General features: G+C 71.3%; 54 protein-coding genes, 1 tRNA gene and 1 pseudogene (1 of these 56 running past the window's edge). 30 read left to right on the top strand and 26 right to left on the bottom strand.

Going from position 1 to position 57,671, the window contains the following annotated elements; all coding sequences use genetic code 11:
• A partial coding sequence (locus tag HP507_RS17570; protein ID WP_217508632.1) for a hypothetical protein occupies positions 1-186 on the bottom strand: 186 nt, incomplete at its 3' end.
• Between the two features lie 217 nt (positions 187-403).
• Here HP507_RS17570 and topA point away from each other — a divergent pair.
• From topA to HP507_RS08545, 5 genes are all read left to right on the top strand, one after another.
• Positions 404-3,205 carry a type I DNA topoisomerase gene (gene topA, locus HP507_RS08525; RefSeq protein ID WP_175351364.1) on the top strand — a complete coding sequence of 934 codons (2,802 nt, stop codon included), beginning with the start codon at positions 404-406 and terminating at the stop codon, positions 3,203-3,205.
• The gene (tmk, locus tag HP507_RS08530; protein ID WP_175351365.1) at positions 3,202-3,837 is read left to right on the top strand and encodes a dTMP kinase; all 636 of its coding nucleotides are present in this window, start codon (positions 3,202-3,204) and stop codon (positions 3,835-3,837) included. The genes topA and tmk overlap by 4 nt, the downstream gene beginning before the upstream one ends.
• A 25-nt stretch (positions 3,838-3,862) precedes the next feature.
• On the top strand, positions 3,863-5,005 hold the full coding sequence (locus HP507_RS08535) for a DNA polymerase III subunit delta' (RefSeq protein ID WP_175351366.1): 1,143 nt from the start codon (positions 3,863-3,865) through the stop codon (positions 5,003-5,005).
• 223 nt (positions 5,006-5,228) lie between these two features.
• A complete protein-coding gene (locus tag HP507_RS08540; protein WP_175351367.1) occupies positions 5,229-5,852 on the top strand; it encodes a TetR/AcrR family transcriptional regulator in 624 nt (207 codons plus the stop codon).
• A gap of 44 nt (positions 5,853-5,896) precedes the next feature.
• Positions 5,897-5,969: transfer RNA gene (locus HP507_RS08545), tRNA-Thr, on the top strand.
• A gap of 60 nt (positions 5,970-6,029) precedes the next feature.
• Here HP507_RS08545 and HP507_RS08550 read toward each other — a convergent pair.
• Positions 6,030-7,703: an HAD family acid phosphatase gene (locus tag HP507_RS08550; protein ID WP_175351368.1), complete on the bottom strand. Its 1,674-nt coding sequence runs from the start codon at positions 7,701-7,703 to the stop codon at positions 6,030-6,032.
• 171 nt (positions 7,704-7,874) lie between these two features.
• Between HP507_RS08550 and HP507_RS08555 the strand changes: the two genes are divergently transcribed.
• The 4 genes from HP507_RS08555 (at position 7,875) to HP507_RS08570 (ending at position 12,591) form a co-directional block, all read left to right on the top strand.
• On the top strand, positions 7,875-8,858 hold the full coding sequence (locus HP507_RS08555; RefSeq protein WP_175351369.1) for a Gfo/Idh/MocA family protein: 984 nt from the start codon (positions 7,875-7,877) through the stop codon (positions 8,856-8,858).
• Between the two features lie 93 nt (positions 8,859-8,951).
• Positions 8,952-10,445 (top strand): D-alanyl-D-alanine carboxypeptidase/D-alanyl-D-alanine endopeptidase, encoded by a 1,494-nt coding sequence (gene dacB, locus HP507_RS08560; protein ID WP_254701020.1) that lies wholly within the window; start codon positions 8,952-8,954, stop codon positions 10,443-10,445.
• A 23-nt stretch (positions 10,446-10,468) separates the two neighbouring features.
• Entirely contained in the window at positions 10,469-11,089 is a 621-nt protein-coding gene (locus HP507_RS08565) for an isochorismatase family protein (protein ID WP_175351370.1), read from the top strand.
• On the top strand, positions 11,086-12,591 hold the full coding sequence (locus HP507_RS08570; protein WP_175351371.1) for an NAD-dependent succinate-semialdehyde dehydrogenase: 1,506 nt from the start codon (positions 11,086-11,088) through the stop codon (positions 12,589-12,591). The genes HP507_RS08565 and HP507_RS08570 overlap by 4 nt, the downstream gene beginning before the upstream one ends.
• A gap of 96 nt (positions 12,592-12,687) precedes the next feature.
• Here the strand turns inward: HP507_RS08570 and HP507_RS08575 are convergent, their stop codons facing one another.
• The 10 genes and pseudogenes from HP507_RS08575 to HP507_RS08620 form a co-directional block, all read right to left on the bottom strand.
• A complete protein-coding gene (locus HP507_RS08575; RefSeq protein ID WP_175351372.1) occupies positions 12,688-14,520 on the bottom strand; it encodes an ABC transporter ATP-binding protein in 1,833 nt (610 codons plus the stop codon).
• A gap of 7 nt (positions 14,521-14,527) precedes the next feature.
• A complete protein-coding gene (locus tag HP507_RS08580; RefSeq protein ID WP_022907338.1) occupies positions 14,528-14,743 on the bottom strand; it encodes a hypothetical protein in 216 nt (71 codons plus the stop codon).
• 259 nt (positions 14,744-15,002) lie between these two features.
• Positions 15,003-16,415: an MFS transporter gene (locus HP507_RS08585; RefSeq protein ID WP_175351373.1), complete on the bottom strand. Its 1,413-nt coding sequence runs from the start codon at positions 16,413-16,415 to the stop codon at positions 15,003-15,005.
• Between the two features lie 192 nt (positions 16,416-16,607).
• Positions 16,608-17,252, bottom strand: a pseudogene (ribA, locus tag HP507_RS08590) (GTP cyclohydrolase II); the annotation flags it as partial.
• An 11-nt stretch (positions 17,253-17,263) separates the two neighbouring features.
• Complete coding sequence (ribD, locus tag HP507_RS08595) at positions 17,264-18,316, bottom strand: bifunctional diaminohydroxyphosphoribosylaminopyrimidine deaminase/5-amino-6-(5-phosphoribosylamino)uracil reductase RibD (protein WP_175351473.1); 1,053 nt, start codon at positions 18,314-18,316, stop codon at positions 17,264-17,266.
• 57 nt (positions 18,317-18,373) lie between these two features.
• Positions 18,374-18,979, bottom strand: a complete 606-nt coding sequence (locus HP507_RS08600) for a GNAT family N-acetyltransferase (RefSeq protein ID WP_175351375.1) — start codon at positions 18,977-18,979, stop codon at positions 18,374-18,376.
• A 2-nt stretch (positions 18,980-18,981) separates the two neighbouring features.
• Positions 18,982-19,992, bottom strand: coding sequence for a tryptophan--tRNA ligase (trpS, locus tag HP507_RS08605; RefSeq protein WP_175351376.1), 1,011 nt, complete (start codon positions 19,990-19,992; stop codon positions 18,982-18,984).
• A gap of 37 nt (positions 19,993-20,029) precedes the next feature.
• Complete coding sequence (locus HP507_RS08610) at positions 20,030-20,872, bottom strand: exodeoxyribonuclease III (protein ID WP_175351377.1); 843 nt, start codon at positions 20,870-20,872, stop codon at positions 20,030-20,032.
• 127 nt (positions 20,873-20,999) lie between these two features.
• The gene (locus HP507_RS08615) at positions 21,000-21,272 is read right to left on the bottom strand and encodes an HPr family phosphocarrier protein (protein WP_175351378.1); all 273 of its coding nucleotides are present in this window, start codon (positions 21,270-21,272) and stop codon (positions 21,000-21,002) included.
• An 87-nt stretch (positions 21,273-21,359) separates the two neighbouring features.
• Positions 21,360-22,130 (bottom strand): DeoR/GlpR family DNA-binding transcription regulator, encoded by a 771-nt coding sequence (locus HP507_RS08620; RefSeq protein WP_175351379.1) that lies wholly within the window; start codon positions 22,128-22,130, stop codon positions 21,360-21,362.
• 252 nt (positions 22,131-22,382) lie between these two features.
• Between HP507_RS08620 and ptsP the strand changes: the two genes are divergently transcribed.
• The 4 genes from ptsP (at position 22,383) to HP507_RS08640 (ending at position 27,330) form a co-directional block, all read left to right on the top strand.
• Positions 22,383-24,038, top strand: coding sequence for a phosphoenolpyruvate--protein phosphotransferase (gene ptsP / locus HP507_RS08625; RefSeq protein WP_175351380.1), 1,656 nt, complete (start codon positions 22,383-22,385; stop codon positions 24,036-24,038).
• 63 nt (positions 24,039-24,101) lie between these two features.
• Positions 24,102-25,658 (top strand): PTS mannitol transporter subunit IIBC, encoded by a 1,557-nt coding sequence (locus tag HP507_RS08630; protein ID WP_175351381.1) that lies wholly within the window; start codon positions 24,102-24,104, stop codon positions 25,656-25,658.
• 74 nt (positions 25,659-25,732) lie between these two features.
• Positions 25,733-26,170: a PTS mannitol transporter subunit IIA gene (locus tag HP507_RS08635; protein WP_175351382.1), complete on the top strand. Its 438-nt coding sequence runs from the start codon at positions 25,733-25,735 to the stop codon at positions 26,168-26,170.
• A complete protein-coding gene (locus HP507_RS08640; protein ID WP_175351383.1) occupies positions 26,167-27,330 on the top strand; it encodes a mannitol-1-phosphate 5-dehydrogenase in 1,164 nt (387 codons plus the stop codon). The genes HP507_RS08635 and HP507_RS08640 overlap by 4 nt, the downstream gene beginning before the upstream one ends.
• A 73-nt stretch (positions 27,331-27,403) precedes the next feature.
• Here the strand turns inward: HP507_RS08640 and HP507_RS08645 are convergent, their stop codons facing one another.
• From HP507_RS08645 to HP507_RS08680, 8 genes are read right to left on the bottom strand one after another with little or no spacing between them, the layout of a single operon-like run.
• A complete protein-coding gene (locus HP507_RS08645; protein WP_175351384.1) occupies positions 27,404-28,009 on the bottom strand; it encodes a hypothetical protein in 606 nt (201 codons plus the stop codon).
• Complete coding sequence (locus tag HP507_RS08650; RefSeq protein WP_175351385.1) at positions 28,006-28,353, bottom strand: hypothetical protein; 348 nt, start codon at positions 28,351-28,353, stop codon at positions 28,006-28,008. Before HP507_RS08650 ends, HP507_RS08645 begins: the two co-directional genes overlap by 4 nt.
• Positions 28,343-32,371 (bottom strand): type VII secretion protein EccCa, encoded by a 4,029-nt coding sequence (eccCa, locus tag HP507_RS08655; protein ID WP_175351386.1) that lies wholly within the window; start codon positions 32,369-32,371, stop codon positions 28,343-28,345. Before eccCa ends, HP507_RS08650 begins: the two co-directional genes overlap by 11 nt.
• Complete coding sequence (locus tag HP507_RS08660; RefSeq protein WP_175351387.1) at positions 32,368-33,228, bottom strand: P-loop NTPase family protein; 861 nt, start codon at positions 33,226-33,228, stop codon at positions 32,368-32,370. The genes eccCa and HP507_RS08660 overlap by 4 nt, the downstream gene beginning before the upstream one ends.
• Before the next feature lie 2 nt (positions 33,229-33,230).
• A complete protein-coding gene (locus HP507_RS08665; protein WP_175351388.1) occupies positions 33,231-34,598 on the bottom strand; it encodes an EsaB/YukD family protein in 1,368 nt (455 codons plus the stop codon).
• Complete coding sequence (locus HP507_RS08670) at positions 34,595-34,837, bottom strand: hypothetical protein (RefSeq protein WP_175351389.1); 243 nt, start codon at positions 34,835-34,837, stop codon at positions 34,595-34,597. The genes HP507_RS08665 and HP507_RS08670 overlap by 4 nt, the downstream gene beginning before the upstream one ends.
• Positions 34,821-35,930, bottom strand: a complete 1,110-nt coding sequence (locus HP507_RS08675) for a DUF6177 family protein (RefSeq protein ID WP_175351390.1) — start codon at positions 35,928-35,930, stop codon at positions 34,821-34,823. Before HP507_RS08675 ends, HP507_RS08670 begins: the two co-directional genes overlap by 17 nt.
• Positions 35,927-37,009, bottom strand: coding sequence for an FHA domain-containing protein (locus HP507_RS08680; RefSeq protein ID WP_175351391.1), 1,083 nt, complete (start codon positions 37,007-37,009; stop codon positions 35,927-35,929). Before HP507_RS08680 ends, HP507_RS08675 begins: the two co-directional genes overlap by 4 nt.
• A gap of 137 nt (positions 37,010-37,146) precedes the next feature.
• On the opposite strand from HP507_RS08680, the gene HP507_RS08685 reads away from it, so the two are divergent.
• The 12 genes from HP507_RS08685 (at position 37,147) to HP507_RS08740 (ending at position 45,843) form a co-directional block, all read left to right on the top strand.
• Positions 37,147-37,482: a WXG100 family type VII secretion target gene (locus HP507_RS08685; protein ID WP_175351392.1), complete on the top strand. Its 336-nt coding sequence runs from the start codon at positions 37,147-37,149 to the stop codon at positions 37,480-37,482.
• A 29-nt stretch (positions 37,483-37,511) separates the two neighbouring features.
• Positions 37,512-37,829, top strand: a complete 318-nt coding sequence (locus HP507_RS08690; RefSeq protein WP_175351393.1) for a pore-forming ESAT-6 family protein — start codon at positions 37,512-37,514, stop codon at positions 37,827-37,829.
• A gap of 1 nt (position 37,830) precedes the next feature.
• Positions 37,831-38,214 carry a DUF6507 family protein gene (locus HP507_RS08695; protein WP_175351394.1) on the top strand — a complete coding sequence of 128 codons (384 nt, stop codon included), beginning with the start codon at positions 37,831-37,833 and terminating at the stop codon, positions 38,212-38,214.
• Positions 38,215-38,242: 28 nt separating this feature from the next.
• Positions 38,243-40,318: a hypothetical protein gene (locus tag HP507_RS08700; protein WP_175351395.1), complete on the top strand. Its 2,076-nt coding sequence runs from the start codon at positions 38,243-38,245 to the stop codon at positions 40,316-40,318.
• Between the two features lie 44 nt (positions 40,319-40,362).
• On the top strand, positions 40,363-40,626 hold the full coding sequence (locus HP507_RS08705; protein WP_175351396.1) for a hypothetical protein: 264 nt from the start codon (positions 40,363-40,365) through the stop codon (positions 40,624-40,626).
• A gap of 135 nt (positions 40,627-40,761) precedes the next feature.
• A complete protein-coding gene (locus HP507_RS18175; RefSeq protein ID WP_175351397.1) occupies positions 40,762-41,151 on the top strand; it encodes an SseB family protein in 390 nt (129 codons plus the stop codon).
• Positions 41,152-41,167: 16 nt separating this feature from the next.
• On the top strand, positions 41,168-41,398 hold the full coding sequence (locus HP507_RS08715; RefSeq protein WP_175351398.1) for a hypothetical protein: 231 nt from the start codon (positions 41,168-41,170) through the stop codon (positions 41,396-41,398).
• A gap of 53 nt (positions 41,399-41,451) precedes the next feature.
• On the top strand, positions 41,452-42,981 hold the full coding sequence (locus tag HP507_RS08720) for a hypothetical protein (RefSeq protein WP_175351399.1): 1,530 nt from the start codon (positions 41,452-41,454) through the stop codon (positions 42,979-42,981).
• A 19-nt stretch (positions 42,982-43,000) separates the two neighbouring features.
• Complete coding sequence (locus tag HP507_RS08725) at positions 43,001-43,933, top strand: NADP-dependent oxidoreductase (RefSeq protein WP_175351400.1); 933 nt, start codon at positions 43,001-43,003, stop codon at positions 43,931-43,933.
• Between the two features lie 101 nt (positions 43,934-44,034).
• On the top strand, positions 44,035-44,601 hold the full coding sequence (locus tag HP507_RS18380) for a DUF805 domain-containing protein (RefSeq protein ID WP_175351401.1): 567 nt from the start codon (positions 44,035-44,037) through the stop codon (positions 44,599-44,601).
• A gap of 103 nt (positions 44,602-44,704) precedes the next feature.
• On the top strand, positions 44,705-45,217 hold the full coding sequence (locus tag HP507_RS08735) for a DUF805 domain-containing protein (protein ID WP_175351402.1): 513 nt from the start codon (positions 44,705-44,707) through the stop codon (positions 45,215-45,217).
• A complete protein-coding gene (locus HP507_RS08740; RefSeq protein ID WP_175351403.1) occupies positions 45,214-45,843 on the top strand; it encodes a DUF805 domain-containing protein in 630 nt (209 codons plus the stop codon). Before HP507_RS08735 ends, HP507_RS08740 begins: the two co-directional genes overlap by 4 nt.
• A gap of 79 nt (positions 45,844-45,922) precedes the next feature.
• Here HP507_RS08740 and HP507_RS08745 read toward each other — a convergent pair whose 3' ends face one another.
• The 6 genes from HP507_RS08745 to HP507_RS08770 all read right to left on the bottom strand — a co-directional run bounded on the left by HP507_RS08745 (position 45,923) and on the right by HP507_RS08770 (position 51,506).
• Complete coding sequence (locus HP507_RS08745; RefSeq protein ID WP_175351404.1) at positions 45,923-46,567, bottom strand: TNT domain-containing protein; 645 nt, start codon at positions 46,565-46,567, stop codon at positions 45,923-45,925.
• 63 nt (positions 46,568-46,630) lie between these two features.
• On the bottom strand, positions 46,631-47,404 hold the full coding sequence (locus HP507_RS08750; RefSeq protein WP_175351405.1) for a succinate dehydrogenase iron-sulfur subunit: 774 nt from the start codon (positions 47,402-47,404) through the stop codon (positions 46,631-46,633).
• Between the two features lies 1 nt (position 47,405).
• A complete protein-coding gene (gene sdhA, locus HP507_RS08755; protein WP_175351406.1) occupies positions 47,406-49,199 on the bottom strand; it encodes a succinate dehydrogenase flavoprotein subunit in 1,794 nt (597 codons plus the stop codon).
• An 83-nt stretch (positions 49,200-49,282) separates the two neighbouring features.
• Positions 49,283-49,729, bottom strand: a complete 447-nt coding sequence (gene sdhD, locus HP507_RS08760) for a succinate dehydrogenase, hydrophobic membrane anchor protein (RefSeq protein WP_175351407.1) — start codon at positions 49,727-49,729, stop codon at positions 49,283-49,285.
• A 12-nt stretch (positions 49,730-49,741) separates the two neighbouring features.
• Positions 49,742-50,191, bottom strand: coding sequence for a succinate dehydrogenase, cytochrome b556 subunit (sdhC, locus tag HP507_RS08765; RefSeq protein ID WP_175351474.1), 450 nt, complete (start codon positions 50,189-50,191; stop codon positions 49,742-49,744).
• A 76-nt stretch (positions 50,192-50,267) separates the two neighbouring features.
• Entirely contained in the window at positions 50,268-51,506 is a 1,239-nt protein-coding gene (locus HP507_RS08770) for a glycosyltransferase family 4 protein (protein ID WP_246328606.1), read from the bottom strand.
• Positions 51,507-51,661: 155 nt separating this feature from the next.
• On the opposite strand from HP507_RS08770, the gene HP507_RS08775 reads away from it, so the two are divergent.
• The 5 genes from HP507_RS08775 to HP507_RS08795 form a co-directional block, all read left to right on the top strand.
• On the top strand, positions 51,662-52,777 hold the full coding sequence (locus HP507_RS08775; RefSeq protein WP_175351409.1) for a mannose-1-phosphate guanylyltransferase: 1,116 nt from the start codon (positions 51,662-51,664) through the stop codon (positions 52,775-52,777).
• Between the two features lie 199 nt (positions 52,778-52,976).
• On the top strand, positions 52,977-54,050 hold the full coding sequence (locus HP507_RS08780) for a BMP family lipoprotein (protein ID WP_175351410.1): 1,074 nt from the start codon (positions 52,977-52,979) through the stop codon (positions 54,048-54,050).
• 75 nt (positions 54,051-54,125) lie between these two features.
• Positions 54,126-55,646 carry an ABC transporter ATP-binding protein gene (locus HP507_RS08785; protein ID WP_175351411.1) on the top strand — a complete coding sequence of 507 codons (1,521 nt, stop codon included), beginning with the start codon at positions 54,126-54,128 and terminating at the stop codon, positions 55,644-55,646.
• The gene (locus HP507_RS08790) at positions 55,643-57,016 is read left to right on the top strand and encodes an ABC transporter permease (RefSeq protein WP_376985143.1); all 1,374 of its coding nucleotides are present in this window, start codon (positions 55,643-55,645) and stop codon (positions 57,014-57,016) included. Before HP507_RS08785 ends, HP507_RS08790 begins: the two co-directional genes overlap by 4 nt.
• Positions 57,013-57,671: the 5' portion of an ABC transporter permease gene (locus tag HP507_RS08795; RefSeq protein ID WP_376985141.1), read on the top strand. The gene runs 631 nt beyond the window's last position; the window shows 659 of its 1,290 coding nt (coding positions 1-659); it begins with the start codon at positions 57,013-57,015; its stop codon lies beyond the right edge, outside the window. The genes HP507_RS08790 and HP507_RS08795 overlap by 4 nt, the downstream gene beginning before the upstream one ends.

The following is a 57,671-nucleotide window of genomic DNA, read 5'->3' on the forward strand; positions in this document are numbered from 1 at the left end:
GGCCGGCGTCGCCCTCGTCGTCGTCACGTCGGCGCTCGCCGCCGCCGGACTCCGCGTCGCGACGGTCCGTGCCCAGGCCGCGGCGGACGCCTCGGCACTCGCCGCCGCGGCCGCCGTCGTCGGACTCGTGCCGGGCGACGCGTGCACGGTCGCGGCACGCGTCGCAGAAGCGAACGGAGCGTCCATGGGTGCGTGCGGGACAGCCGCCTCGTCCGCCCGGGTCCGCGTCGTGGTCGACGGCGGACCGTTCGCCGTGGGCGCAGACGCGGTCGCGGGTCCGGCGGACGACCAGCCCGAACACTATGTGTATGGTGTGCCTGTCGGCCCCCGGTCATCGGTGCCCCGGTCGACCCGGACGCGCTCGTCGTCCAGGGCCGACGCGCACCATCGATCAAGGAGACACGTGCCAGGCACGAAGAAGCTCGTCATCGTCGAGAGCCCCGCGAAGGCCAAGACGATCGCGCAATACCTCGGCGACGGATACGAGGTCCAGGCGTCCGTCGGACACATCCGTGACCTCGTCGAGCCCAAGAACCTGCCCGCGGAACTCAAGAAGGGTTCCCTCGGCAAGTTCTCGGTCGACGTCGACAACGGCTTCGAGCCCTACTACGTCGTGTCCGACGCGAAGAAGAAGACGGTCTCCGAGCTCAAGCGGGCGCTGAAGGAAGCCGACGAGCTCTACCTCGCGACGGATGAGGACCGCGAAGGCGAGGCCATCGCGTGGCACCTCCTCCAGGTCCTGAAGCCCAAGGTGCCGGTCAAGCGCATGGTGTTCCACGAGATCACGAAGGAGGCGATCCAGCGCGCGCAGGAGGCCACCCGTGAACTCGACACCGCCCTCGTCGACGCGCAGGAGACCCGCCGCATCCTCGACCGGCTCTACGGCTACGAGGTCTCGCCGGTGCTCTGGCGCAAGATCGGCCCCGGGCTCTCCGCCGGTCGCGTGCAGTCCGCCGCCACCCGCCTCGTCGTGGACCGGGAACGCGAGCGTCTCGCGTTCGTCTCCGCCAACTACTGGGACCTCAGCGCGCGCTTCGAGAAGGAGGGCGACGCCGCCTTCACCGCTCGACTCGCTCGCGTCCAGGGCACCCGTGTGGCCTCCGGTCGGGACTTCGACGACCGTGGTGCGTTGAAAGGCGACGCCGTCCGACTCGACGAGGCCGCCGCCGCTGCGCTGACCACGGTCCTCGAACGCGCCGGCGACGCCACGGTCCGCAGCGTCGAGTCGAAGCCGTACACCCGTCGTCCGGCGGCGCCGTTCACGACGTCGACGATGCAGCAGGAAGCCGCTCGCAAGCTCCGCCTCTCGCCGCGTCAGACCGCACGTGCCGCTCAGACGCTCTACGAGAACGGCTACATCACCTACATCCGTACGGACTCGGTCAACCTCTCCAAGCAGGCCCTCGACGCCGCTCGGAAGCAGGCTGCCGACCTCTACGGTGCCGCGACCGTCCCGGACAAGCCGCGTGTCTACGCGAGCAAGAGCAAGAACGCGCAGGAAGCGCACGAGGCGATCCGACCCGCCGGCGACACGTTCCGCACGCCGGCGCAGCTCGAGGGCACGCTGACCGGCGTCGAGTGGCGGCTCTACGACCTCATCTGGAAGCGCACGATCGCCTCACAGATGGCGGACGCGAAGGGCTCCACAGCGTCGATCGTGCTGGGCATCAGCTCCGACGAGCCGGTCGAGGGCATCGCTGCCACGGCGAACGGGACCGACGCCGAGTTCACGGCGTCCGGCACCGTGATCACCTTCCGCGGCTTCCTCAACGCGTACGAGGAAGGCCGCGACGAGGACCGCCACGAGTCCTCCGACCGTTCCGGGACCGACGTCGCGCTGCCCGACGTCAAGGAAGGCGAGCACCTCGGCGTCGACGACGTCGTCGCCAAGGGTCACGACACGACCCCGCCGCCGCGGTACACCGAGGCGAGCCTCATCAAGACGCTCGAGGACCTCGACATCGGGCGTCCGTCGACGTTCCCGACGATCAGCCCGACGATCATCGACCGCGGGTACGTCTCGCTCCGCGGGACCCAGCTCGTGCCGAACTGGATCGCGTTCAGCGTGGTGCGGCTGCTCGAGGACTACTTCGGTGACCTCGTGCAGTACCAGTTCACCGCCGACATGGAGGCCGACCTCGACCGCATCGCCAACGGCGACGCCGACCGGGTCGACTGGCTCAAGGAGTTCTACTTCGGCGGCGGCGACCAGCGCGGTCTCCGGACGGTCATCGACAACCTCGGCGAGATCGACGCGCGGGAGATCAACTCCGTCGAGCTCGCCCCCGGTCTGACGCTGCGCATCGGTCGGTACGGCCCCTACATCGAGGTCCCGAGCGACGACCCCGAGAAGCCGCGCCGCGTGAACGTCCCCGAGGACCTCGCGCCCGACGAGCTCACCGCCGAGAAGGCGCGCGAGCTCGTGGACGCCCCGGTGCTCGGCGACCGCGTCGTCGGCATCAACCCGGAGACCGGAAAAGAGGTCCTCGCGAAGGACGGCCGGTTCGGTCCCTACGTGACCGAGCGCACCCCGGAGCCGGAGCCCGCCGTCGACCCCGCCACCGGCGAGGTCCTCGACCCGGCTGCAGCGCCCGACGCCGTCGAGGCGCAGACCGCCACCGCGACGTCGACGACCACGAAGACGACCACCGCGAAGAAGGCGCCGGCGAAGAAGACGACCAAGAAGGCCGCGGCGCCCAAGGAGCGCACCGCATCGCTCTTCAAGTCGATGGACCCGCAGACGGTCGACCTCGAGACGGCCCTCAAGCTGCTCGACCTGCCCCGCACGGTCGGCAAGGACCCCGAGTCGGGCGACGACATCACGGCGCAGAACGGCCGGTACGGTCCGTACCTCAAGAAGGGCACCGACACCCGGACTCTCCCGAGCGAGGACGCGATCTTCGACATCGACCTGCCCGGTGCCCTCGAACTCTTCGCGCAGCCGAAGTACGGCGGACGCCGCGCCGCCAGCGCTGCGCTCAAGGAGTTCGACGCCGACCCGGTGTCCGGCAAGCCGATCAAGATGAAGGACGGCCGTTTCGGCCCCTACGTCACGGACGGCGAGACCAACGCGACGATCCCGCGCGGCGAGGACGTCGAAGCGGTCGACCACGCCCGTGCCGTGCAGCTCATCGCGGACAAGCGTGCCAAGGGCCCGGTGAAGAAGAAGACCCCGGCGCGGAAGCCCGCGGCCAAGAAGAAGTGACCGGCCGGTTCATCACGCTCGAGGGCGGCGACGGTGCGGGGAAGACCACGCAGGCCGAGCTCCTGACGGCGTGGCTCGAGGAGCGCGGCCGGACCGTGGTCCGCACACGCGAACCGGGCGGCACCGACCTCGGCGTCCGGATCCGCGAGATCGTCCTGCACGAGCGCGGACACGTCGCTCCGCGCGCTGAGGCACTGCTGTACGCCGCCGACCGCGCGCACCACGTCGAGACGCTGGTACGACCGGCGATCGCCCGTGGTGACGTCGTGCTGCAGGACCGTTACATCGACTCGTCGGTGGCCTACCAGGGCGTCGCCCGTGGTCTGGGCGCCGAGCAGATCCGATCGTTGTCCGAGTGGGCGGCGGACGGTCTGGCGCCGGACCTCACCATCCTGCTCGACCTCGACGTGGCCGTCGGCAGAGCCCGCGTCGCCGCGGCCCGTGGTGACACGTTCGACCGACTCGAGTCCGAGGCCGAAGCGTTCCACGAGACGGTCCGGCAGGCGTTCCTCGACATGGCGGCCGCCGAGCCCCGGCGCTTCCTGGTCGTCGACGCCGGTGCCTCGGCGCCGGAGGTCCAGCGGGCGATCCGCTCGGCGGTCGGTCCGCTGGTCGGGATCGACGAGGGATGACGGTGGCGGCTGGCAGGATGGTCCCGTGAGCGTGTGGGACGGCCTGACCGGGCAAGAGGAAGCGGTCGCATCGCTCCGGAACGCTGCCGAGTCGCCGGACGGCACGGGTGGCATGACGCACTCGTGGCTGATCACCGGCCCGCCCGGGTCCGGCCGGTCGAACGTCGCGTCCGCCTTCGCGGCCGCACTCGTGGGCGACGGACCCGATGACGACCACACCCTGCAGCAGATCACGGCGAAGACGCACCCCGACGTCTCGGTGCTCACGACGCAGTGGGTCATCATCACGATCGACGAGATCCGGCAGCTCGTGACGTCGTCGCACTACTCACCGTCGGTGGGTCGCTACCGCGTCGTCATCATCGAGGACGCCGACCGCATGACGGAGCGCACGTCGAACCTGCTCCTCAAGGCGCTCGAGGAACCGCCGGAGCGCACGGTGTGGATCCTCTGCGCGCCGAGCGAGGCCGACCTCCTGCCGACGATCCGTTCCCGCGTCCGATCGGTTCGGCTCCGAGTCCCCGGCATCGAGTCCGTCGCCGACCTCATCGTCGCGCGCACCGGCGTCGACCGGGCGCTGGCGATGGACGCGGCCCGCCAGGCGCAGAGCCACATCGGGATGGCGCAGCGCCTCGCCACGAGCGAGGACGCGCGCGACCGTCGGCGTCGGACGCTCACCACGGTCCTCGGTGTCCGCACGGTCGGCGACGCGGTGATGGCCGCTGCGGACCTGCTGGCGGTCGCCGACGAGGACGCCAAGGCGATCACGCAGCAGCGCGACGCCGAGGAACGCGATGCCGCCCTGCGGTCCCTCGGCATCGAGCCCGGGGGGACGATCCCGCCGGCGCTCCGGTCGCAGCTGCGCCTCCTCGAAGAGGACCAGAAGCGCCGTGCGACGCGCAGTCTGCGCGACGGGCTGGACCGCATCCTCGTGGACGTCTCGTCGCTCTACCGCGACCTGCTGCTGCTCGGGCTCGGCGCGCCCGCGGAACCCGTGAACCTCGCCATGCGGGAGCACCTCGACCACGCGCTGCAGTCGGTGCCACCGGCCGCGGCGCTCGAGGTCCTCGACGCCGTCGCGCTCGCACGGCAGCGCATCGCCGCGAACGTCGCGGCACTCCTCGCGCTCGAGGCGCTCCTCGTCACGATCGCCCGCGCCAGCCGCTGACCCACGGCGTCGCACGCGGCGCGCCAGACACGCGGCGCCCGCGCGAGCCGTTGACTCGCGGCATCGCACCCCGCGCCCGAGACGCGACCGCCCGCCGGACGGGAGGCACGGTGCCAGCCCGCACCGTGCCTCCAGTCCGACAGTCCGACAGCCCGACAGTCATCGGTCTCGTCGCGTGACGCGCACGCCGCCGCCCCACTGCCGCGCGTGGGACAATCACCGCATGTCCGACGCAGAACCCGGCCTGCGCGAGCGGAAGCGCCGTGCCACCCGGCTCGCGATCCAGCAGGCGGCGCTCCGCATCGCGATCGACGAGGGTCTCGCGGCGGTGACCGTCGACGAGATCTCCCGCCGCGCCGACGTGTCGCCGCGCACGTTCTTCAACTACTTCCCGAACAAGGAAGGCGCGCTCCTCGGCGACGACCCGACGCTGCCGGACGACGCAGTCCTGGCGGACTTCATCGCCGGTGGGCCGGAGCGCGACCTGCTCGCCGACCTCGGCGCGCTGCTGGTGCACTCGACGCGTGAGCTCATCGAGGAGCGCGGACTGATCGAGGAGCGGCAGCAGGTCCTGCGAGCCGCTCCGGAGCTGTTCACCCGGCGGATGGAGTCGATGAAGGAGTTCCAGGCTGCGATCGAACGGGCGGTGGTGGCGCGGCTGGAGGGAGCGGGTACCGAGGGCGGCGACCTCCGTCGGCGGTCACGCCTGGCGTCGCTCGTCGCGCTCGCTGCCCTGCGCCACGCGTGGTGGGAGTGGTCCGATGCCGGAGGCGACACGCACCTGGTCGACGAACTGGAGCGGTCGTTCGCCGACCTCGACGCGCTCGTTTCGCGTTCGCTCGCGTGAACCTGTATAGTTGTGACCCGTGCCGCTCCGGCAACGGAGCGCCCGCCGCCTTAGCTCAGTCGGCAGAGCGATTCACTCGTAATGAATAGGTCGTCGGTTCGATTCCGACAGGCGGCTCCGGAGAAAACCCCGGTCAGACAGGTTCTGACCGGGGTTTTCGTCATCGGGGGAGCGGGTTCACGGCAGGTAGTACGTCGGATTGGGCAGCTTCACGCTGCGGTCCGCCGAACCGCCCAGCAGGTCGCTGTACTGGTCTCCGAAGTTCGCGACGACGTCGTACCGCCCACCGGCGCGCGACTCGATGTGCGCTCGCGTCTGGGACTTGTACTCGACGGTGGTGCACTTGGCCGTGGCGCAGGTGATGTACGACGGCTGCTGGGACGCCCCGACGCCGGTCCACTTGGTGTAGTAGGTCTGGGTGCCGTTCTTCGTCGCGGTGAACTGCGGGTACCCGACCGTGTTCAGGTTCTCGATGGTGGCGGTCTTCTGGTCGTCGTTCCGTCCGGTCAGCCCGATGATCGTGCAGCCGGAGCGCTGGGCGATCGACACGAGGGAGGTCGTGGACGGGGTGGCGGGGAAGCGTTCGTCCTGGACCCATTCGTCCTGGCGTGCGGTGTCGAAGACGAAGTGCATGTCCGCGACCTCCATGTCGTAGGTCCACAGGGTGGTGTCGTCGGCGTCGAGCACGATGGCGGGGTTGCGGTGCAGCTTCCGGCCGACCGCGCACTGGGCGGCGACGACGGGGGCCTGGCGCGCGACGATGGAACGCATCTCGCGGATGTAGGGCGAGTCGGTGCGGTTCGCCAGTCCGGTGCCGGGGTCGCCGTAGTAGGTGGCGATGGTCTTCTTCACGGAGTCGATGTTCGGGATGCCCTCGCCGCCCTGGGTGGCACCGGAGGACCCGTCCGCCGCCATGGTGAACTGCGTCCGGGGCGTCAGGCGCGGCTCGGAGACGCCGGGCAGGTCGGCCGACGGCAGGTAGTAGGTGGGGTTCGGCAGCTTCACCGAGCGGTCGGCGTACCCGCCCTGCAGGTCGCTCCACTGGTCGCCGATGTTGAGGGTGATGTCGTAGCCGAGGTCCTGCTCGATGTGCTTGCGCGTGAGGGCCTTGTACTCGACGGTGGTGCAGGCGGCCGCGGCGCAGGTGATGTACGACGGCTGCTGGGACGCGCCGACGCCGGTCCACTTGGTGAAGAACCGGTCCTGTGTGAACGCGGTGTAGCCGACCTTCGACAGGTTCTGCACGGTTGCGGCCTTCTGGTCGTCGTTCCGGCCGGTCAGGCCGAAGACGGTGAAGCCGAGCGCCTGCGCACGGTTGACGAAGCCCACCATCGACGGGACGGCGGGGAAGCGTTCGTCCTGGACCCACTCGTCCTGGCGTGCGGTGTCGAAGACGAAGTGCATGTCCGCGACCTCCATGTCGTACGTCCACAGGGTGGTGTCGTCGGCGTCGAGCACGATCGCCGGCTTCTCACCCCGGCGCACGGCGGCGTCGCGGATGTGCTGCAGGCCGGCGCTCTGCCGGGAGACGATGGAACGCATCTCGTCGATGTACGGGGAGTCGGTGCGGTTCGCCAGTCCGGTGCCGGGGTCGCCGTAGTAGGTGGCGATGGTCTTCTTCACGGAGTCGATGTTCGGGATGCCCTCGCCGCCCTGTGTGGCACCGGAGGACCCGTCCGCCGCCATCGTGAAGTGCGTCCGCGGTGTCAGCGAGCGGTCTCCGGCGGTGACGGACGTGCCGTGCCCGGGCGAACTCCAGCCGTGCGCGTCCGCCGGTGTGACGCCGACGAGGGTGGAGGTGAGGACGATGGCCGCGCTCGTGGCGACGACGGACAGGACGGATCGGCGCATGGAGACCTGATCGCTTTCTGCTCAGGGAACGGCCGTCGACCGGCGGCCCGGGTTCCACCCCCGTTCGGGGGTTGTGGCAGCACGTTAGCTGGCAATCACCCGTGGAGTCCATAGCAGAGTGCTGCGGACGGCCAGCGGCGTGGCTGCGCACCCCACTGGTAGACAGGACGCATGACGGTTCGCTGGGGAGTCATCGGCACGGGCGGCATCGCACGCTCCTTCGTGGGCGACTGCACCGCCGCGGGCATCGAGTTCGTCGCGGTCGGCAGTCGCACGCGGGCGAGCGCGGAGTCGTTCGCGGCCGAGTTCGGGATCCCGCGCGCCCACGGTTCCTACGAGGAGCTCGTCGCCGACGACGGCGTGGACGCCGTGTACGTCGCCACCCCGCACTCCCGGCACGCCGAGGACGCCCTCCTCGCGATCGAGGCCGGCAAGCACGTCCTCGTCGAGAAGTCGTTCACGATCACGGCCGACGAGGCCCGCCGCGTGGTCGGTGCCGCCCGCCGCGCGGACGTCGCCGTGATGGAGGCGATGTGGACGCGCTTCCTGCCGCAGATGTCGATGATCCGCGAGCTCGTCACCGAGGGCCGGATCGGTCGGGTACGCCTCGTCGAGGCGACGCACCACCAGGCGCTCCCGAGGGACCCGACGCATCGCCTGAACGACCCGGCCCTCGGCGGCGGCGCGATGCTCGACCTCGGCATCTACCCGATCTCGTTCGCCGTCGACGTGCTCGGCGTCCCGACCTCGGTCGTCGCGGCCGGGACCCTGAGCGACCAGGGCGTCGACACGCAGATGGGGCTCGTGCTCACGCACGAGGGCGGGACGCAGTCGATGCTCCACTTCGGACTCGACCTCCGGAGCCCGAACACCGCGTCGGTGATCGGCGAGGCGGGGCGCATCGACCTCGACTCGACGTGGTTCACCCCGACGACGTGGCGGCTCCGGGACCGCGACGGTGCCGTGCTCGAGGAGTTCGACGGTCGGGAGGAGCTCACCGGCTACGAGCACGAGGCCCGCGCGTTCGAGTCCATGGTCACCTCGGGTACCCACGAGGGCGGCCCGATGGACCCCGAGGAGACGATCGCGATCATGGCGCTCATGGACGAGGCACGTCGCCAGGTCGGCGTCCGGTACGCGGCCGACGAGGACTGAGATCGGTCCGGCGGATCGGACCGGCGAGATCGGTCGGGCCAGATCGGCGCTGGGCCTGGAGGCTCCTCCCGCAGTTCCGTAGGATCGTTCGCGATGTCCGACCAGCAGCCCTCACCGCGCTCCGTCACGGATCGCCTGCGCGACGCGCTCGCCGCCGCCCGCGCCTCCGCAGCCCGTCGCCCGGTGCCGTGGATCGCCGGCGGCCTCGCGACGCTGCTCGTGCTCGGTTCCGGCGGTGCGGTCGCAGTGGCCGCGGCGACGATGCCGGAGCCCGCCGGGTCAGCGTCCGCAGCAGCACGGGCGACCGCGTCGAGCACGCCCTCCGCGACGACCGCGGCCCCGACGCCCACGCCGACGCAGACGGGGCGCGCGGTGCCGGACGACGTCGCCGGTCCGTCCGCCCTCCGGACCTGCACGATCTCGAGCGCCGCGTCGGCCAGCGGGCTGGGCGCGTTCGAGGGCTACGTCATGAACGCGAAGACGGGCGAGGTCTTGTTCTCCCGCAACGGCGACAAGGCTGCGCAGACGGGCAGCGTCATGAAGACCCTCACGACGGCCACCGCCCTGGCGGTCCTCGGCGGGGACCACCGCATCCCGACCACCGTGACGAAGGAGTCCGGCGGCGCGATCGCCCTCGTCGGCCACGGCGACGCGACGCTCTCCGCCGGCGGGGCGACGGTCTACCCCGGCGCACCGACCCTTGGACAGCTCGCGCAGCAGGTGAAGGCGAAGCTCGGCAACACCCCGGTGACCACGATCGTCACGGACGACACCTACTGGAACGACGCCGACGCGTGGGACCCGACCTGGCCGGTCAGCGAGCGGACCATCGGCTACCAGCCGAACGTCACGGCGCTCATGGTGGACGGAGACCGGGCGAACCCCGGTGCTGCGACCTCGCCGCGGTCCACCGACCCGGTGGGTCGTGCCGGCTCCCTGTTCCGCACGGCCCTCGCGAACGCCGGCGTCGCCGGTGCCGCGAACGCGCAGATCGTCAAGCGCGCCACGACGAGCACGGACACGATCGCCTCGGTGTCGTCGCAGCCGGTGTCGACGCTCATCGGACAGATGATCCCGAACTCGGACAACACCCTCGCCGAGATGCTCGCGCGCGTGTCGTCGAAGGAGTCCGGCTCGAACGGGTCCGCCGCGTCGCTGACGTCCGTGTACGAGGCGGCCCTCAGGTCGTACGGCGTCGATCCGTCCGGCATCGTCATCAAGGACGGCTCGGGGGAGAGCGCCTCGAACGCCGTGTCGCCGAACTTCGTCGCCCACCTCATGGTGCAGGTCGCCGCCGGGGCGAAGGGCCTCGGCACGCTCGCCAACGCGCTGCCGGTCTCCGGGCAGTCCGGCACCCTCGCGAGCCGGTTCACCGGAGCCAACGCGGTCGCACGCGGCAAGGTCCACGCGAAGACCGGTTGGATCGACAGCGCGAACACGCTCGGTGGCTACATCGACGCCGCCGACGGTTCACGACTGACGTTCGCGTTCTACGCCATCGGGTCCTCCCGCGCCGCGGCGCTCCCCGCGCTCGACGCGGTCACCGCTGCCACCTACTCGTGTGGGAGCAGGCTCACCGGCTCCTGAGCATCCGGGTGTTGGATGGCCCCATGTCCAGGGCACTCCTCGTCGTCGACGTCCAGAACGACTTCACCGAGGGCGGTGCGCTCGGTGTCACCGGCGGCGACGCACTCGCGCGTCGCATCACCGCGTTCCTCGGTCGCCACGCCGAGGAGTACGACCTCATCGTCGGCTCCCGCGACTGGCACCACGGCGACGACGACAACGGCGGACACTTCGCCGGCCCCGAGGGCCCGGACTACGAGACCACGTGGCCGGTGCACTGCGTCGCCGACACCCCGGGCGCGGACTACCACCCGCGCCTCGACTCCGACCTGTTCGACGTCCACGTGTACAAGGGCCAGGGCACGCCGGACTACTCGGCGTTCCAGGCGCGCACGGAGGACGGCGTCCCGCTGCCCGAGGTCCTGGCCGAGCACCGGGTCGTGACGATCGACGTCGTCGGCATCGCGACCGACCACTGCGTCCGGGCCTCCGCACTCGACGCCCGCGCCGCCGGGTACGACGTCGCCGTGTACGACGACCTCGTGGTCGGCGTCGACCCGGAGCGCAGCGCACGAGCGCTCGAGGAGATCCGGACGGTCGGCGGGCACGTCGACCACAGCGACATGGACGAGGGGTTGGCGAACCCCGGAGGAGCAGTACTGTGACCGACACCACCACGACCGGCACCGCCACGACCGTCGCGGACGAGAACGTCTCCGTCGCGGGGGTCCCGACCGGCCTGTTCATCGGCGGCGCCTGGCGTGCGGCGTCCGGCGGGGCGACGTTCCCGGTGCGCGACCCCTCCACCGGCGAGGTCCTCGCCGAGGTCGCCGACGCCACGCCCGAGGACGGCATGGCGGCGCTGGACGCTGCGGTCGCCGCGCAGGACGCGTGGGCCGCGACGGCTCCGCGGGAGCGCTCGGACCTGCTCCGGCGCGCCTTCGACCTGGTGCGCGCGCACGAGGACGACCTCGCGGCGCTCATGACGCTCGAGATGGGGAAGCCGCTGGCCGAGGCCCGCGGCGAAGTCGTGTACGGGGGCGAGTTCCTCCGCTGGTTCTCGGAGGAAGCGGTGCGCATCGGTGGCGACTACCGCACCAATCCGGAGGGCACCGGCCGCGCGATCGTGCTGAAGCGTCCCGTCGGGCCGGTGTACGCCATCACCCCGTGGAACTTCCCGCTCGCGATGGCCACCCGGAAGATCGGTCCGGCCCTCGCGGCCGGGTGCACGGTCGTCGTGAAGCCCGCCGAGCTGACCCCGCTCACGACGCTGTTCCTCGTCGAGCTGTTCCGTCGTGCCGGCCTGCCCGACGGCGTCCTCAACGTCGTGCCGTCGCTCGACGCGAAGGGTCTGTCCGAGCCGATCATCGCGGACCGCCGGCTCCGGAAGCTGACCTTCACCGGTTCGACCCCCGTCGGCTCGGCGCTCCTCAAGCAGGCGGCCGACAACGTCTTGAAGACCAGCATGGAGCTCGGCGGCAACGCCCCGCTGCTCGTGTTCGACGACGCCGACCTCGATACCGCCGTGACCGCCGCCATGCTCGCGAAGTTCCGCAACGTGGGCGAGGCCTGCACCGCCGCGAACCGGTTCTTCGTGCAGGAGGGCATCGCGGACGCCTTCACGGCGGCGCTCACCGCGAAGGTCGACGCACTGCGCATCGGCCGGGGGAGCGAGGAGGACACGACGCTGGGGCCGCTCATCGACGACCGTGCCGTGGACAAGGCCGCTCGGCTCGTCGACGACGCCGTGTCCCGCGGCGCCCGGCTCGTCACCGGCGGACGACGGGTCGACCGTCCGGGGACCTACTACGCGCCGACGGTCCTCGACGACGTGCAGCCGGGTTCGGACATCCTCACGACGGAGATCTTCGGGCCCGTGGTGTCGATCACTCGGTTCGCCACGGAAGAGGAGGGGATCCGGCTCGCGAACGACACCGAGTTCGGGCTCATCGCTTACGCGTACACCTCCGACTTCGCCCGTGGGCAGCGGTTGGCGGAGCGCCTCGAGACCGGGATGCTCGGCCTGAACACCGGTGTGGTGTCGAACGCCGCCTTCCCGTTCGGCGGGGTGAAGTCGTCGGGCCTCGGCCGGGAGGGGGCACACGAGGGCATCGAGGAGTACCTCGAGAGCGTCTACGTGCTGACCCCCGACCCGTTCGCCGCCTGACGCCCCCCGCAAGACGCAACGTCGGCGGTTGCCCGCAGCGGTACAACCCTGCGGACAACCGCGAAGGTTGCGTTTTGCGGGAGCGCGGGACGCGCGTCACACCAGGAGCTGGTGCTTCGCCAGGTCGCGGTACAGCGGCGTGGACTCGACGAGCTCCGAGTGGGTGCCGACCCCGACGACCCGGCCGTGCTCGAGCACGACGATCACGTCGGAGTCGACCACGGTGGACAGCCGGTGCGCGATGACGAGCAGGGTGCGGTCCTCGGCGACGGCGTCGATCGCGAGCCGCATCTTCTGCTCGTTCACCCCGTCCAGCGACGACGTCGATTCGTCGAGCAGCAGGATCGGGGGAGCGGCGAGCAGCGCGCGGGCGATCGCGAGCCGCTGACGCTCACCGCCGGAGAGCATCACGCCGTCTTCGCCGACCTGGGCGTCGAGCCCGCGGGGGTCGCGGTGCAGGACTTCGCCCAGGTTCACCGCTTCGAGCACACGGACGCAGTCGTCCTCGGTGGCGTCCGGCGAGCCGAGCAGCAGGTTCGCGCGGATCGTGCCGGCGAGTACGGGAGCGTCCTGCTCGACGTACCCGATCTGGGCCCGGAGCTCGGCGCGGTCGAGCCCGCGGACGTCGACGCCGCCGAGGCGGATCACGCCGTCGGTCGGGTCGTAGAACCGCTCGATGAGCGCGAGGGTGGTGGACTTGCCCGCACCCGAGGGGCCCACGAGGGCGACACGCGTTCCGCGCGGCACCCGGAAGGAGACGTCGTGCAGCACCACGTCGTCGACAGGGGCGGCGTCGTCGAGGTGATCCGGGCCTCCCGGCAGTGCTCCGTCGTCACCCGCCGCCTGGGCGGGACGCGCGTACCGGAACGACACGTGCTCGAACGTGATGGCGTCGTCGGTCTCGACGGCGGCCGCGACGCGCACCGCTGCGTCGTCCTGCGCCTCGGTCGGCAGGTGCAGGATCTCCTCGATCCGGCCGAGCGCGCCGAGTGCCTGCGCGACGGCGACCGCCGCACCCATCGCCTGCCCGAGCGGCATGATCATCATGAAGAGCAGCAGGATGAACGTGATGAGCGTGGCGATCGTGATCGTCCCGGCTGCCACCTGGGCACCGCCGACCCCGAGGACGGCGATGAACGCGACCTGCATGACGATGCTCGCGACCGGCACGACGAACGCCGACATCTTCGCGATGTCGAGGCCGCGCCGGTATGCCTCGGTCGCATGGCCGTCGACCTCGCCCACCTCGCGCTCGGTGGCTCCGGCGGCCCGGATCGTGCGGACGGCCCCGATGCCGCGCTCGACGGCAGCGGTGAGGTCGCCGACCTTCTCCTGCGCCTTCTTCGACGCGACGCGGATGCGCCGGCTGAGTCCCCCGACGACGACGATGGCGATGAGGACGATGACCACCACGATGCCGAGGAGCAGCGGGTCGATGATCGCCATCGCGATGACCGCGCCGATGAACGTGAGCGCGCCACCGATCGACTCGATGAGGCCCTGGGTGAGCACGGCGCGGAGCAGCGTCGTGTCGCTGCCGACGCGGGAGACGAGGTCGCCGGTGCGGCGGGTGTCGAACTCGGAGATCGGCAGGTTGAGGATGCGCGCGATGAGCTTGCGGCGGGTCGAGAGCACGACGCCCTCGCCGGCGCGCTGCAGCAGGAAGTGCTGCACGCCGTTGAGGACGCCCGACACGATGACGAGCGCCACGAGGATCCACACGAGCGTGCTGAGGGTGTTGCCGTGCTGCACGGCTGTGACCACCTGGTTCACGAGCAGCGGCTGGGCGAGCGAGGCACCGGCACCGAGGATGCTCAGCACGATGATGACGATCATCGCGGGCTTGTTCTCGAACAGGTAGCTCAGGAGTCGGCCGAAGCTGGCGCGGGGGCCGTCGGTCTTCTTGGGTCGCGCGAAGGGGGAGCTCATCGTGTTCCTAGTTTCTGCCGTACTTCTTGTGCACTGCCTGGCGGCTGACGCCGAGCAGCGTCGCGATCTCCTGCCACGAAGCGCCGGCGTTCCGGGCGCGTCGGGCGGCGAGTTCTTCGGTCCGGTCGAGTTCACGACGGAGCTCGCGCACGCTGGCGAGGGCGGAGAACGGGTCGTCTCCGGCTGCCCCTGCGGCAAGGCTCGTGATGGTCGGTCGGTCCATGGCTGTCAACCTACATTGACGCACCGACGGCTGTCAACCTGAGTTGACGGACAGGGTGCGTGCGAGTGCATGTTCCGACATGACACGCGTCGATCCGCCGGTGCGGTGTCGAATCATGCGCCCACACAGGATGCTCGGGCACGTTCCGACATGACACGCGTCGATCGACAGCTGCGGTGTCGAAAAAGGGCGGGCATGCAGACGGACGGGAGGCGCGGTGCCAGCTGGCACCGCGCCTCCCGTCCGTCTGCTGCGTGCGTTACGCGCGCACCTCCGCCGGGGCCGCGTCGGGCTCGCCCGACCGGTCCGCGTCGTCGAGTCCGGCGCTCTTCGTCTCGCGCACGAAGAGGAGCGCGACCAGCGTCACCACCGCGGCGATCGTGAGGTAGAGGCCGACGAGGAAGATGTTCCCGTCCGGCTTCCACAGCGCCAGCGCGATGGTCGGCGCGAGCGAGGCGCCCAGGATCGAGGCCACGTTGTACGCGATCGCCGAGCCGGTGTACCGGACGTTGGTGGGGAAGAGCTCCGGCAGCAGCGCACCCATGGGTCCGAACGTCAGGCCCATCAGCGACAGGCCCACGACGAGGAACGTCACGACCGTGATCGGCCCGGTCGACGCGGCGAACCAGAACTGGAACGTCAGGCCGAACAGGGCGATGCCGATGGTGGTCGGGATGAGCGTGCGGCGACGACCGAACCTGTCGGCGAGGATGCCCGCGATCGGGGTGAAGATGCCGAAGAACACGACGCCGATCATGAGCAGGGTCAGGAACTCGCCGCGGGTGTAGCCGAGACCGGGCTTCGGGACGAGCGGGCCCGCCTCGGCGCCCGTGGTGCCGTAGGACAGTGTGAACGTCGTCATGAAGTAGAAGAGCACGTACGTGGCGACCATCCCGAACGTGCCGATGACCACCGCCTTCCACGAGGTGCGGAACACGCGGCCGAGCGGCACCTTCGCGACCGTCCCGGACTCCTGGACACCGCGGAACACCGTCGACTCGACGAGTCGGAACCGCACGTACAGGCCGATGATCACGAGGACCGCCGAGAGCAGGAACGGGATGCGCCAGCCCCACGCCTGGAACTCCGGGTTCGGGGTGCCGTCGGCACCGGCCGGCATCGCCGCGTTGATCGCGATGAACAGGCCGTTGGCGAGTAGGAAGCCGATCGGGGCGCCGAGCTGCGGCATCGAACCGAACACACCGCGCTTGCCCTTCGGGGCGTTCTCCGTGGCGAGCAGCGCCGCGCCGGACCACTCGCCACCGAGGCCGACACCCTGGGCGAAACGCATCACGGCGAGGAGGACGGGTGCCCAGATGCCGATCGAGGCGAAGGTCGGCAGGCAGCCGATGAGGAACGTGGCGGTCCCCATGACGAGCAGCGACGCGACGAGGGTGGCCTTGCGGCCGACGCGGTCACCGAAGTGGCCGAAGATGATCGAACCGACGGGGCGGGCGAAGAACGCGAGGGCGAACGTGACGAACGACGACAGCTGCGAGGCGGTGGGGTCCTCGTTCGGGAAGAACAGCGTCGGGAAGACGAGCACCGCGGCGGTCGCGTAGACGTAGAAGTCGTAGAACTCGATGGAGGTGCCGACGAGGCTGGCGATCACCACGCGGGAGCGCGGATTGCCTGCGGTCTTCGGGATTGCGGATGCCGGTGCGGCGGACATGGGGTGAGGAGACTCCGTGGGTGACGCTCTCGATGGAGCGCGGCGGTCTTCCGGACGGCGGACACCGGTCGGTTCGCGCGGGGTGGCGCGGACACCGATCGGGTGCGTTCGGCTGATGGGGTTGGACCGCTTGTGACGGAAGCCCTCATCGTACGACAGATGTCGTGAACCTGCGAATCCGCCCAGAGCGGCTCAGGCCAGAGGGCTGCCCGCCTCGAGATGCGTGGGCAGCTGGTGGCCCATCCGGTCCCGCTTCGTGTCCAGGTACCCGGCGTTCTGCGCGGAGATGCCGACCACGAGCGGCACGAGGCTCTCCACCACGATGCCGTGCTCCTCGAGCTGGCGGCGCTTCTCGGGGTTGTTCGAGAGCAGCCGGAGGCTCGTGATGCCGAGGTCGGCGAGGATCCCCGCCGCCCCGCCGTACGCCCGCGAGTCGGCGGGGAAACCGAGCGCGAGGTTCGCGTCGAGGGTGTCGAGGCCGTCTTCCTGCAGGCGGTAGGCCTTGAGCTTGTTGATGAGGCCGATGCCCCGGCCCTCCTGCCCGCGCAGGTAGACGACGACGCCGCCCTCGGCAGCGATCGTGCCGAGCGCCGCGTCGAGCTGCGGGCCGCACTCGCACTTGAGCGACCCGAAGGCCTCGCCCGTCAGGCACTCGGAGTGCACCCGGACGAGCGCTCCGTCTCGCGGTGCGGTGCCGTCGGGTCCGGCGGCGATGATCGCGACGTGCTCGGCGCCCGTCACGAGGTCCCGGTAGGCGCGCATCTCGAACGTCCCGTGCGTCGTCGGGACGTTGGTGGCGACCTCGAACTGGACCGGGCTCCCCGGGGTGGGGGAGGTGAGTGCATCGGTCATCGGGTGCTCCGGTCGTTCTGGGGCCCCGCGATCCCGAGCTCGTCCGCCGCCGGCCGGGAAGCGCGGTGGGGTCGTGCTCGGACCAGCAGATCGGGGCCGAGGCTGGTGGTCGATAGTACGTCCAACCTCCGACGCTCGCCGATGCTTCCCACACCGACGTCATCGAGGGCAACACGCGGACCCCCGAGCAGCACGGGGGCGAGGTACACGAGGTACTCGTCGACCAGTCCCGCCGCGATGAGCGCCGACGCGACGGTCGGGCCGCCCTCGACGAACACCGAGTGCACGCCGTGGTCGCGGAGGGCGCCGAGCGAGGCGGCGAGGTCGTGGCCGGGCAGGGTGACGAGGCCGCGGGGGTGCCGGCGGACGGCGGCGTCGTCGGGGACCGCGCGGTCTCCGACGACGACCGGGAGCGGCTGGTCGGCGAGCAGTTCGCCGGCGTCGCCCCGTGCGGTGAGGCTCGGGTCGTCGGCGAGGACGGTGCCGGTGCCGACGAGGATGGCGTCGTGAGCGGCGCGCTGCTCGTGCACGTGCTGGCGGGCGGCGGCCCCGGTGATCCACTTGCTCGTGCCGTCCGCGGCGGCCGCCCGGCCGTCGAGGCTCGATGCCCACTTCACGGTCACCCACGGGCGCCCGAGCCGCACCGAGACGAGCCAGCGTTCGAGGAACGCCTCGGCCTCGTCGGCGAGCACTCCGGCGACGACGTCGACGCCCCCGGCACGGAGCCGGTCGGCCCCGCCGTGCGCGTCCGCGCCCGGGTCGTCGATCGCGTAGACGACGCGGCCGATCCCCGCTTCGAGCAGGGCGAGGGCGCAGGGGCCGGTGCGTCCGGTGTGGTTGCAGGGCTCGAGGGTGACCACGGCGGTCGCGCCACGGAGGAGCTCGGGAGCGACCTTCGACATCGCGTCGACCTCGGCGTGCGCCGTGCCGGCCCCCTTGTGCCAGCCCTCGGCGAGCACCTCGCCCGCGGGGGAGAGGATGACCGCTCCGACCCGGGCGTGGTCGCCGACCGCGGGGCCGAGCGCGGCGAGTTCGAGACCGCGACGCATCGCGTGGAGCTCTGCCGGGGAGGCCGGCGGCGCAGGGGTGCTGGTCACGGACCGAGACTACCGGCGAGCCGTCGGTGACGCGTCATCCGAGGGTCGCCCGCCGGCGAACGTCTCCGCGGGCCACGGCAGGTCGGACGCCGGTGCCCCGTCGGAACGCCGGAGTCCCTTCCACGCCGTCGTCGGGGCGCCGTCACGACCGGGGATGAGCGCCGCTCCGGCGCCGGTGTAGGAGAACCCCGCCGCACGGGCCACGGCGGCCGAGGCGGTGTTGCCCGCGTAGCACTCCCAGTACACGTCGGGCGCGCCCTGCGCGAAGGCCCAGTCGAGCACCAGGCCGACGGCGTCGTGCATGAGCCCGGCGCCGCGGGCGGACGGCGCGAGCCAGAACCCGAGGTCGCGGTGCGCGGTCCGGTAGCCGATGACGCCCTCGAGCCAGGTGGAACCCGTGCGGCGGATCGCCCACGTGTACTCGCGGTCGGAGGCCCACCCCGGACCCACGAGCGCGTCGACGAACGTGGTGGCGTCCCGCGCGGAGTACGGCGTCGGGATCGTCGTCCATCGCACGATGTCCGGGTCCTGGCAGGCTTCGGTGATCGCCGCCGCGTCCGCCCGGGTGGGCACGTCGAGATGCACCCGGGCGGACGACAGGGTGACGGGGAGCACGGTCAGCGCCGGGTGCGCGGCACGAAGCCGATGCGCTCGTAGACCTTCGCGAGGGTCTCGGACGCGATCGACTCCGCACGCTCGGCACCGACGGCGAGGAGACGGTCGAGCTCGGCCGGGTCGTCGAGGAGCTCCAGCGTGCGGGCGCGCACCGGCTCGAGCTCCGCCACGACGGCGTCGGCGACCTCGCCCTTCAGGTCGCCGTAGCCCTTGCCCTGGAAGGACCCTTCGAGGGCGGACACCGGAGTCCCCGTGAACGCCGACAGGATCGAGAGCAGGTTCGTGACACCCGGCTTCGCCTGGCGGTCCGCCCGGATCTCGCGCTCGGTGTCGGTCACGGCCGAGCGGATCTTCTTGGCGGTGCGCTTCGGGTCGTCGAGCAGGCGGATGAGACCGTTGTCGGAGGCGGCCGACTTGCTCATCTTGCTCGTCGGGTCCTGCAGGTCGTAGATCCGCGCGGTCTCGGAGAGGATGCGCGCCTCGGGCACGACGAACGTGTCGCCGAACCGCGAGTTGAAGCGCGCGGCCAGGTCGCGGGTGAGCTCGACGTGCTGTCGCTGGTCGTCGCCCACCGGGACCACCTGCGCGTCGTACAGCAGGATGTCCGCCGCCATGAGCATCGGGTAGGTGAACAGCCCGACCGACGCGGCCTCGGCACCCTGGCGGGCCGACTTGTCCTTGAACTGGGTCATCCGACTGGCCTCGCCGAAGCCGGTGATCGTGTTGAGGACCCACGCGAGCTGCGCGTGCGCGGGGACGTGCGACTGGATGAACAGGGTCGACTTCGACGGGTCGACGCCGGCGGCGATGTACTGCGCGGCCGTGGCGCGGGTGTTCGCGCGGAGCTCGGCCGGGTCCTGCGGGGCCGTGATCGCGTGCATGTCGACGACGCTGTACACGGCGTCGTAGTCGTCCTGCAGGTCGCGCCACTGCATGAGCGCCCCGATGTAGTTGCCGAGGTGGAGCGATCCGGCCGAGGGCTGGATGCCGGAGAAGATGCGCGTCTTGGTCATGGTGCTGTCCTGTGCTGGAGAAGTGTGGTGGAGCGGGTCAGAGTTCGTAGTCGACGACCACGGGAGCGTGGTCGGACCATCGCTGGTCGTACGCCGCAGCGCGGTCGACCGTGTACCGCGTGACCTTGCCCGCGAGCTCCGGGGTCGCCATCTGGTAGTCGATGCGCCAGCCCGTGTCGTTGTCGAACGCCTGGCCGCGCCAGGACCACCACGTGTAGGGACCGTCGACGTCGCCCGCCTGGGCGCGTCCGACGTCGACCCAGCCGAGACCGGGGCCCGTCGAACCGTCGGCCCCCTCGACCCGCTCGCCGTCGGGACCGAAGAACCGCGAGAAGTAGGCGCGTTCGCGCGGCAGGAACCCGGCCCGCTTCACGTTGCCCTTCCAGTTCTTGATGTCGCGCTCGTCGTGCCCGACGTTGAGGTCGCCGACGACCACCGCGAGCGGGTTGTGCTCACGGAGTGCGGGGAGCCGCTCGGTCATCGCGTCGAGGAACTTCCACTTCTCGTCCTGCTTCGGGGTGTCGACCTCGCCCGAGTGGACGTACGTCGACACCACCGTGACCGTGGTGCCGTCGATCTCGTAGTCGGCCTCGAGCCAGCGGCCGGCGGAGTCGAAGTCCGCGGGCCCGAGCTCGACGCGGTGGATCTGCGCGGAGTGCCGCGAGGCGATCGCGACGCCGGCGCGGCCCTTCGCGGTCGCCGGGTCGTGCACGATGTCCCACTCGTCGCCGAGCAGCCCGGCGAGGTCGTCGCTGGACGCCCGCACCTCCTGCAGCGCGAGGACGTCGACGTCGCGGGTGGCGAGCCAGTCGCCCATGCCCTTCCGGAACGCGGCACGGATGCCGTTCACGTTGACGGATGCGAGGCGCAGGCGTGTCATGCAGAACACCCTATCGGCGGGCGCCGACACCCCCTGCGTGAGACGACGACGGCCTGGAGGCGCGGTGCCGGCGCGCACCGTGCCTCCAGGCCGTCAGGCGGTCGCGCGCAGGGCGCGACGCGCGCGGTCAGGCCGCGTCGTGGTCCGTCTGCAGGAACTCGACCAGGCTGTCGGCCGTCGTCTCGGCGTCGTCACCGTTCACGGTGAGGGTGACCTCGTCGCCGTTCTCGATGCCGAGGCCGAGGAGTGCGAGGATGCTGCCCGCGTTGCCGGACTTGTCGCCCTTCGCGATGGTGACCTGGTGGCCCGACGCCGTCACGGTCTGGACGAAGAGGGAGGCGGGGCGGGCGTGCAGCCCGGACGCGCTGGCGACGGTGACGGTGCGGGTGGCTTCGGACATCGATGAACTCCTAGTCGATGGGTGGTGGCGCTCATGGTAGCGAGCGCCTGGTGGGTGGGTCCGGTGAGCGTGGAAGGGCCGGCGGCGTCAGTCGCGGCCGGGCCAGAACACCTCGGTGCCGGCGGCCTCGACCTCGCGGACGAGGTCGGCGTTCACGCCGGGGTCGGTGATGATCGTGTCGATCGCGGCGAGCGGTGCGACGCGACCGAACTCCTCGCGGCCGAACTTGGTGTGGTCGGCGAGCAGGATGCTCCGCCGGGCGGACTTGATCATGGCGGACTTCACGGCGGCCTCCGCCATGTTGTGCGTCGTCAGGCCCCGCTCGGGCGTGATGCCGTTGATGCTGATGAACGCGACGTCGACGCTGACCATCCCGATGAGCTGGTGCGTCCACGTACCGACGCCGGCGAGCGAGTCGCTGCGGATGTTGCCGCCGAGCAGGTGCAGGTCGATGCCCGGGCGGTTCGCGACGGCCATCGCCACCGGCAGCGAGTGCGTCACGACCGTGAGGCCGCGGTCGGTGGGCAGCATCTCGGCCAGGCAGATCGTCGACGTGCCGGCGTCGATCATGACCGAGCCGTTCTCGGGGAGTTCGTCGAGCGCAGCCTCGGCGATGACCATCTTCTCGGCCTGGTTGATGCCGCCGCGGTCGCCGACTCCGGGGTGCAGGGTGATGCGCTCGACGGGGATCGCTCCGCCGTGGGCACGGCGGACGAGTCCGCGCCGTTCGAGCGAGGTCAGGTCGCGGCGGATCGTCTCCGGCGTGACGGCGAGCAGCTCGGCGAGGTCCTTGACGTCGACCCGGCCCTGCGCGCGCGCCTGTTCGACGATGCGCTGGTGGCGCTCTGGTGCGTACATCGGACCTCGTCGTCTCGGTCGGAACGGAACGGACATGCTCGGGCACGCGGGCGGCAGAGTCGAAGCGAAGCCTTCGGCCGCCAGACGCAAACGGGCATCTGTTTCTGCATTTTTATCCCCGGATGTGTTTGTTTGTCAACGCGGATCGGGGTATGGTGCTGCTCAAGCCGCACCGGCGGGGTCCCGTCTCCGCGTCGCGCGCACCGAACGAACCACCCCACCGCAAGCGCGTGTGAGATGAAGGAGTCTCGAATGTCCGAACTGCTCGGCACCGGCGTCGGCCGCGGCGTCGCCCACGGCCCCGTGCTCCGGATGGCGGACCCGCTCGGCGAGCCGTCGACCGCGGCGCTCGAGGGTTCGGCGGACGACGCGAAGCAGGCCGTGCACGTGGCGCTCTCCCACGTGGCGGAAGACCTCAACAAGCGCGGACAGCTGGCCGGCGGCGACGCCCAGGCCGTGCTCGAGGCGCAGGCGCTCATGGCGCAGGACCCGACGCTCCTCGACGACGTGCACGCCCGCATCGACGGTGGCACCAACGCCGAGCGCGCCGTGTACGAGGCGTTCGGGCAGTTCCGCGACCTGCTCGTCGGCATGGGCGGCTACATGGGGGAGCGCGCGGCGGACCTCGACGACGTGGCGCAGCGCATCGTCGCGAAGCTCCGCGGCGTCCCGGCCCCGGGCGTGCCCGAGTCGGACACCCCCTTCGTGCTCGTCGCCCGCGACCTCGCGCCGGCCGACACCGCGCTCCTGGACCTCGACAAGGTCCTCGCGCTCGTCACCCGTGACGGCGGCCCGACCTCGCACACCGCGATCCTCGCCCGCGCCAAGGGCATCACCGCGATCGTCGGCGTCGCCGGTGCCGACACCCTGACCGACGGGCAGCACGTCGTGGTCGACGCCGTCGCCGGAACGGTCACCACCGACCCGTCCGACGCGCTCGTGGCCGAGGTCGAGCGGCGCATCGCCGACCGTCTCGCCGCGGCAGCCGCACCCATCACCGCCGGTGCCCTCGCCGACGGTCACACCGTCCCCCTGCTCGCGAACCTCGGCAGCCCGGCCGACGCCGCGGGTGCCGTTGCTCTCGGTGCGGAGGGCGTGGGGCTCTTCCGCACCGAGTTCCTCTTCCTCGACTCGCCGACCGCCCCGACGGTCGAGCAGCAGACCGAGTCGTACCGGCAGCTGCTCGAGGCGTTCCCGGGCAAGAAGGTCGTCGTCCGCGCGCTCGACGCCGGCGCCGACAAGCCCCTGCCGTTCCTCACCGACAAGGACGAGGAGAACCCGGCACTCGGCCGTCGTGGGCTCCGGGCACTCCGCAACCACCCCGAGGTCCTGCGCGACCAGCTCACCGCGCTCGCCCAGGCCGACGCCGCGACCGAGGCCGACCTCTGGGTGATGGCCCCGATGGTCGCCGACGCCGAGGAGACCGCGTACTTCGTCGACCTCGCCCGTGAGCTCGGCATCCGCACCGCCGGCGTGATGGCCGAGGTCCCCTCGCTCGCGCTGATGGCCGAGCAGGTCTTCGGCACCGCCGACTTCGTGTCGATCGGCACGAACGACCTGACGCAGTACACGATGGCGGCCGACCGCATGCTCGGCACCGTCGCGTCCTACCAGGACCCGTGGCACCCCGCCGTCCTCCGGCTCGTCGCGCAGCTCGGCACCGCCGGACAGGCCGCCGGCAAGGCCGTGGGCATCTGCGGCGAGGCAGCAGCCGACCCGCTGCTCGCCGTCGTCCTCGTCGGCCTCGGCGCCACCACCCTCTCCATGACCCCCGCGGCCCTGGCCGACGTGCGCGCCGAACTCGGCAGGCACACGCTCGAACAGGCCCGCGAGATGGCGACGGCAGCACTCGCCGCGAGCACGGCGGCGGCCGCGAAGTCCGCCGCGGCCGCGGCGCACGCCGCCTGAGCCGACCAGCACCACCTCCCTTCACTCCGCAGCAGCAGCACCCCTCACAGAAAGTCACCGCACATGACAACGTCGTCCGTTGCAGCGCCCGACGCTCCCGCGAAGTCGCGGGGCGGCGCACGCGTCGCCGTTCAGAAGTTCGGCACGTTCCTCTCCGGCATGGTCATGCCCAACATCGCGATCTTCATCGCGTGGGGCATCATCACCGCCTTCTTCATCGAGACCGGTTGGACGCCAGTGGGCATCCTCGGCGGCTTCGGTGAGACGGGCGGCGTCGCGAACGTCGGCCTCGTCGGGCCGATCCTGACCTACCTCATCCCGCTCGCGATCGCGATCCAGGGTGGCCGGATGATCTACGAGACCCGCGGCGCGGTGGTCGGTTCGATCATGACCATGGGCGTCATCATCGGCGCCAACGGCACCACGATGATCCTCGGCGCGATGATCTGCGGGCCGCTCGGTGCGTACCTCATCAAGCAGGTCGACAGGATCTGGGACGGCAAGATCAAGCCGGGCTTCGAGATGCTGGTGAACAACTACGCGGCCGGCATCCTCGGCTTCGGGCTCGCGATGGCCGGGTTCTTCTGGCTCGCACCGCTGTTCAAGCTCATCGCCGAGGGCCTCGGCGACGTGGTGAACTTCCTCGTCCAGCACTCGCTGCTCCCGCTCGCCAGCGTGATCATCGAGCCGGCGAAGGTGTTCTTCCTCAACAACGCCATCAACCACGGCGTGCTCGACCAGCTCGGCGCGCAGCAGGTCCAGGAGTCCGGCAAGTCGATCCTGTTCCTCCTCGAGGCGAACCCCGGCCCCGGTCTCGGCATCCTCCTCGCGTTCACGTTCTTCGGTGTCGGCATCGCCCGCTCGACCGCTCCCGGCGCGATCATCATCCAGTTCCTCGGCGGCATCCACGAGATCTACTTCCCGTACGTGCTGCAGAAGCCGGTCCTGTTCATCGCCGTGATCCTCGGCGGTGCCACGGGTGTCGCGACCAACGTCGCGTTCCACTCCGGCCTCGTCGCTCCGGCATCCCCGGGGTCGATCTTCGCGGTGCTCGGCGCGACGGCGAAGGACAGCTTCCTCGGCGTCATCCTGTCGGTCGTCCTGTCCGCGGCGGTCTCCTTCGCGGTGGCGTCCTTCTTCCTCATCGCGACCCGCAAGCGCGACCTCGCGAACGGCGGCGGCGACATGAGCGCCGCGATGGCCAAGCTCCAGGCGAACAAGGGCCGCGACGTGAACGCCGCGACGGCGGGTCTGCTCGGCAACAACTCCCCGGCGAACGAGCAGGAGTCCGAGGCCGCCCTGGGTGGCGTCGGTGCCGGCACCACCACGGCCACGAAGACCGTCCACAACGTGGTCTTCGCCTGCGACGCCGGCATGGGCTCGAGCGCGATGGGCGCCAGCGTCCTCCGCAACAAGGTCAAGAAGGCCGGCATCGAGGGCGTCACGGTCGTGAACAAGGCGATCGCGAACCTCTCGGGTGACGAGGACCTCATCATCACCCAGGAGGAGCTGACGGACCGCGCACGGCAGAAGAACCCGAACGCGCAGCACGTTTCGGTCGGCAACTTCATGAACGCCCCGCAGTACGACCAGGTCGTCGAACAGCTCAAGAACCAGTAACGAAGTGCAGTATCGGAGGGGACGGCGGAAGCCGTCCCCTCCATCACGTCCGTCGAGAACAAGGAGAACCACCGATGCCCGTCCTGCAGGAGAGCCAGGTCCGCATCCACACCGAGGACACCGCACCGACGAAGTCGGAGGCGATGAAGGAGGCGGCCGAGATCCTCGAGGCTGCAGGCGCGGTCACGGCGGACTACTACCCGGCGATGCTCGAGCGCGAGAAGAGCGTCTCGACCTACATGGGCAACTTCCTCGCGATCCCGCACGGCACGAACGACGCGAAGGACGCCATCAAGTCGTCGGCGCTCTCGTTCATCCGCTACGCCACCCCGATCGACTGGGACGGCAACCCCGTCCGCTTCGTCGTCGGCATCGCGGGCGTCAACAACGAGCACCTCGACATCCTGTCCAAGATCGCGATCGTGTTCTCCGACGAGGACGAGGTCCAGAAGCTGACCGACGCCCCCGACACGGCAGCGATCCTCTCGATCCTCGGTGAGGTGAACGAGTGAGCACGGAGCGCGGCACCGCCGTCCACTTCGGCGCGGGCAACATCGGTCGCGGCTTCGTCGGGCTGCTTCTGCACGAGGCCGGGTACGAGGTCGTCTTCGCCGACGTCGCCGCACCGCTCATCGACGCGCTGGCGGCCGCCGACTCGTACACCGTGCACGAGGTCGGTGCGAACGCGACCGACCACGTCGTCACGAACTTCCGCGCGCTGAACAGCGCGCAGGACGAGGCCGGTGTCGTCGCGGAGATCGCGAAGGCGTCGATCGTCACCTGCGCGGTCGGCCCGAACGTCCTGAAGTTCATCGCCCCCGTGATCGCCGCCGGACTCGAGGCCCGCCCGGCCGACGCCGCGCCGCTGGCCGTCATGGCGTGCGAGAACGCCATCAACGCGACCGACCGGCTCCGCGAGTTCATCGTCGACGCCCTGCCGTCGGACACCCGTGACCGGACGCTCGCCAAGGCGGTGTTCGCGAACACGGCCGTGGACCGCATCGTCCCCGCCCAGCCCGAGGGCGCCGGCCTCGACGTCACCGTCGAGACCTACTTCGAGTGGGCCATCGACCGCACCCCGTTCGGCGGCGCCGAGCCGGAGATCCCGGGCGTGCACTACGTCGACGGCCTCGCGGCGTCGATCGAGCGCAAGCTCTTCACGGTCAACACGGGCCACGCCACGGTCGCGTACCACGGCTTCCTCGCCGGGGCGGACAAGATCTCCGACGCGCTCGCGATCCCCGCGGTCCGCTCGGAGCTCGAGTCCGTGCTCGCCGAGACGAGCGACCTGCTCGTCCGCCGCCACGCCCTCGATCCCGAGGTGCACCGGGCGTACGTCGAGGCCATCATCGGCCGGTTCGAGAACCCGCACCTGCCCGACACCGTGACGCGGGTGGGACGCCAGCCGCTCCGGAAGCTGTCCCGCGACGAGCGCTTCGTCTCGCCCGCAGCCGCCCTGGCGGAGGACGGCACCGAGCCGACGGCGCTCCTCGACGCCATGGGTGCGGCGCTGCGGTTCGACGTCGCGGACGACGAGCAGAGCGTCGCGCTGCAGGCGCTCCTGCGCTCGGACAAGACCGACGCGGTCATCGCGAGCGAGATCACCGGGCTCGACGAGCAGCACCCGCTGCACGCCGCGTTCGCGGACCGGGTGCGGTCGGCGCGCGCCTAGCGACGTTCCCGCCTGTCGGACTGGAGGCGCGGTGCCGGCTGGCACCGCGCCTCCAGTCCGTCCTCGGGTGCCGTCACCAGCCGAGCGCGGCCAGGAGCTCCGACATCGTCGTGACGGCGGGGCGGCCGAGACCGGCCACCTCGATCCGGCCGGGCCGCGCGAGCGAGCGGTCCGCCCGGAGCACGAAGACCGCGGCGACGCCGGTCTCGTGGACCGGCCGCGGGTCGACCGTGGTCGGCTTCGCGGCACGGTCCACGAGCACGACCACCGAACGGCCGAGCAGCGTCGGATCGGGTTCGTGCGCGATCGAGGCGAGCGCCGCCCGCACGTCCGCGACGCCGTCGGCGGTGGCCCGGCCGACCACGACGAGGCAGTTCTCGGGCGTCGCGGCCAGCGCGGCGGCCGGACCGAGGTGCGCGCCCATGTCGTGCACGGTGACGCGTGACGTGGCCGGTTCGAGCGCGGGGAGGCGTGCCGCGAGCTCCCCACCCGAGTGGTCCGTCGCCTGCACGACCACGCCGAGTCGTCCGCCGACCGCGTCCGCGAGGAGCGCGGCGACCGTCGTCGTACCGGTCCCACCGGCGACGCCCGTGACGAGCACCGTCCGGGCGCGCTGCAGGGCTGCGCGACGCGAGGGCATCGGCGGGAGCGGAGCCGAGCCCGGTCGCGGCGTGCTCACGAGCCGTCCTCCACGATCACCTGTGCACCCACCGCCGCGGCGAACGCGCGGGCGATCGCGATGCCCACGTCGCCGTCGGCGCCCCACGGCGCCCATGCCTCGGTCCACCAGAGGGGACCGTCGGCCGACGCCCGCGGGGCGAGCCGGGCGACCTCGGCGACGTTCTCGACGAACTCCGGCCCCTGCACGCTGAGCACGGCCGAGCCCCGGCGGTCGACGATCTCCGTGACGGCACCGTTCTCGAGCGTCCGGACGCGCAGGTCCGGGGCGATGCCTGCACCGGCGTCGACGAACGCGGCGAGCTCGGGTTCTCGGGTCGACAGGATCAGGACGTCACGGGGCATCGACGGCTCCCTTCGGGTCGAGGACGGTCGTCTGGCCGGCGGGGTCGGCCTGTGCGGGAACCGGTGCTGGAGCGGAGGGGAAGTGCGCCACCTGCACGATGCGGGGAGCGGTGCCGCGGCGCACGAGACGGCCACGACCGGGCGGGAACTGCTCGGCGTAGACCTTCGGGAACACCTGACCCTCCGACCGTTCACCACTGAGGACGAGTCCGGTGGCGCCGGAGTCCCTGATCGACTGGATCACCGTGTCGTACATCGCCCGGGCGGCACCGGCGACGGGGCGCGTGAGGACGACGTGCAGGCCGAGGTCCCGCGCGGACGGCAGGTACGGCATGAGCGGCGCGAGCGGGTCGGTGCCGGCGGACGCGACGATGTCGTAGTCGTCCACGAGCACCACGATCCGTGGACGGGGTCCCGTGGAGGTGCCGGCGGCGCGCTGCTCGAGCTCGGCCGCGATGGCGGCGGCGAGCCCGCGGGCGTCCCGGCCGTTGGCCGCGTGACCACCGAGGAAGTCGTCGGGCGTCCCCGCCGCCGCGCCACCGCGGACGTCCATGAACGCGAGCACGAGCTCGTCCGGGGTCGCCCGGTCCATGAACCCGGCGGCGAGGCCGCGCAGGAGCGCGGTCTTGCCGCTCGCCGTGTCGCCGAACACCAGGAGGTGCTGGTCCACCGCGGGGTCGAACGCCACGAAGTCCATCGTGTCCTGGCGGAGGGCGAACGGCACGGTGGACGGGGTCGCGAGCGGGTCGGGCAGCTCGGCGGGGTCGAACGACTCGGGGAGCAGGCGGATCGGTGCCGCCGCCGGGCCGCCCCAGCTGTCCGCGACGCGCTGGGCGAGGGCGGCGAGCTCGTCGCCGACAGCGCCGTCGTCCACGTCGTCGAGCACCGGCAGCGCGACCTGGCCGAACAGCTCGTCGCCGGTGAGCACACGCCCGGGCTCGCCCGACTTCAGGGTGGCCGCCGCCGCCCGGGCGATGGTCGAGTCGGCGGGGTCGTTGAGCCGCAGCTCGAACCGCTGCCCGATGAGCGGCTGGTTCGCGAGCCGCAACTCGTTCCAGCGGGTGAGCGCCACGACGACGTGGATGCCGAAGCTCCCGCCGCGCTGGAGCAGATCGCCGAACGCGTCCTCGAGCTCCTCGAACTCGGTGCGCATCACACCGAAGCCGTCGACGAGCAGCACGACGTCGGCCGACCCCAGCTCGGGCACCCGGCCGGCGGCGTGCCGGCTGCGGAGCATCGCGAGCGAGTCGATGCCGTGGTCGCGGAACACGCGCTCCCGGAGGCGGATCATCGCCTGCAGCTCCTCGACGAGTCGGAGCAGGCGGTTCCGGTCCGAGCGGGTCGCGACGCCGCCGACGTGCGGGAAGCCCTCGATCCGGCCCAGACCGCCGCCGGCGAGGTCCATGCCGTACACGCTCACCTGGCGGGGCGTCGTCGTCAGCGCGATCGACGCCGCCACCGAGCGCAGGAACGTCGTGCGGCCGGAGCCCGGGGCGCCGATGACCGCGACGTGCCCGCCGCCCTGCGTCAGGTCGAGCATCCACGGGCGCTGCCGCTGGCGTGCGGGATCGTCGAGCAGCCCGATGGGCACCGTGATCCCGGCGGGGTCGACCGCGGCGTTCGGGTCGAGCACGGCGCCGAGCGCCAACCGGGTCGGCAGGGGTGGGAGCCACACGGGCGTGGTGGCGCGGTCGCCGCGGCCGAGGCGTTCGACCGCCTCGTCGACGACGCTGCGACCGACGTCGGGGGACTCGAGGGTCGCCTCGCCGGGTTCGTCGTCCTCGGTCGCGAGGGTGTTGTACACGGGGAGCTCGAACGGCTCGGGCGCCGCGTCGGCGGACGTCACCGCGGCGGCAGCGGCGGGTGTGGCGTCCTCCACCGGGCCGGAGACGTAGCCGGACCGGAAGCGGGTGTACACGCTGGTGTCGACCTTGAGGTACCCGTACCCGGGCACCGCCGGCAGGTGGAAGGCGTCCCCGGTGTCGAGGACGACCTGGCTCTCCGCCTCCGAGAACGTGCGCAGGCCGAGACGGTACGACAGGTACGTGTCGAGCCCGCGGAGCTTGCCGGCCTCGATGCGCTGGCTCGACAGGAGCAGGTGCACGCCGATGGACCGGCCGATGCGGCCGATCATGAGGAGGAGGTCGACGAACTCGGGCTCCGCCGTGAGCAGCTCGCCGAACTCGTCGATGACCAGCACGAGGTGCGGCATCGGCGGCAGCTCGGGGCGGTGCGTCCGGAGCTCGCGGTAGTGCGTGATCGACGGAGCGGCCCCGGCGTCGCGGAGCATCTCCTGACGACGGCGGACCTCGCCCGCGATCGACGCCCGGGCCCGACGGGTGAGCTGTGGGTCGTCGGCGAGGTTGTCGATGAGGCCGGCGACGTGCGGCAGCCGGGCGAACGGCGCGAACGCCGCGCCGCCCTTGTAGTCGACGAGGATCATCGCGAGGTCCTCCGGCGGGTGCGACACCGCGAGCCCGAGGACGAGCGTGCGGAGCATCTCGCTCTTCCCGGAACCGGTCGCACCGATGCAGATGCCGTGCGGCCCCATGCCGAGCTGCGCGGACTCCTTGAGGTCGAGCAGCAGCGGTGCGCCGAAGTCGTCGACGCCGATGGGCACCCGGAGGAAGTCGCGCGGGGAGCGCGGGCGCCAGGACAGCTCCGGGTCGATCGTCGTGACGTCGTCGACGCCGAGCAGGTCGGTGACACCGATCGCGGCCGACGACTCGGAGCGTTCCTCGGCGTCCGCGGACAGGCGCAGGGGCGCGAGGGCGCGGGCGACGGCCGTCACCAGGGTCGGGGCGACGGGGTCGCAGACGGCGGTCTGCACCGGGGCGGGTTCGCCCTCCGCCACGTCGCGCGCGTCGACGATCTCGAGCGACGTCGCACCGGGGGCCTCCGATCGCGCCGTCACCCGGACGCGGACGTCCGACGGCTCGTGCAACCGGTCGGCGACGAGGTGGACCACCGTGATCCGCAGGTCCTCCGGCCGGGTCTCGCCCTCGGGCAGCGCGAGCGGAACGGCGACGCTGCCGTGCTCGTCCGCGAACACCACGAGTCGGGGCAGGTCGCTGCGCTTCGCGGAGTCGCCCGACCGGCGGTACATCGCGGCGGTCCGGGCACGTTCCCCGAGCTCGGCGGCGAGTGTCCGTGCGAGCGCCGGGACGTCCTCGGCCACCCGGCGGGCCCGGAGCGGCCCGTCGAAGGTGCGGTCCATCCGGGCGTGCGGGAGCAGGTCGAACCAGTCCCAGTCGTCGGCGCGCTCGGCCGGGAAGGCCGCGGCGAGGTGCAGGTCCTCGGGCGCGTGGAGGGCGGCCAGCTGGGCGACGAGCGCCCGCGCGACGTCGAGCACGGCGGCGCGGTCACCGACGACGGAGACGTCCCCGGCGTCGTCGAGCCGTATCGCGATCGGCATCGCGTGCACCGTGCCGTAGTGCGCGGCGACCTGCTCGAGCTCGGCGAGCATGAGCGGGTCGAGCGGCTGCACCGGGTTCTGGTCCGGCGGCACGGTCAGGTCGAGCCACGCCACGTCGCCCGACCCGACCCGCACGCGCAGGAAGTCGCCGTGCGCGCGCCGACGTTCCCACAGCCGGGCCGGGTCGCCGACGAGCCGGGGGAGCGTGTCGGGCGACGGGTCGACGTGCTCGGCGCGTTCGCGGACCGCGGTCGTCCGGGCGCGCAGGTCGCCGCGGAGCTCCTCGAGGTAGTCGAGGTAGCGCTCGCGCTGCGTGCGGCGGTTGCGGACGGCGTTGCCGCGCTGCGTGAACGCCATGCCGAGGCCGCCGACGAGGGCGACGACGAACACCAGCGCCGCGACGACCATGAGCACGGGGTTGTTGCCGCGCAGCACGACCATCATGACGACCGACGAGATCGCGCCGACGACCGGCAGCAGCGACTGCAGCGGGATGCCGCCGCTCGGCCCCTCCGGCAGCTGCGGCGGCGGCGCGAGCTGTTCCGCGTCCGGCCGGACGAGCGGTGTGGAGACCCGAGCGGGCCGGTGCACGATGCGGTTCACCGGGTCGCCTCCGGGATGGTGTCGGTCGGTGCCCAGCGGCGGTCGACGGCCGCGTCCACGAGGGCCGCGGTCAGCTGGATGAGGGCGATGCGCGATGCGGTGGGGCGGTCGCCCCCGCTCGTGACGCTCGGGTCGCTCGGGACCGGGTGCACCGCGTGGTCGGGCCACTCGGCCGCGGTCCGGGCCGCGCGGAGGCCGGCTCCGGTGGTGTCGACCGGCACGACGAGCACCCGTGCGTCGGGTGCGTGCCGCCGGATCGCGTCGGCGTGCGCCACGCCCTCCTCGACGGCGGGCCGCTCGGGTCCGGTGACGAGGGCGACGACGTGCGCGTCGGCGGCGACGGCGCCGAGGTCGACGAAGGGGCTTCGGGATCCCCAGTCGCCGACGACGACGTCGAAGAACCGGGCGATCGGGTCGACGGCGTCCGTCCAGTCCGCGGGTGCGGCCTGTCGGGTCGGGAGGCGCGGATCACCGATCCGGAGCACGTGCAGTCCCGAGGGGGTCACCGCCAGACCGTCGGTCGCGTCCCAGGACGTGCGCGCGGCACTGCGGCGGTCCGAGGGCGGTGTCGGCGAGGTGCGCTCGGCACCCGCGTGCACCGCGAAGGACCGGAGGCCCGCCGCGCCGTCGACGCCAAGCACGCGGCCGGACCGTCGGCGTGCCAGCACCGTGGCGACGGTGGCCGCGGTCGCGGAGCACCCGGTCCCGCCGCGCAGCGACGCGAACGCGATCCGCCGGCTCGTCGGGACACCCTGCCGGATCGCCCGGTGCGCGTCGTCGAGGTCACGGGCGCCGCCGGCCACGCTGCCGAAGAACGCCCGTCCGAGCGCAGGGACCACGTCGTCGAAGAGCCGCATCGTCAGAAGGTCTCCAGCAGGGCGGCGAACAGGCCGAACGTGCCGAGGAGCAGGGGCAGCGTGACGACGACGGCGATGGTCTCGAGCACGTTGCCGAGGGATCGCAGCCGGGCACGCTGGTGGGCCGCCGGCCGGAGCCCGGCGAGCAGCGCGCCGGCGACCGCGAGCCCGGCGAGCGCACCGAGGACCTGGACGGGTGCGGTGGCGGCGTGGCCGACGAGGCCGAGGACCGCTGCGACGACCACGGCGCTCCAGAGCAGCACGCCCTGCAGGGTCAGCGGGAAGGCGCGCGTGCGGAGTGCGGCGACGACCACGACCGCGGTGCCGAGTCCGATGGCCCACGGGTCCTGGTCGGCGACGAGCGCGGCCCCGGCGAGCGCGATCGGCGCCGCGACCGCCGCGGTGGTCCAGTCCAACGCCCGGTACGCGTCGTCGAGGGCGGTGACCACGCGGTCACGCGCCACCGGTTCGCCGCCGCTGACCCGGTCGTCGAGTCCGGTGAGACCGGCGGAGGACATGGCGGCCGACGGCAGCAGGCCGCACGCGACGACGGCGGCGATCGCGACGACGCCCCAGCCGGCTGCCTGCGGAGCCGGGGTCAGCCAGGTCACCATCCCGAGCAGGGGGAGCACGACGCCGACGACGGAGGCGATGCCGATCGTCCTGGTGCGCTGGCCGATGCCGAGCCCGAGGCCGAGCGCGATCCAGGCCCAGACGAGCACGACCGCCGCGATCATCGCGGGCTCGTCACCGTCGCGCCCGACGGCCGGGCCGACCGCGAGGCCGATCGGCAGCGCCAGACCGGTGGCCGCCGCGGTGAGGGCGATGCCGGTCCAGCGTGCACCGGCGCGCCCGGCGATGAGTGCGGCGATCGCGAGGACGACCCCGCTTCCGGCGAGCACGGACGGCAGCAGCGCGGGGGAGACGGTCCCACCGTCGAACGCGGCCCGCACCGAGGCGACGGTGAACGCGGCGACCACCAGGGTGCCGACGACGGACGCGGTGGCACCGACGGCACCCGCGGCCACGGCCTGTCGTGCCGCGGTGCCCCAGCCGTCCGAGCGACGGGCGAGGGAGTCCGCGACGGCGTCCGTGACGTCGGAGACCTCCGGCGGCGGCGGCGCATCCGCACGGCGGACCAGGTGCAGGACCTCGCCGTCGGCGATCTCCTGGGTGGCGGCGTCCGCCGCGAGCGAGACCTCTTCCCCGGTGACGCGCACGAGGGCGACCGGGTGGGCGCTGTCGGCGATCGGCTCGTCGAGGATGTCGACCAGGCGCGGCAGGAGACCGGCGAACGGTTCGTCGGACGCGACGACGACGTCGGCGCGACGGCCGGCGCCGACGACGGTCACGCGGGTGAAGTCGGTCACTTGGTCTCCTGTTGCTGTTGCTGCTGGGCTGCCTGCTGGGCGAGCGCGTTCGTGACGAACGAGTACCCGAGGCACCCGACGCCGACGACCGCGGCGAGCACCACGCTGCCGATGAACCGCTTCACGTTGTCGTTCACGAGGCGGCGGTCGGCGAGTCGCCCGAGCACGAACGCCTGTCGGAGCCGGCGCCGGTGCGTGGCGACGCTCTCCAGCAGGATCGAGTCACTGTTCCGCGGCACGCTGCACCTGCTCCCTCGTCCGGTCGTCCATCCCCACTGCTTCCGCCACGCGGTCGTCGCCGATGTGCCCGATCACGGCGGCGAGTTCCTCGACCGGGTTCCGGTCCCGCTGGCGGCCGAACGGCAGCACGAGCGCGGGGATCCGGGGCTTGCCCGCCACCACGGCGCCGAACCGGCCGCGCATGTCGTCGGGGTCGAGGCCGAGCTGCCGGACCGCCGGTGCCCCGAGGAGCATGGCCACCGGGACGGGTGGCGGCACCAGGCACGGCGCCTGCGCGAGGTCGGCGCGGCCGGGACGGCGGAGCACGAGGGCGAACAGCGGCAGCTGCGTCGCGGCGAGCCTGCCGAGGACCTGGGGCACCGCGGCGACCCGCATCCCGGACAGCGTGTCACCGGGGGCACCGACCGACAGCAGGCCCGTCGTGAGCTCCTCGACGCCGTGCTCGGTGCGCTGTGCCGTGACGGTCAGGGCGACCGGTGCCGCGGCGGACCCCACGGCGGTGAACCGGGTCGGGTCCGGCATCCGCTCGCGGGCGGCCGCGGTGAGTGCGTGCCGGTCCCAGGGACGCCCGGCCGGTTCGTGGGTGCCCCAGCCCGTCGGAGCGGCTCCGGCGAGTTCCGTCGCGAACAGCTCCGTCGTCGTGCCGAGGACCGTCTCGGCGGCGGCGCGGTGCCGCACCGAGGCCGATACGACGAGCTGGTCGGCGGTCGGCTGCTGCGGGCGCAGGTACCCGACGGCGACCTCGTCGACCGAAGTGGGAGGGCCGAGGCGCACGGCGTCCGTGAACTCGACGAGCCGGCGTCCGTCGAGCCCGTTGCGCAATCCGTCGTCGCCGCGGACGACCCACGCCCCGCCGACCTCGACGAGGGCCTGCCGGAACGCCTCGGTGAGCACCGACAGACCGTCGGTGACGAGGATCGGACGGGCACCGGCGGACGCCGCCGTCCGGAGGACGTCGAGCTGCGCACGGCCGAGGCGCACGACCGCGGCGCGGCTCTCGATGCGGATGCTGCCGTCGCCGGCCGAGTCGACGAGCGGGTGCTTCGCGGTCGGACGTTCGTCGCCGGCCCGCGCGCCGGGGAACGGGTTCACGAGGCCGCCCCGACCCGGTCGACCACGAACGCGTGGTCGCCGATGCGCACGGACGATCCGGCGGCGACGGCGAGGTCGACGCCGGGCACGAGGTCCTCGAACGACGCGTCGGGTCGGACCACCGACGTCCCGTTCGTCGACCCCAGGTCGCGCAGCACCACGACGCCGTCGGCCTGCACGAGCGCGACGTGGGTCTTCGACAGCGTGCGGGAGAGGTCGGGCACCGCGACCGTCGCGACCCCCGGCTCGGCCTCGGGGTTGCGGCCGACGACGCACGTCCCGCGGAACCAGTGCACGGCGCCGGAATCGAACCGGAGCACGACGGCGTCCACCGGCACGGAGTCGTCGGCGACCGGTGCCGTCGGCGGCGGCACGACCGCGAAGGCGGGGGCTGGGGTGGACGCGGCGCCGGAACGACGGGTGGCGTCGAGACCGACCGGCACCGCGCCTCCCGGCAAGGGAGCGGAACCGGGACGCACGCCCGCCGACGCGGCCGCACCGAAGGCGGTGCCGAGCGCCGGGACGGCGGGGGAGAGCGGCTCACGACCGGTGCGGAGGGATGCGGTCAGCGTGCCGGTCGCCCCGGCCCACGGGCCGGAGCCGGACGCGCGACGGTGCGGACCGCCGCGCAGGCGCGCTATCTGCCGCACCGGTCCGGCCGGCAGGGCGTCGTCGACGTCGACGACCCGGGTGGCGAGCAGCAGGCCGCCCGGCCCACGACCGGTCCTGGAGGCGCGGATCACCACGATCACGGCCGTCACGACGACGCCGAGCACGGCTCCGGCGATCGCGGTTCCCACCGGGTCGGACGACGGGACGGCGGTGTGCGCGAGGAAGAGGAGGGCGGCGCCCGCGGCGGCACCGAGCAGGCACACGACGACGTCGACCAGTCGGGCGAGCGCCACCGTGCCGGTACCGGCGGACGCGACGTCGCGGAGGGCGTCGTAGCCGTCGGCGGCGACGGTCCGGCCGAGGAGCGCGCCGCAGTCGGTGCAGAACCGCTGCCCCTGCGTGGACGCGGCGCCGCAGCGTCCGCACGTCATGACCGGAACCACGGTCTCGACCACCATCGACGACATGCCTCACCTCCCATCGGCACGTCCGATCATGTCAGAAGGAGGGCCGACCGCGTGACGTGAGCGACCGACGTGGTCTAGGCTGCTGACGTTCGCTGTCACCCGTTGAGGGGTGGGGGGAAAGACAGAGAGGATGAGCGATGAAGTTCGCAATGGGGGCACAGGTCCTCACCAACCTGACCAAGCAGACGTCCGGCGCCTCCGGTGACCTCGGGACCCTGGTCCGCAGGCTCGCCGACTCGGCCGAGCCGCTGCAGGGCCGCTTCAACGGTGCCGGCCGTGCCGCGTTCGACCGCTTCAAGTCCGAGACGGACTCCATCGCCAACGAGCTGAACGGCGCGCTCTCGAGCGTGCTCCAGGGCATCTCGGGCATGGACCGCTCGTTCCACGAGGGCGACCAGGACATGGCGCAGTCCACGAGTTCGCTCGAGGGCAGCTCGAACTTCGACGCGGCCCGCTTCAGCGGCCGCGCCTGACGGATCTTCGGGGAGAGGGAGAGAACACCATGAGCGGTGGCAACCAGGCAGACCGTCGCGACTACGACGTCGCGGCGTCGCAGAACGCGCAGGACAACTTCAACGCGGTCGCGTCCCAGCTCGAGGCGCTCATCGCCCAGCGCGACTCGGACGTCAAGGCCGCGATGGCCGACTACCAGGCCGACGGCGTCTCGGACGAGTACCACGCCAAGGAGCAGCGGTGGAACACCGTCGCCGGCGAGGTCAAGCAGATCATCGCCACGCTGCGTGCGTCGCTGCAGTCGAACGACGAGTCGGCCCAGTCGGCGATCAGCAAGGCGAAGTCGGCCGTCGGCAACATCGGCTGACGTGGTCGACGGCTGGCGGGTCGACCCCGCGGGGGTGGAGAGCGTGCTGAACTCGGTCGCGAACCGCACGACGACGATGTCCACCGCGCTCGGCGGGTCCGAGGACGGCTCGGTGCAGGGTGTCGACACGATCGTGCAGGACGCCGCGACGGCCGCGGAGTCGCAGGTCATCGGCGAGGCGGTCGCCGGGTTCTTCGAGCACCGGAAGGCCACCCTCACCGGGATCCAGAACCGGATCCGTGCGTCGCTCCTCGGTGCCTCCGGGGCGACGAAGGCGATCATCGCCGGCGACGAGCACATGGCGGCCACCACGCAGGCGAACGCGGTGTCCGCCGCTTCGACCGGCGACTTCGCCGCCTTCGACGGCGCGCCGGGCGCGAACTAGCAACAGGCGATCAGGGGAGACAGCAGCGATGAGTGGGCTCGTCGACGTCGGAGCGATCCCGTACACCGACGTGGATCTCTCCGGGATCACCTCGGGTGCCGGGAAACTGCGGACCGTGGCGTCCGCGGTGCGCGACGGTACCGCGGACATCCACAGCGCGTGGACCCCCATCTCGCAGTCGTACGAGGGGCCGGGTGACCAGGAGCTGTACGACGCGATGACGCCGATCGTGCCGCAGGGCACGGCGTTCGGCGACGACCTGGAGAAGGTGGCGAAGGCGCTCGACGACTTCGTGACCGAGGTCACGCCGATCGTCGCGAAGCTGAAGACGTACGTGACGCGCGGCAACCAGCTGCAGGCCGATGTCAAGGCGCACGACGGCGCCTGGGACGAGGACGAGACCCTCAACGGCGAGAACAACGACATCATCAACGGCGTCGCGAACCAGGTCGTCGCCTACCAGGCCGCCGAACGCACGTGCGCGAACACCATCCGCGCCCTCGACTGCTTGGCGCCGCTCCACGCGATGAGCGGGGACGGGTCCGACGACCCGCTCGGCTACGGGTACAAGGAGCTCCCGATGGGCACGGAGCTGCCCTGGGGAACCGCCGAGGCCCGGAAGGAGAGCTGCGGCGAGAAGACGGTGCACTTCGTGCCGAACCTGCTCAAGGGCGTCGTCGTCGACGGCATCTGGGGGACGGTCCAGGGACTCGGCCAGCTCGTCGGCATCGACGGGACCGGCTGGCACCTCGACACCCTCACGGACTCCTGGAAGGCCATGGGCTCCCTGATCGGCTACAGCGCCGCCGACAACTCGTGGAGCTGGGGCAACGCGGGCGATGCCTGGAAGGGCCTCGGCAAGGCGACCGTCGGCTGGGACGAGTGGGCGAAGGACCCGGGCACGGCCGCGGGCCAGGCGATCTGGGGCATCGGCTCACTGCTCATCCCCGTCGCCGGTGAGGCCGGCAAGGTGGGCGCGCTCGGCAAGGTCGGCGAGGTCGCCGGCACCGTCGGCAAGGCCGGCAAGGTGCTCGACCTGGTCGACGCGGGTGCCTGGGCGTCCAAGGGCCTGACGTCGGTGCTGCCGAAGCTCGGCGACCTCAAGGGCGTCGTCTCCGCCGGGCTCGGGGACACCCTGCACGGCTTCACCGGCAAGATCGCGGACTTCAAGACCGGGCTCGGCGACTTCATGCACGGCCACCACGGGGGCGACGCCGAGGTCCCGCCGGCACGGTCCGAGTCGGGCGCCGATGCGAACGCGAACGCGCACGCGCACGCCGGTGGTTCGACGGTCGAGGCGCCGCCGGTGCGCGAGCCGGAGCTCGTCGGTGCCGGTGGGCACGGCGGGCACGGTGAGAGCACGACGACGCACGGTGGCGGCGACGGCGCTGGACACGGGAGCTCGGGCGACAGCGGTGCTGGCCACGGCGGTGCGGGGCACGCTACCGGCGGTGACCACGGGGCGAACGGACACGGTGCTGGTGACGCCCACTCGTCGCCCGGCGGCGAGCAACAGAGCGGTACGGGCGACGGTCCGTCGGGCCACGGTGACGGCGGGAACGATCCGTCATCACCGGACTTCGACCGTGAACTCCCCGCCACGTCTCCCGTTCCGCACGATCAGAGTCAAGCGGCTTGGGACAGCGGAGACGGTGTCGTCAACACCCTCGAGTACCACGACCGACCGAACATCGAGACTCCGATCGGGCACACCGACCTGGACACTGCGGACCTCCGAACCCCACCTGGTGGTGCTGTGTTCTGGTCCGGCCGCACCGGCGACATCGGCGGGATGGGAGTGGCGGGAGGCATCGCGACGGAGCACGGCGGTTCGACGTTGGAACAGCTGTTGCTCAAGAACGACATCCACATGCCCGAGTACGACGCCCGCAAGCCGGAGACGGTGGAAGCATGGAAAACCGTCTCGGAGAAGTTCGCCGAAGGTGCCAGCGGCGAGGTACACCTGGTCGGTGGAACAGGGATCAGACCCACCAGTATCTGGGTGACGCGCGAATTCGAGGCCCTGAAGAACAACCCTGCCGTCACGAAGATCGTGCAGGTCGATCCGGCATCCGGGTACACCCGGGTGATCTGGCCCGAGTGAAAGGAAACCCGTTGGTCGTCGATGCCGCCCTCAGTCAGGCAGTCGTGCAACTCATCGGAAAGGGGCGCAGTGCGACCCCGGGTGAGTCGTGGGGTGCGGTGGAGTCGACGTCCGACGCCGTTCGACGGGATCTCGAGGAGATCATGCGCGATTACAAGACCCTGTCGCAGATCGACTGGGCGTCCGTCGACAACGACTTGATCCGTGGAATGGACCTGTTCAAGGAAAACTTTTCGCGACTCCACCCCGAGCTCGACTCGGCAGCGTTCGATGCGCTCGAGTGGAAGTTCTCCTGGGACTGGCGTTGAATGATCGAGCGGAACCGTGGCGGCGTGACGGGTCACCCGAGTCAGCCCGGCGACCGCGCTCACGGTGCTCGAACCCTCGCGGTGCTGCGCCGTGCACCAACTGCGGTTGACCACCGAGAGCAACAGGGAGCAGACGTGCCAGGCAGCTCCACACCGCCGAGTCTTATCGACGAGGTCCAGGCAGCCAGCTCGGGCGATGTGGACTTCCGGGGCCAACTCGGGACGTTCGTGGTCGCGAAGGTCGTCGTCCCGTCCGGCGCAGCGCTCGACGACGGCCTCGGTGCGTTCGAGCCCGTGACCTACGCCGTGGGCGCGGCCACGTACGTGGCGGTGTTCACCACGTTGGAGCGGGCGTCCTCGCTCGGAGACATGGTGCCGTACGCGACGACGATGAGCGGCCTGGACGTCCTCCGCCGTGTCCGACCTGGCGGCGGTGTCGTGATCGATCCGGGGTCGGCCGACGGCTTCCAGATCGACCCCGAGGTCGTCGAGTCGATCGTGGCCAGTGCGCCGCGGAACAGCTGACGGGCCACCGCAGCTGATGCCCGAGACGATCCAGTTCCACGATCAGGGGTGCGCGTTCTGTCGTGAGTTCTGGATCTCGAACTCTGACCAGCCGAAGTTGATCGGCGTCAGCCTCGAGTACCAGTGCCACCTCTACCGGTGTGGTGTCTGTTCCTCGTGGTGGGAGTACGGCTCGAACTACCCGCACGTCATCGACGAGGACCTGGCGCACCGCATCGCGGTGACCGTCGAGCCCGGTTTGTCGTGACGGGTCGCACGAGTCTGCCCCACGAGCGCGCCTTCAGTGATCGAACACTCGCCGTGCTGCGCAACCTCCTCGCACGCGTGGGGTTCGACGATGCGACGGTGCAACCCGACCGGGTGGAGTTCGGCGACCTCGAAACGCGCTTCCGGTACGACGTGCTCCCCGAGGGAGTGGTGGAGCGTGGGTTCTCGCGCGGCGTCGTCACGGAGACCGGCACGGTCTTCGACGCTCCGGAGGATGCCGCGCGGTACATCGCGCTGCAGGCCGTGCGAGAGCTCCGCGCTGCGGAGGGGCTCTCGACGGAGGAGTGGGTCCGGCGGACCGTGGACGATGTCCCCGCGGGCACGTCGGCGACCGTCGACGGCTCCGTGGTCACGGTCACGCGGACCTCGGACGACCCACCGGAGCAGTCGAGGTTCAGCGTGCGCCGCAGCCGGGACGCCGCCGCGTTCGCGACGGTGGCGAACGTCGAACTCGAGTCGATCGTCTGGTGTGGGCTGCAGGCTGACTCGATCCGGGCCTTCGAACTCGCCGGCGGTCCTCGGGAGTTGAGCACGGACGATGCTCCGCACGCGCCAGCGCTCGGCCACCTGACCGGCAACAGACCGGACGCTCCGGCAACCCTGGACGGCATCCGGCGGGGCCCCGAGACGCTGTTCGAATGCGGCGACCACGAGGTGGCCCTCCTGATCGACCGAGGGCCGACGGGCGTCGACCTCATCGAACGGTCGCGGGGCACCGAGTCCGTCGTCGCCTCGTGCTCGCACGTCGACGATGCCGAGCGGCTGGTCATCGCGTTCCGGCGGTCCACTGACATCACGATCCCGTTGGACGCAAGTCTCGCCTGTCCTCAGCTACCGGTCGGGGTGGTCGATGCATCCGACGACGCAGCGGCAGTGTTCACGTGGCGTTCCCTCGCAGACGGCGAGACGCGCTGGGTCCGACGGCTCGTACCGCCGTCCGGGCGCTCGTTCGCCTCCGCTGCCGTCGTGCGGATGATGTGGTTGCGGGACATCCCGGTGAACGCGATCGTGGCGATGCTCGTCGAGCACGACCGGGCACGGCTCCAGCCGGCAGGGCGGCCCGGTGTCACGCTGTCCGCCGAAGCGCTGGTCCGTGCGTTCACCCGGGGTCGCACCGGGTACCGCGACGACGCGCAGAGCTCGATCGTGTGCGCGGAACTCCGCCGGCTGGTCGTGGAGAACCTCCTGCCGGAGGCGTGTTGGGAGCCCGTCCGCAGTGCCGTCCACGGGACCCACATGGACAGCTGGTCGTCCGGGCTCCCCGTCGACGACCGCTACGAGCGGCTGTGGCCGTTGTTCGAGGGCGCTCCACCACCGTTCACCGACACCGACGTCGCCTCGGTGGACCCCGAGGTCGCCGTCGCAGCGGTCGAGTACGGCGTCACCGTCGTGTCCGGCGAGCCTCGTGTCACGCGACGGGTGCCGTTCGGCGCGGAACCCGTCATCGAAGTCTGGGGCGGCTCCTCGTGGCTCGCCCGCCCGGGGATCGCGTTCGGCCGGCCGTTGGATCGACCGGCAGCGGTGCGGCTCGCCGGCTGGCCGCGCCCAGACGCGTTCGGGTGACCGGCGTAGCGTCCGACCCATGACGAAGCACTGGGTGGCCCCGCGGTTCGGTGGCAGCGAAGTCCTCGAGTACGTCGACGTCGAGGTCCCTGCGCCCGGACCGGGCGAGGTCACGATCGACGTCCGCGCCGCCGGCATGAACCCCGCCGACACGAAGCACACCCGGCAAGGGGATCCGTCCGACCTGCCGATCGCCGTCGGCTACGAGGTCGCCGGGGTCCTCAGTGCCGTCGGCCCGGACACCGAGATCGCCTCCGGCGGGGGAGCCGTCGGCGACGTAGTCCTCGCCTTCCGCGTCGCCGGCGGATGGGCGGAAAGGATCACGGTGCCCGCTGCGGACGTCTTCGCGAAGCCCGCCACGCTCGGCTTCCCCGAGGCGGCGAACCTCCTGCTCGCCGCCGCCACGGCGGCCGACATGATCCGCGTCACGCGCGCCGAGGGGCGCGACACGGTCGTCGTCCACGGCGCGTCCGGTGCGGTCGGGGTCAGCCTCCTCCAGCTGCTCCGCCCGCTCGGCGCGCGGGTCATCGGGACCGCCTCGGAGCGCAACGCCGACACCGTCAGACGCTTCGGTGGCGAGTGGGTCGCGTACGGCGACGGCCTGGAGACGCGGATCCGTGAACTCGCACCGTCCGGTGTCGACGTGGCACTGGACTGCGTCGGGACCGACGAGGCCGTCGACGTCTCGCTCGCGTTGGTCGCGGACCGGGGCCGCATCGTGACGATCGCTGCGCAGGGTCGAGCGGCGCGCGACGGCTTCCCGGCTGTGGGTGGCGGGCAGCCGGAGAGCAAGGCGTTCCGGGACTCGGTGCGCCAGCGGCTGATCGACCTCGCGGGAGCGGGCGAGCTCGAGGTGCCCGTCGCGCGGACCTTCCCGCTCGCCGAGGCCAAGGCGGCCGCCGAGTTGCTGGAGTCGCAGCACCCCGGCGGCAAGCTCGCGCTCATCCCCTGAGCGGGCCGGGTCCTCCGCTGGGGTGACGCGCTCGCGGGCGTGGACGTGCTTGACTCTGTGTGCATCGACAGCGTGTGCACGCAGCCGAAAGGATCGAACTCGTGAGCAACCAGTACCCGCCGCCGTACGGCCAGAACCAGGACCCGTACGGCCAGCAGCCGTACGGGCAGCAGCCGTACGGCCAGCAGCCCTACGGCCAGCAGCCGTACGGCGGGCAGAACCCGTACGGTGTGCCGACGCCGAACGGGCAGCAGCAGCAGGGGCAGCCCCCGCTCTGGGCGCCCTGGTACGGGATCCCGTTCCCGCAGGCGTTCCTGCGCTTCTGGAAGAAGTACGTCCGGTTCGACGGCCGCGCGAGCAAGAGCGAGTACTGGTTCTGGGCGCTCTGGTACGTCATCGGGTCCGTGGCGGTCGGCATCGTCGGATCGGCGTTCGGTGGGCTCCCCTTCGCGCACGACTGGTCGAGCCAACTCGTCCGGCTCTGGGGCCTCGCCACGTTCATCGGGTTCATCGCCCTGACCGTGCGTCGGCTGCACGACGTGAACCTCAGCGGCTACTTCGCGCTGTTCTTCATCATCCCGCCGATCGGGGTGCTGTTCTCGCTCATCGTCGGCCTGATCGGCACCGTTCCGCACGGCCAGCAGTACGACCGACCCGATCGCGGCTGACCGTCGGTCCGCCGTCCCGACACCCCCGTCACGAACTGACGGGGGTGTCGTCGTTCTGGTTGAATCTGAGCCGACACTGTCAGCCGACACACAGGGGGACCCCGTGAGTGACCAGTACCCGCCGCAGAACCCGTACGGGCAGCAGCCGACACCGACCGGACCCGGGGGTGAGCCGCCGCTCTGGGCGCCGTACTACGGCATCTCGTTCGGCGGGGCGATCTCGCGGTTCTTCAAGAAGTACGCGACCTTCAGTGGTCGTGCGAGCCGGAGCGAGTTCTGGTGGTGGTACCTGGCGAACGTCATCGTGGCGTTCGTACTTTCCATCATCGCGGTGATCGGCGTCGTGACCTCCGACATCCAGGTCGACTCGTCCACGGGGCAGACCACCGGCTCGTTCAGCGGGCTGTACTGGATCGCGGTCGTGATCTCGATTCTCTGGGGGCTCGCGGTCCTGGTGCCCAGCCTCGCGCTCGGGTGGCGTCGGCTGCACGACGCGAACCTCTCCGGCGCGCTGTGGATCATCGCGATCTTCGTGAACATCGTCGGGCTTGTGTTCGGACTCCTGCCGTCGAACCCCGCGGGGGCTCGCTTCGAACGCCCGGAGCGAGGACGATGACGAACGACGGCACCCCGCAGTGGGGACCGCCGAACGGCGAGCAGCCGTACGGCCAGCAGCCTCAGTACGGCCAGCCGCCTCAGTGGGGCCAGCAGCAGTTCGGCGCGGCGCCCCAGTACGGCCAGCCCTACGCGCAGGTCCCACAGCCGATCCCGGTCGGACCGGACGGAACCCCACCGCTGTGGGCCCCCTGGTACGGCGTCGGGTTCTTCGACGCCTTCATCCGCTTCTTCAAGAAGTACGCCCGGTTCGACGGACGCGCCAGCCGCAGTGAGTACTGGTACTGGATCCTCGCCAACGCGATCGTGACGATCGTGCTCTACGGCGGGTTCATCGCCGTGCTCCTCTCCTGGAGCGCGGGCCACTCGTCCACCGATGAGTACGGGTACACCCGCACCGAGGGCACGCCGCCGTACTGGGCGTTCGCCCTGCTGATCCTCTTCGGAGTGTGGTGCATCGGTACGATCGTGCCCAATCTCGCACTCTCCTGGCGCCGGATGCACGACGCGAACCTGCCCGGCCCGCTGTGGCTGGTCTCGTTCATCGCGAGTCCGGCCGCGATCGTGTTCGGCTGCCTGCCGGCGAACCCGGCGGGAGCGCAGTACGACCGCCCCGACCTCGGGTAGCAGCAGCACGACGAAGCGGCCCTCCCCGTCAGGGAAGGGCCGCTTCGTCGTGCTCGTGGCGTCGCGCAGCGACGCGGGGTCAGACCACCCGGAGGCGGGAGAGCGAGCCGTCCACGACCAGGTCCCGCACCGTGACGGACGGATCCGCCGTCTGGAACCGGAGCGCGCCTCCAGGCTGTTCGAACCAGGGCTGCACGAACCTGACCGTCACCAGGAACGGCCGCTCCACCAGGTAGCGGTGCGTCTCCGGCGCCGCGGCCACGTGCGGCGGCAGCGACCGCTGTGGCACCGGGGTGTCGAGCGGGTGCAGGAGGTAGCCGTCCGGGCCGCCGATGCGGTCGACGGGGACGCCCGCCGGGATCTGGATGGTGAGGCCCTGCTCGCCGGCCTGCGCGACCTGCTGCGCGAGCTGCGGGTACGTCGACGCCGCGCGGTCCCGGATCCCGTCGAGCTCGTACCGGGGGATGTCGCGGGGCGCGGGGAACGGGCGGTTGAGGAACCGGCGGAGCATCTCCACGGCGTCCTCTTCGCGCCGCGCGGTCGCGAGCCGACGTGCGGTGCCGTAGTCGACGACCTCGAGCGCGAAGTCGCCCGCGTGCTCGGCAGGCACGATCCGCAGCGCGCCTTCGACGGGCGGCTCGTGCAGTGTCTCTCCTGGGAGCTGCACGTAGCGGATCGTGTAGCCGAGCTGGTCGAGGATGGGGCGGGTCTCCGCGAACGTCATGGAGCGGAGCCTATCGGTGGTGTCTCGGGCGAGCCTTGGACGACGCCGAGCGTCGGACCGGGGTCACGCCTTGCCCCGCATGACGGCCTGCTTGACCTCGGCGATCGCCTTCGTGACCTGGATGCCTCGGGGGCAGGCGTCCGTGCAGTTGAAGGTCGTGCGGCAGCGCCACACGCCCTCCTTGTCGTTGAGGATGTCGAGCCGCACGTTCGCGGCGTCGTCGCGGGAGTCGAAGATGAAGCGGTGCGCGTTGACGATCGCGGCCGGCCCGAAGTACTGGCCGTCGGTCCAGAACACCGGGCACGACGACGTGCACGCGGCGCAGAGGATGCACTTCGTGGTGTCGTCGAAGCGGGCACGGTCCGCGACGGACTGCACGCGCTCCTTGCCCTTCTCCGGCGCCGTGCTGGCCTGCAGGAACGGCTGCACCTCGCGGTAGGACTTGAAGAACGGCTCCATGTCGACGACGAGGTCCTTCTCGAGCGGCAGGCCCTTGATCGCCTCGACGTAGATCGGCTTCGACACGTCGAGGTCCTTGATGAGCGTCTTGCACGCCAGACGGTTCCGGCCGTTGATGCGCATCGCGTCGGACCCGCAGACGCCGTGCGCGCAGGAGCGGCGGAACGTCAGCGATCCGTCCTGCTCCCACTTGATCTTGTGCAGGGCGTCGAGGATGCGGTCCGTCGGCAGCATCATGACGTCGAAGTCCTGCCAGCGCGGCTCGTCGTCGACGTCCGGGTCGAAGCGGCGGATGATCACCGTGACGGGGAACGATCCGGGAGGGGCGTCCTGCACGGTGTCGGTGCGGGGTGCGTCGGAGACCAGGGTGTCGGTCATCTCAGTACTTCCTCTCCATCGGCTGGTACCGCGTCACGACGACTGGTTTCCAGTCGAGGGTGATGTGGTCGTCGGCGAGTGACGAGTGCGGGTCGCCCGTCAGGTACGCCATGGTGTGCTGCATGTAGTTCTCGTCGTCGCGCTTCGGGTAGTCGTCGCGCATGTGGCCGCCGCGCGACTCCTTGCGGTTCCGGGCGGAGTAGACGACGACCTCGGCGAGGTCGAGCAGGAACCCGAGCTCGACGGCTTCGAGCAGGTCGGTGTTGAACCGTTTGCCCTTGTCCTGCACGGAGACCTGCAGGAAGCGGTTCCGGAGCTCGTGGATGGTCTCGGTGACACGGGCGAGGGACTCGTCGGTGCGGAACACCTGCGCGTTCTTGTCCATCTCGTCCTGCAGCTCCTTGCGGAGCACGGCGATGCGCTCGGTGCCGGTGGAGGCTCGGAGCTGGTCGAGCATGTCGCGGACGGCGGCCTCGGGGTGCTCGGGCAGCGGGAGGAACTCGGCCGTCTTGACCCACTCCGCGGCGTTGTTGCCGGAGCGCTTGCCGAAGACGTTGATGTCGAGGAGCGAGTTCGTGCCGAGACGGTTCGAGCCGTGCACGGAGACGCACGCGCACTCGCCGGCGGCGTAGAGGCCGGGGACGACGGTGGTGTTGTCGTACAGGACCTCGGCGTTCGTGTTCGTCGGGATGCCGCCCATCGCGTAGTGCGCGGTCGGCATCACCGGGACGGGTTCCACGACGGGGTCGACGCCGAGGTAGGTCCGGGCGAACTCGGTGATGTCCGGCAGCTTCGTCTCGAGGACCTCGGCACCGAGGTGCGTGCAGTCGAGCAGCACGTAGTCCTTGTTCGGCCCGGCGCCGCGGCCCTCGGCGACCTCCTGCACCATGCAGCGGGCGACGATGTCGCGCGGCGCGAGGTCCTTGATGGTGGGGGCGTACCGCTCCATGAACCGCTCGCCCGAGGCGTTGCGGAGGATCGCGCCCTCGCCGCGGGCACCCTCGGTGAGCAGGATGCCGAGGCCGGCGAGTCCGGTCGGGTGGAACTGGAAGAACTCCATGTCCTCGAGCGGGAGCCCGGTGCGCCACACGATGCCCACGCCGTCACCGGTCAGGGTGTGCGCGTTCGAGGTGGTCTTGTACATCTTGCCGAAGCCGCCGGTCGCGAAGATCATCGCCTTGGCGTGGAAGACGTGCAGCTCGCCGGTCGCGAGCTCGTACGCGACGACGCCGGCCGGCTGCTTCCGGGTGACGCCGTCCTCGCCGACGACGTCGACCATGATGAGGTCGAGCGCGTAGAACTCGTTGAAGAAGTTCACGCCGAGCTTCACGCAGTTCTGGAACAGCGTCTGCAGGATCATGTGGCCGGTGCGGTCCGCGGCGTAGCAGGCCCGGCGGACGGGGGACTTGCCGTGGTCGCGCGTGTGCCCGCCGAAGCGACGCTGGTCGATCTTGCCCTCGGGCGTGCGGTTGAAGGGCAGGCCCATGTTCTCGAGGTCGATGACGGCGTCGATCGCCTCCTTCGCGAGGATCTCGGCGGCGTCCTGGTCGACGAGGTAGTCGCCGCCCTTGATCGTGTCGAAGGTGTGCCACTCCCACGAGTCCTCTTCGACGTTCGCGAGGGCCGCCGCCATGCCGCCCTGCGCCGCACCGGTGTGCGAGCGCGTCGGGTACAGCTTCGAGATGACGGCGGTGTTCGCCTTCGGGCCGGCCTCGATGGCGGCACGCATGCCGGCACCGCCCGCGCCGATGATGACGATGTCGAACTGGTGGTGGTGAACGGTGGTCTCGGTCACTGGGGCCTTTCAGGAAGTGGTGGCCGCGCCGGCAGGGTGTGGGCGGGCGGGCGGGTACGAGGTCGCGGCGACGCTGCGAGCGACTACTGCGCCGGGCAGAACGACGGCAGGTCCGCGGCGGCGGCGCCGGCGGGGCACGGGTCGAACGTCCAGCACACGAGCAGGCCGAGGACGACCAGCACGACGCAGGCGATGAGGATCGCGACGAGCAGGGTCTTCCGGATGCCCGGCTTCGACACGTAGTCGTTCACGATCGTCCGCATGCCGTTCGAGCCGTGGATCAGCGCAAGGACGAGCATGAGCGAGTCCCACACCTGCCAGAACGGCGACGCCCACTTGCCGGCGACGAACGCGAAGTCGATCTGCTTGACGCCCTCGCCCGCCACCATGTTGACGAAGAGGTGGCCGAAGATCAGCACGACGAGCAGAACGCCCGAGCCGCGCATGTAGATCCAGCCCCACTTCTCCCAGTTGGTGGTGCGACGGGCTGCTGCTGCCGAGCGCGGGGGCTCGATGGTCTGCGTGGTCATCTTCGTTGCCCCCTAGTTGAAGTCCGCGACGAGGTTCATGAGCTGGCGCGGCAGGAAGCCGGCGATGGCGATCACCCAGAGGACGATCACGATCCAGAACATGGCGCGCTGGTACTTCGGGCCCTTCGACCAGAAGTCGATGAGGATGATCCGCAGCCCGTTGAACGCGTGGAACACGATCGCCATCACGAGGGCGATCTCGCCGAGGTTCATGATCGGCGTCTTGTACGTGCCGATGACCGCGTTGTACGCCTCGGGGGAGAGCCGCACGAGAGCGGTGTCGAGGATGTGCACGAGCAGGAAGAAGTAGATCGCGACACCGGTGATGCGGTGCAGGACCCAGGACCACATGCCGGTCGAGCCGCGGTACAGGGTGCCCTGCGGCGTCCGAGAGGCACGCGGCGCCTCGATCGTCACATCGGGCACGGCGGTCGCCGTACCCCCTCCGGTCTGCTCGGCCATGAGCGCGCCCTCCCATAGGACGGGCTCGCCGATCGGCGAGCCCTTGCCGTTCGTGTTCGTTCGGAACACGACCATCCTATGCGCGCGCGCCGACCTTCTCGTTCCACCCGGTCCGGGCACCCCGGGTCGTGGCGGGCGGCGCACCGATCGTGCGGGCCGTGTCGTGGTGCTCGAGGAGCTCGTCGCCGATCGCCTCCCACGTGGTCCCCTCGACCCGCAGGCGCCCGGCCGACCCCATCCGCTCGGCGAGTGCGCGGTCGCGGTGGAGGCGCAGGACGGCCCGGCGGAGCGCCTGCGGTTCGTCCGGGTCGTACAGTTCGCCGTCGAGTCCGGGAGCGACGAGGTCGAGCGGACCGCCGGAGGCGGGCGCGACGACGGGCAGGCCGCTCGCGTGCGCCTCCTGCAGGGTCTGACCGAAGGTCTCCGCCGGACCCGTGTGCACGAAGACGTCCAGTGACGCGTAGGCGTCCGCCAGCGCGTCGCCGCGCAGCGGGCCGGTGAAGGTCACGTCCAGGTGGCGCAGCCGACGCTCGAGCACGGGCCTGGAGGGACCGCCTCCTGCGACCACGAGCCGGATGCCGGGGATGCCGCCGAGTTCGGCGAGCCGCTCGACCTCCTTCTCCGGTGCCAGCCGACCCACGTACCCGACGATCGTCTCGCCACCCGGCGCGATGCGCCGGCGGAGCGCGCGGACGTGCGCGGCGTGCCGGCGGGACGGGTGGAAGAGCTCGGTGTCGACGCCGCGGCCCCACCGCGTGACGCGGGGCACGCCCTCGTCGGCGAGCATGGCAGCGGTCGCGCTCGACGGGGCGAGCGTCAGCGACGCGCCGGCGTGGATCCGCCCGAGGATCCTGCGAACCAGCGGGACGGTCGCGGTCAGGCCGTTGCGGCGGGCGAACCCTGCCACGTCGGTCTGGAAGACGGCGACGGAGGGGATGCCGAGCCTCCCGGCAGCCGTGATCGCGCGTCCGCCCAGCAGGAACGGACTGGCGGCGTGCAGGACGTCGGCGCCGGAGGCGGCGAGGATCGTGTCGAGCACGGGGTGGGGGAGGGCGACCGGGAACTGGCGGTACGCGACCGCGGGGATCCGGTGGACGTCGAAGGAGCGGTAGTGCTCCACCTCGGTCCGGGAGCGGAACTGCGCGATGCCGGGGGTGTCCGGCGCGATGACGACCGCGCGGTGACCGCGGCGCTCCAGGTGGTCCAGGACCGCCAGGACGCTGGTGGTCACGCCGTTGAGGGTGGGCAGGAAGCTCTCGGTCACGACGGCGACGGTCCGTTGGGACGTGCCGCGCTCCACGCTGCGTGCGTTCATGGCGAGGCCCATGCTGCACGCGTCGCGTGACCCGGTGGGGCCGTCGACGTGAACGGAGCGCGCGCACGCGGTGAACAGGCCGTGCGGGTCCCCGCATGCGGGAATCCTGCGGGGGACGCCCAGGAACGCCCTCGACCGCCCGGTACGGTGAGCGGGTGGCAGACGCACTCGAGGACTTCTACGCGATCATCCCGGCCGGCGGGATCGGATCACGGCTGTGGCCGCTCTCGCGCGCGGACGCGCCGAAGTTCCTGCACGACCTGACCGGTTCGGGCACGTCGCTGCTCCGCCAGACGTGGGACCGGCTCGCACCGCTCTCCGGTGACCAGCGCATCATGGTCGTCACCGGTCGGGCGCACCGCGCCGCGGTCGAGTCGCAGCTGCCCGGCATCGAGGACCACAACGTCGTGCTCGAGAGCGAGCCGAAGGACTCCACGGCGGCCGTCGGTCTCGCCGCCGCCATCCTCCGGCGTCGCGAACCGGACGTCGTCATCGGCTCGTTCGCGGCCGACCACGTCATCGGCGACGAGCGCGGTTTCCGTCGCTCCGTGCGCGAGGCCGTCGCCGCCGCCCGCGCCGGGTACGTCACGACCATCGGCATCACGCCCACCGAGCCCGCGATCGGCTTCGGGTACATCCACGCTCACGGCGACACCCTCGGCATCGAGGGCGCCCCGACGGCGCACGCGGTCCGGTCGTTCGTCGAGAAGCCCGACCTCGACACCGCACGCTCCTACGTGGAACAGGGCACGTACCTGTGGAACGCGGGCATGTTCATCGCCCGCGCCGACGTGCTGCTCGCCGAGATCGGCCGGACGAAGCCCGAGCTGCTCGCCGGGCTCGAGGAGCTCGCGGAGGCGTGGGACACCTCGGCCCGCGGCGCCGTCGTCGACGCGGTGTGGCCCGGCCTCGAGAAGATCGCGATCGACTACACCGTCGCGGAGCCCGCGGCCGCAGCCGGACGCATGGCGGTCGTCCCGGGCGACTTCGACTGGGACGACGTCGGTGACTTCGCGTCCCTCGCGAAGCTGCAGTCCGGCGGGCGGGCGAACAACCTCGCGGTGCTCGGCGACGGAGCGCGCATCCTCGCGGACTCGTCGAGCGGCATCGTCGTCGCGCACAGTCAGCGGCTCATCTCGCTCATCGGTGTCGAGGACATCGTCGTCGTGGACACCCCGGACGCCCTCCTCGTCACGACGAGCGAGAACGCCCAGCGGGTCAAGGGTGTGGTGGATGCGCTGAAGATCAGCGGTCGCGGCGACGTCCTGTAGCGCTCCACCACAGTGACCCCCCGTTCTGGGGGTGCGCGCATGACTCCCCGTTACGGGCGCGTTACGGCGCGGTCGCGATCCCGTAACTGATCCACAGACCGATCAAAGGTCGTTCTGCACCGGCCGGGCGGTCGTGTACTGTCGCCACGATCGCCCGGAACGCACGTGGTCCGGGCACGCTCCCCGGAGGAACCCACCCGTGACATCTCGTACCCGTCAGGTCCTGCTGAGCTCCCTCGCGCTCGCCGGCACCGTCGCCGTCCTCGCCGGTTGCTCGGCCGCCCCGTCCGACACCGCGTCGGCCAAGAAGACCGACTTCCGTCCCTGCATGGTCTCCGACGCCGGCGGCTTCGACGACAAGTCGTTCAACCAGCTCGGCTACGAGGGTCTCCAGGACGCTGCCAAGGACCTCGGCGCGACCTACAAGAAGGCGGAGTCCAAGGACGCGACCGTCTACGACTCGAACATCGAGCAGCTCGTCGGCCAGAACTGCAACCTCATCGTCACGGTCGGCTTCAACCTCGCCGACGCCACGAAGAAGCAGGCCGCGGCCAACCCCGGCACCGACTTCGCGATCATCGACGACAACTCGATCGACGCGAAGAACGTCAAGCCGATCACCTTCGACACCTCGCAGGCGGCGTTCCTCGCCGGCTACGCGGCCGCCTCGTACTCGAAGAGCGGCGTCGTCGGGACCTTCGGTGGCATGCAGATCCCGACCGTCACGATCTTCATGGACGGCTTCGCGGACGGCGTGAAGTACTACAACGAGCAGAAGAACAAGGACGTCAAGGTCGTCGGCTGGAACGTCGACAGCCAGAAGGGCTCCTTCACGGGCGGCTTCGAGGCCGGCACCCAGGCCAAGGCCGTCGCCCAGACGCTGATCGACCAGGACGCGGACGTGATCCTCCCCGTCGGCGGCCCCATCTACCAGTCCGCCGCCGAGGCGATCAAGGACGCCGGCAACGGATCCGTGCTGATCGGTGCGGACAGCGACCTCTACGAGGCCGACCCCCGGTACAAGGACATCGCGTTCACGTCCGTCGAGAAGGGCATGCGGCCCGCCACGAAGGACGTCGTCGAGCAGGCCGCGGACAAGAAGTTCTCCAACGAGCCGTACGTCGGCACGCTGAAGAACGACGGCGTCGGCATCGCGCCGTTCCACGACTACGCGTCGAAGGTCGACAAGGGCCTCCAGAAGGAGCTCGACACCATCAAGTCGGGCATCATCGACGGCTCCATCAAGGTCGAGACCAAGGCGACCGTCAAGTAGTCCGGTGAACGCGGGCGGGGGAACGTCCCTCGCCCGCGTTCCCGTGCGCCGATCACAGAAACAGACCCTGACACCATGAAGCTCGAACTCCGCGGCATCACGAAGCGGTTCGGCCCCCTCGTCGCCAACGACCACATCTCGCTCACCGTCGAGCCGGGTGAGGTCCACTGCCTCCTCGGGGAGAACGGCGCCGGCAAGTCGACCCTGATGAACGTCCTGTACGGCCTGTACCAGGCGGACGAGGGCGAGATCCTCCTCGACGACGTCGTGCAGGACTTCGACGGTCCCGGTGACGCCATGCGCGCCGGCATCGGCATGGTGCACCAGCACTTCATGCTCGTGCCGGTCTTCACCGTGGCCGAGAACGTCATGCTCGGGCAGGAGCAGACCACGTTCGGCGGCCGGCTCGACCTCGCGGGCGCCCGGAAGCGCGTGCGGGAGATCTCCGAGCGGTTCGGGTTCGACGTCGACCCCGATGCCAAGGTCGAAGACCTCCCCGTCGGCGTGCAGCAGCGCGTCGAGATCATCAAGGCGCTGTCCCGCGACGCCTCGGTGCTGGTGTTCGACGAGCCGACGGCCGTCCTCACCCCGCAGGAGACCGACGAGCTGATGGGCATCATGCGCCAGCTCCGCGAAGCGGGCACCGCCATCGTCTTCATCACGCACAAGCTGCGCGAGGTGCGCGAGGTCGCGGACCGCATCACCGTCATCCGGCTCGGCAAGGTCGTCGGCGAGGCATCGCCCACCGCGACCAACAACGAGCTCGCCGCGCTCATGGTCGGCCGCGCCGTGTCCCTCGTCGTGGACAAGGAGCCGTCGACTGGCGGCGAGGACGCCCTCGTCGTCGAGAACCTCACAGTCACCGACCCCTCCGGCATCGTCCTCGTCGACGACGTCTCGTTCACCGTCCGCCGCGGCGAGGTCCTCGCCATCGCGGGCGTCCAGGGCAACGGCCAGACCGAGTTGACCGAGGCGATCATCGGCCTCGAGCCCGTGCGCACCGGCCGGATCACCCTCGACGGACGCGAGCTCACCGGCCGCAGCGTGAAGCAGGTCCTCGACGCGGGCGTCGGGTTCGTGCCCGAGGACCGGAAGGAGGACGGTCTCGTCGGTGAGTTCACCATCGCCGAGAACCTCATGCTCGACCGGGCGGACCACGCCGAGTTCGTCCGCGCCGGCACCATCCGGTCGGCCGAGCGCGACGCGTTCGCGGACGAGAAGATCGCCGAGTTCGACATCCGCACCCCGGGCCGCTCAACCGCCGCTGGTCGGCTGTCGGGCGGCAACCAGCAGAAGATCGTGCTCGCCCGCGAGCTGAGCCGGGAACTGCGGCTCTTCGTCGCGGCGCAGCCCACGCGCGGTATCGACGTCGGCTCGATCGAGTTCGTGCACAAGCGCATCGTCGCCACCCGCGACACCGGCGTCCCGGTCATCGTCGTCTCCACGGAGCTCGACGAGGTCGTGGCGCTCGCCGACCGGATCGCCGTGATGTACCGCGGCGCGATCGTCGGCATCGTCCCCGCGGACACCCCGCGAGACGTCCTCGGCCTCATGATGGCCGGGGAACTCCCCGAAGGAACGGAGCTGGCAGCGTGAGCACCACGCCAGAGAACACGCAGCCGGAGACCCCGCAGCAGGAGACCCCACAGCCGGGCGGCACCCCGCAGACCGAGGCGCCCACCGACGACCGCCTGCAGGACGTCGAGACCACCCCGCACCTCATGACGGACTCCGCCGACGACACCGAACGTCGTGACGGCGGCGACCGCTGGCAGGCCGCCCTCCAGGGCATCCTGAACGGCTCCGCCCTCGTCACGGTCCTGGCCGTCGTGCTCGCCCTCATCGCCTGCGGCATCCTCATCGCCCTCACCGACGAGAGCGTCCGCGCAGCCGCCGGGTACTTCTTCGCCCGCCCAGCCGACACCTTCCGGGCGATCGGCACGGCGGTCGGCGGCTCCTACGCCTCGCTGTTCGAAGGGTCGGTGTTCAACTTCGGCGCCGCCTCCTTCCAGCAGGCGATCGTCCCGCTCACCCGCTCCATCGACTACGCGGTGCCGCTCGTGGCCGCCGGCCTCGGCGTCGCGCTGGCGTTCCGCGCCGGCCTGTTCAACATCGGCGGCCAGGGCCAGATCCTGATGGGGGCCGCGGCCGCCGGCTGGGTCGGGTTCTCGTTCGACATGCCCGCCGTGGTCCACATCCCGCTCACCATCGTCGCCGGCATCGTCGGCGGTGCGGTGTGGGGCGGCATCGTCGGTGTGCTCAAGGCCCGCACCGGCGCGCACGAGGTGATCGTCACGATCATGCTCAACTACGTCGCGCTGTACCTCGTGAGCTACCTGCTCCGCACGCCCGGTCTCCTGCAGGCCCCGGGCAGTACGAACCCGATCTCGCCCGCCACGAAGGACAGTGCGGTGCTGCCGGCGCTGTTCGGTCCGCGGTACGGCATCGACCTCGGCTTCGTCGTGGCGATCATCGCGGTCGTCGTGGTGTGGTGGCTCGTCAACAAGTCGTCGCTCGGCTTCCGGTTCCGCACCATCGGTGAGAACCCGCGCGCTGCCCGCGTGGCGGGGATGAGCGTGCCCGCCCTGACGATCTGGGTGCTCGTCATCTCCGGTGCCCTCGTCGGGATCGCCGGTGCGTACCAGGTGCAGGGCGCCGTCACGACCGGGTTCACCTCGGGCATCGACGCCGGCATCGGCTTCGACGCGATCACCGTGGCGCTGCTCGGCCGCTCGAAGCCGTGGGGGGTGTTCTGGGCCGCGATCCTGTTCGGCGTCCTGAAGAACGGCGGCTACGCCATGCAGGCGGCGAACGGCATCCCGATCGACATCGTGGGCGTCATCCAGGCCCTCATCGTCCTCTTCATCGCGGCCCCGCCGCTCGTCCGCGCGATCTTCCGGATCCCGCAGCCGGGCGCTCGCCGTCGCGTCGGCACGAAGAACAGCAAGAAGGCGGTCGCCGCGTGAGCACCATCAGCCCCACCGCGGCGCCCGCGTCGCCCCTCGCCGGCCGTCCGGTCGAGACCACCCGCAGCTGGAAGCTCCCGATCGGGTACGCCGTCTTCACGGTCCTCGCGCTCGTGCTCTTCGCGCTGCTGCCCCGCACCGGGACCACCACGTTCCGGCTCGCGAACGCCGGCGACTTCTTCGCCCTCCCGGACGTGCCGCTGCCGGCCGTGGGGACCGGGATCGTCGTGGTCGTCCTGCTGGCGATCCTGACGGTCTACGCGCTGATCGAGACGCGGTCGCTCCGTCGGGTGCCGATCTGGGTGACCGCGGTCTTCGCCGTCGTCTTCGTCGTCGGGTTCCTGACCTGGGCCGCCGCCGGCAAGGCCCTGCCGATCCCCGGCCTGCTGCTCGGTGCACTGAGCCTCAGCGTCCCGCTCGTGTTCGGTGCCCTCGGCGGCGTCATCTCGGAGCGCGTCGGCGTCGTGAACATCGCCATCGAGGGCCAGTTCCTCGCGGGCGCGTTCAGCTCCGCGATGGTCGCGTCGATCACCGGTTCGCCGTGGGTCGGCCTCGTCGCGGCGCTCGTCGCGGGCATGCTCGTGTCGTTCATCCTCGCGGCGTTCAGCATCAAGTACCTCGTCGACCAGGTCATCGTCGGTGTCGTCATCAACGC

Origin of the sequence: Curtobacterium pusillum, from assembly GCF_013359865.1 — a bacterium.
Lineage (GTDB): Bacteria > Actinomycetota > Actinomycetes > Actinomycetales > Microbacteriaceae > Curtobacterium > Curtobacterium pusillum.

Coding starts and splice junctions, on each gene's coding strand:
- HP507_RS08575 (WP_175351372.1), bottom strand. CDS start 14,520: ATGAGCTCCCCCTTCGCGCGACCCAAGAAGACCGACGGCCCCCGCGCC.
- HP507_RS08635 (WP_175351382.1), top strand. CDS start 25,733: ATGCCCGTCCTGCAGGAGAGCCAGGTCCGCATCCACACCGAGGACACC.
- HP507_RS08690 (WP_175351393.1), top strand. CDS start 37,512: ATGAGCGGTGGCAACCAGGCAGACCGTCGCGACTACGACGTCGCGGCG.
- trpS (WP_175351376.1), bottom strand. CDS start 19,992: ATGACCAAGACGCGCATCTTCTCCGGCATCCAGCCCTCGGCCGGATCG.
- HP507_RS08685 (WP_175351392.1), top strand. CDS start 37,147: ATGAAGTTCGCAATGGGGGCACAGGTCCTCACCAACCTGACCAAGCAG.
- HP507_RS08770 (WP_246328606.1), bottom strand. CDS start 51,506: ATGAACGCACGCAGCGTGGAGCGCGGCACGTCCCAACGGACCGTCGCC.
- HP507_RS08745 (WP_175351404.1), bottom strand. CDS start 46,567: ATGACGTTCGCGGAGACCCGCCCCATCCTCGACCAGCTCGGCTACACG.
- dacB (WP_254701020.1), top strand. CDS start 8,952: ATGTCCGACCAGCAGCCCTCACCGCGCTCCGTCACGGATCGCCTGCGC.
- HP507_RS08715 (WP_175351398.1), top strand. CDS start 41,168: ATGCCCGAGACGATCCAGTTCCACGATCAGGGGTGCGCGTTCTGTCGT.
- HP507_RS08630 (WP_175351381.1), top strand. CDS start 24,102: ATGACAACGTCGTCCGTTGCAGCGCCCGACGCTCCCGCGAAGTCGCGG.
- HP507_RS08580 (WP_022907338.1), bottom strand. CDS start 14,743: ATGGACCGACCGACCATCACGAGCCTTGCCGCAGGGGCAGCCGGAGAC.
- sdhC (WP_175351474.1), bottom strand. CDS start 50,191: ATGGCCGAGCAGACCGGAGGGGGTACGGCGACCGCCGTGCCCGATGTG.
- HP507_RS08555 (WP_175351369.1), top strand. CDS start 7,875: ATGACGGTTCGCTGGGGAGTCATCGGCACGGGCGGCATCGCACGCTCC.
- HP507_RS08740 (WP_175351403.1), top strand. CDS start 45,214: ATGACGAACGACGGCACCCCGCAGTGGGGACCGCCGAACGGCGAGCAG.
- HP507_RS08650 (WP_175351385.1), bottom strand. CDS start 28,353: ATGCCCCGTGACGTCCTGATCCTGTCGACCCGAGAACCCGAGCTCGCC.
- HP507_RS08660 (WP_175351387.1), bottom strand. CDS start 33,228: ATGCGGCTCTTCGACGACGTGGTCCCTGCGCTCGGACGGGCGTTCTTC.
- HP507_RS08615 (WP_175351378.1), bottom strand. CDS start 21,272: ATGTCCGAAGCCACCCGCACCGTCACCGTCGCCAGCGCGTCCGGGCTG.
- HP507_RS08785 (WP_175351411.1), top strand. CDS start 54,126: ATGAAGCTCGAACTCCGCGGCATCACGAAGCGGTTCGGCCCCCTCGTC.
- ribD (WP_175351473.1), bottom strand. CDS start 18,316: ATGCGTCGCGGTCTCGAACTCGCCGCGCTCGGCCCCGCGGTCGGCGAC.
- HP507_RS08540 (WP_175351367.1), top strand. CDS start 5,229: ATGTCCGACGCAGAACCCGGCCTGCGCGAGCGGAAGCGCCGTGCCACC.
- HP507_RS08700 (WP_175351395.1), top strand. CDS start 38,243: ATGAGTGGGCTCGTCGACGTCGGAGCGATCCCGTACACCGACGTGGAT.
- HP507_RS08680 (WP_175351391.1), bottom strand. CDS start 37,009: ATGTCGTCGATGGTGGTCGAGACCGTGGTTCCGGTCATGACGTGCGGA.
- sdhD (WP_175351407.1), bottom strand. CDS start 49,729: ATGACCACGCAGACCATCGAGCCCCCGCGCTCGGCAGCAGCAGCCCGT.
- HP507_RS08725 (WP_175351400.1), top strand. CDS start 43,001: ATGACGAAGCACTGGGTGGCCCCGCGGTTCGGTGGCAGCGAAGTCCTC.
- HP507_RS08585 (WP_175351373.1), bottom strand. CDS start 16,415: ATGTCCGCCGCACCGGCATCCGCAATCCCGAAGACCGCAGGCAATCCG.
- ptsP (WP_175351380.1), top strand. CDS start 22,383: ATGTCCGAACTGCTCGGCACCGGCGTCGGCCGCGGCGTCGCCCACGGC.
- HP507_RS08565 (WP_175351370.1), top strand. CDS start 10,469: ATGTCCAGGGCACTCCTCGTCGTCGACGTCCAGAACGACTTCACCGAG.
- HP507_RS08620 (WP_175351379.1), bottom strand. CDS start 22,130: ATGTACGCACCAGAGCGCCACCAGCGCATCGTCGAACAGGCGCGCGCG.
- HP507_RS08610 (WP_175351377.1), bottom strand. CDS start 20,872: ATGACACGCCTGCGCCTCGCATCCGTCAACGTGAACGGCATCCGTGCC.
- HP507_RS08750 (WP_175351405.1), bottom strand. CDS start 47,404: ATGACCGACACCCTGGTCTCCGACGCACCCCGCACCGACACCGTGCAG.
- HP507_RS08550 (WP_175351368.1), bottom strand. CDS start 7,703: ATGCGCCGATCCGTCCTGTCCGTCGTCGCCACGAGCGCGGCCATCGTC.